Annotated in this window: 52 protein-coding genes and 1 pseudogene (1 of these 53 running past the window's edge); 33 read left to right on the top strand and 20 right to left on the bottom strand. The window is 66.2% G+C overall.

All coding sequences use genetic code 11. The features are described 5' to 3' along the window. Both Q7V45_RS21145 and Q7V45_RS21150 read right to left on the bottom strand, forming a co-directional pair. On the bottom strand, positions 1–725 hold a 725-nt coding region (locus Q7V45_RS21145; RefSeq protein ID WP_304855790.1), incomplete at its 3' end, for a low specificity L-threonine aldolase. A 28-nt stretch (positions 726–753) separates the two neighbouring features. After that, positions 754–1,092 carry a DUF6476 family protein gene (locus Q7V45_RS21150; protein WP_304855792.1) on the bottom strand — a complete coding sequence of 113 codons (339 nt, stop codon included), beginning with the start codon at positions 1,090–1,092 and terminating at the stop codon, positions 754–756. Between the two features lie 9 nt (positions 1,093–1,101). Here Q7V45_RS21150 and Q7V45_RS21155 point away from each other — a divergent pair, with 9 nt between their 5' ends. From Q7V45_RS21155 to Q7V45_RS21165, 3 genes are all read left to right on the top strand, one after another. Then, positions 1,102–2,073 (top strand): RluA family pseudouridine synthase, encoded by a 972-nt coding sequence (locus tag Q7V45_RS21155; RefSeq protein ID WP_304855795.1) that lies wholly within the window; start codon positions 1,102–1,104, stop codon positions 2,071–2,073. A 145-nt stretch (positions 2,074–2,218) separates the two neighbouring features. After that, positions 2,219–3,139, top strand: a complete 921-nt coding sequence (rpoH, locus tag Q7V45_RS21160) for an RNA polymerase sigma factor RpoH (RefSeq protein WP_304855797.1) — start codon at positions 2,219–2,221, stop codon at positions 3,137–3,139. Positions 3,140–3,192: 53 nt separating this feature from the next. Next, positions 3,193–4,041, top strand: coding sequence for an enoyl-CoA hydratase (locus tag Q7V45_RS21165; protein ID WP_304855800.1), 849 nt, complete (start codon positions 3,193–3,195; stop codon positions 4,039–4,041). A gap of 56 nt (positions 4,042–4,097) precedes the next feature. Here the strand turns inward: Q7V45_RS21165 and Q7V45_RS21170 are convergent, their stop codons facing one another. The 4 genes from Q7V45_RS21170 to Q7V45_RS21185 form a co-directional block, all read right to left on the bottom strand. Continuing rightward, on the bottom strand, positions 4,098–5,084 hold the full coding sequence (locus Q7V45_RS21170; protein ID WP_304855802.1) for an NADPH:quinone oxidoreductase family protein: 987 nt from the start codon (positions 5,082–5,084) through the stop codon (positions 4,098–4,100). 110 nt (positions 5,085–5,194) lie between these two features. Next, a complete protein-coding gene (locus tag Q7V45_RS21175) occupies positions 5,195–6,097 on the bottom strand; it encodes a transglutaminase domain-containing protein (RefSeq protein ID WP_304855804.1) in 903 nt (300 codons plus the stop codon). Between the two features lie 49 nt (positions 6,098–6,146). Next, positions 6,147–7,037, bottom strand: a complete 891-nt coding sequence (locus Q7V45_RS21180; RefSeq protein ID WP_304855806.1) for an alpha/beta fold hydrolase — start codon at positions 7,035–7,037, stop codon at positions 6,147–6,149. Between the two features lie 14 nt (positions 7,038–7,051). Then, positions 7,052–8,725, bottom strand: coding sequence for a thiamine pyrophosphate-binding protein (locus Q7V45_RS21185; protein ID WP_304855807.1), 1,674 nt, complete (start codon positions 8,723–8,725; stop codon positions 7,052–7,054). A 102-nt stretch (positions 8,726–8,827) separates the two neighbouring features. On the opposite strand from Q7V45_RS21185, the gene Q7V45_RS21190 reads away from it, so the two are divergent. Together Q7V45_RS21190 and Q7V45_RS21195 are read left to right on the top strand one after the other, a co-directional pair. After that, complete coding sequence (locus Q7V45_RS21190; RefSeq protein ID WP_304855809.1) at positions 8,828–9,688, top strand: choline kinase family protein; 861 nt, start codon at positions 8,828–8,830, stop codon at positions 9,686–9,688. A gap of 40 nt (positions 9,689–9,728) precedes the next feature. Next, on the top strand, positions 9,729–11,339 hold the full coding sequence (locus Q7V45_RS21195; RefSeq protein WP_304855810.1) for an ABC transporter substrate-binding protein: 1,611 nt from the start codon (positions 9,729–9,731) through the stop codon (positions 11,337–11,339). A 293-nt stretch (positions 11,340–11,632) separates the two neighbouring features. Here Q7V45_RS21195 and Q7V45_RS21200 read toward each other — a convergent pair whose 3' ends face one another. The 3 genes from Q7V45_RS21200 to Q7V45_RS21210 all read right to left on the bottom strand — a co-directional run bounded on the left by Q7V45_RS21200 (position 11,633) and on the right by Q7V45_RS21210 (position 14,469). After that, positions 11,633–11,893, bottom strand: a complete 261-nt coding sequence (locus Q7V45_RS21200) for a hypothetical protein (protein ID WP_304855811.1) — start codon at positions 11,891–11,893, stop codon at positions 11,633–11,635. 2 nt (positions 11,894–11,895) lie between these two features. Further along, positions 11,896–13,188, bottom strand: coding sequence for an adenylosuccinate synthase (locus tag Q7V45_RS21205; protein ID WP_304855812.1), 1,293 nt, complete (start codon positions 13,186–13,188; stop codon positions 11,896–11,898). A 117-nt stretch (positions 13,189–13,305) separates the two neighbouring features. Beyond that, entirely contained in the window at positions 13,306–14,469 is a 1,164-nt protein-coding gene (locus Q7V45_RS21210) for an ATP phosphoribosyltransferase regulatory subunit (RefSeq protein ID WP_304855814.1), read from the bottom strand. A gap of 107 nt (positions 14,470–14,576) precedes the next feature. On the opposite strand from Q7V45_RS21210, the gene Q7V45_RS21215 reads away from it, so the two are divergent. From Q7V45_RS21215 to serA, 6 genes are all read left to right on the top strand, one after another. Then, positions 14,577–15,524 (top strand): glycosyltransferase family 2 protein, encoded by a 948-nt coding sequence (locus Q7V45_RS21215; RefSeq protein WP_304855815.1) that lies wholly within the window; start codon positions 14,577–14,579, stop codon positions 15,522–15,524. Next, positions 15,521–16,264, top strand: coding sequence for a class I SAM-dependent methyltransferase (locus tag Q7V45_RS21220; RefSeq protein WP_304855817.1), 744 nt, complete (start codon positions 15,521–15,523; stop codon positions 16,262–16,264). Before Q7V45_RS21215 ends, Q7V45_RS21220 begins: the two co-directional genes overlap by 4 nt. Before the next feature lie 10 nt (positions 16,265–16,274). Next, the gene (locus Q7V45_RS21225; RefSeq protein ID WP_304855819.1) at positions 16,275–16,544 is read left to right on the top strand and encodes a cupin domain-containing protein; all 270 of its coding nucleotides are present in this window, start codon (positions 16,275–16,277) and stop codon (positions 16,542–16,544) included. Continuing rightward, positions 16,544–18,196, top strand: a complete 1,653-nt coding sequence (locus Q7V45_RS21230) for a hypothetical protein (protein ID WP_304855821.1) — start codon at positions 16,544–16,546, stop codon at positions 18,194–18,196. The genes Q7V45_RS21225 and Q7V45_RS21230 overlap by 1 nt, the downstream gene beginning before the upstream one ends. Before the next feature lie 104 nt (positions 18,197–18,300). Then, the gene (locus Q7V45_RS21235; protein WP_304855823.1) at positions 18,301–19,464 is read left to right on the top strand and encodes a phosphoserine transaminase; all 1,164 of its coding nucleotides are present in this window, start codon (positions 18,301–18,303) and stop codon (positions 19,462–19,464) included. 119 nt (positions 19,465–19,583) lie between these two features. Then, entirely contained in the window at positions 19,584–21,167 is a 1,584-nt protein-coding gene (serA, locus tag Q7V45_RS21240; protein ID WP_304855824.1) for a phosphoglycerate dehydrogenase, read from the top strand. Between the two features lie 61 nt (positions 21,168–21,228). Here the strand turns inward: serA and Q7V45_RS21245 are convergent, their stop codons facing one another. Next, positions 21,229–22,986: a sulfatase-like hydrolase/transferase gene (locus Q7V45_RS21245; RefSeq protein WP_304855826.1), complete on the bottom strand. Its 1,758-nt coding sequence runs from the start codon at positions 22,984–22,986 to the stop codon at positions 21,229–21,231. 103 nt (positions 22,987–23,089) lie between these two features. On the opposite strand from Q7V45_RS21245, the gene Q7V45_RS21250 reads away from it, so the two are divergent. From Q7V45_RS21250 to Q7V45_RS21275, 6 genes are all read left to right on the top strand, one after another. Next, a complete protein-coding gene (locus tag Q7V45_RS21250; RefSeq protein WP_304855827.1) occupies positions 23,090–23,734 on the top strand; it encodes a TetR/AcrR family transcriptional regulator in 645 nt (214 codons plus the stop codon). Between the two features lie 111 nt (positions 23,735–23,845). Continuing rightward, positions 23,846–24,241 carry a hypothetical protein gene (locus Q7V45_RS21255; RefSeq protein WP_304855828.1) on the top strand — a complete coding sequence of 132 codons (396 nt, stop codon included), beginning with the start codon at positions 23,846–23,848 and terminating at the stop codon, positions 24,239–24,241. Positions 24,242–24,350: 109 nt separating this feature from the next. Next, on the top strand, positions 24,351–24,593 hold the full coding sequence (locus tag Q7V45_RS21260; protein WP_304855830.1) for a hypothetical protein: 243 nt from the start codon (positions 24,351–24,353) through the stop codon (positions 24,591–24,593). A 45-nt stretch (positions 24,594–24,638) separates the two neighbouring features. Next, positions 24,639–24,905 carry a carboxymuconolactone decarboxylase family protein gene (locus Q7V45_RS21265; protein ID WP_304855831.1) on the top strand — a complete coding sequence of 89 codons (267 nt, stop codon included), beginning with the start codon at positions 24,639–24,641 and terminating at the stop codon, positions 24,903–24,905. Positions 24,906–24,937: 32 nt separating this feature from the next. Next, positions 24,938–25,417: a hypothetical protein gene (locus Q7V45_RS21270; protein WP_304855833.1), complete on the top strand. Its 480-nt coding sequence runs from the start codon at positions 24,938–24,940 to the stop codon at positions 25,415–25,417. A gap of 54 nt (positions 25,418–25,471) precedes the next feature. Beyond that, complete coding sequence (locus Q7V45_RS21275; protein WP_304855834.1) at positions 25,472–25,795, top strand: hypothetical protein; 324 nt, start codon at positions 25,472–25,474, stop codon at positions 25,793–25,795. A gap of 15 nt (positions 25,796–25,810) precedes the next feature. Here the strand turns inward: Q7V45_RS21275 and Q7V45_RS21280 are convergent, their stop codons facing one another. Continuing rightward, a complete protein-coding gene (locus tag Q7V45_RS21280) occupies positions 25,811–26,788 on the bottom strand; it encodes a tripartite tricarboxylate transporter substrate binding protein (protein ID WP_304855836.1) in 978 nt (325 codons plus the stop codon). A 95-nt stretch (positions 26,789–26,883) separates the two neighbouring features. Continuing rightward, positions 26,884–28,374 carry an FAD-dependent tricarballylate dehydrogenase TcuA gene (gene tcuA / locus Q7V45_RS21285; protein ID WP_304855838.1) on the bottom strand — a complete coding sequence of 497 codons (1,491 nt, stop codon included), beginning with the start codon at positions 28,372–28,374 and terminating at the stop codon, positions 26,884–26,886. 193 nt (positions 28,375–28,567) lie between these two features. Between tcuA and Q7V45_RS21290 the strand changes: the two genes are divergently transcribed. From Q7V45_RS21290 to recA, 3 genes are all read left to right on the top strand, one after another. Next, a complete protein-coding gene (locus Q7V45_RS21290; protein ID WP_304855839.1) occupies positions 28,568–29,215 on the top strand; it encodes a hypothetical protein in 648 nt (215 codons plus the stop codon). 15 nt (positions 29,216–29,230) lie between these two features. Further along, the gene (locus Q7V45_RS21295) at positions 29,231–30,460 is read left to right on the top strand and encodes a CaiB/BaiF CoA-transferase family protein (RefSeq protein WP_304855841.1); all 1,230 of its coding nucleotides are present in this window, start codon (positions 29,231–29,233) and stop codon (positions 30,458–30,460) included. A gap of 176 nt (positions 30,461–30,636) precedes the next feature. Then, complete coding sequence (gene recA, locus Q7V45_RS21300; protein ID WP_304855842.1) at positions 30,637–31,707, top strand: recombinase RecA; 1,071 nt, start codon at positions 30,637–30,639, stop codon at positions 31,705–31,707. Between the two features lie 177 nt (positions 31,708–31,884). Here the strand turns inward: recA and Q7V45_RS21305 are convergent, their stop codons facing one another. Beyond that, the gene (locus tag Q7V45_RS21305) at positions 31,885–32,580 is read right to left on the bottom strand and encodes a YkgJ family cysteine cluster protein (protein WP_304855844.1); all 696 of its coding nucleotides are present in this window, start codon (positions 32,578–32,580) and stop codon (positions 31,885–31,887) included. Between the two features lie 56 nt (positions 32,581–32,636). On the opposite strand from Q7V45_RS21305, the gene alaS reads away from it, so the two are divergent. The 3 genes from alaS to Q7V45_RS21320 are packed head-to-tail and all read left to right on the top strand — an operon-like array spanning position 32,637 to position 35,939. Further along, on the top strand, positions 32,637–35,306 hold the full coding sequence (alaS, locus tag Q7V45_RS21310; RefSeq protein ID WP_304855845.1) for an alanine--tRNA ligase: 2,670 nt from the start codon (positions 32,637–32,639) through the stop codon (positions 35,304–35,306). Continuing rightward, on the top strand, positions 35,303–35,647 hold the full coding sequence (locus tag Q7V45_RS21315; RefSeq protein WP_304855846.1) for a hypothetical protein: 345 nt from the start codon (positions 35,303–35,305) through the stop codon (positions 35,645–35,647). The genes alaS and Q7V45_RS21315 overlap by 4 nt, the downstream gene beginning before the upstream one ends. 1 nt (position 35,648) lies before the next feature. Further along, the gene (locus Q7V45_RS21320) at positions 35,649–35,939 is read left to right on the top strand and encodes a hypothetical protein (RefSeq protein ID WP_304855848.1); all 291 of its coding nucleotides are present in this window, start codon (positions 35,649–35,651) and stop codon (positions 35,937–35,939) included. Here the strand turns inward: Q7V45_RS21320 and Q7V45_RS21325 are convergent. Continuing rightward, positions 35,932–37,239 (bottom strand): hypothetical protein, encoded by a 1,308-nt coding sequence (locus tag Q7V45_RS21325; RefSeq protein ID WP_304855850.1) that lies wholly within the window; start codon positions 37,237–37,239, stop codon positions 35,932–35,934. The two genes, Q7V45_RS21320 and Q7V45_RS21325, sit on opposite strands and share 8 nt — an antisense overlap. 98 nt (positions 37,240–37,337) lie before the next feature. Here Q7V45_RS21325 and Q7V45_RS21330 point away from each other — a divergent pair, with 98 nt between their 5' ends. Continuing rightward, complete coding sequence (locus Q7V45_RS21330; RefSeq protein ID WP_304855853.1) at positions 37,338–37,754, top strand: hypothetical protein; 417 nt, start codon at positions 37,338–37,340, stop codon at positions 37,752–37,754. 60 nt (positions 37,755–37,814) lie between these two features. Here Q7V45_RS21330 and Q7V45_RS21335 read toward each other — a convergent pair whose 3' ends face one another. From Q7V45_RS21335 to Q7V45_RS21345, 3 genes and pseudogenes are all read right to left on the bottom strand, one after another. Then, on the bottom strand, positions 37,815–38,177 hold the full coding sequence (locus Q7V45_RS21335; RefSeq protein ID WP_304855855.1) for a PRC-barrel domain-containing protein: 363 nt from the start codon (positions 38,175–38,177) through the stop codon (positions 37,815–37,817). Positions 38,178–38,268: 91 nt separating this feature from the next. After that, positions 38,269–38,547, bottom strand: coding sequence for a hypothetical protein (locus Q7V45_RS21340; RefSeq protein WP_304855857.1), 279 nt, complete (start codon positions 38,545–38,547; stop codon positions 38,269–38,271). 463 nt (positions 38,548–39,010) lie between these two features. Then, positions 39,011–40,342, bottom strand: a pseudogene (locus Q7V45_RS21345) (LLM class flavin-dependent oxidoreductase). Positions 40,343–40,542: 200 nt separating this feature from the next. Between Q7V45_RS21345 and Q7V45_RS21350 the strand changes: the two are divergent. Next, positions 40,543–40,737: a hypothetical protein gene (locus Q7V45_RS21350; RefSeq protein WP_304855860.1), complete on the top strand. Its 195-nt coding sequence runs from the start codon at positions 40,543–40,545 to the stop codon at positions 40,735–40,737. Next, on the top strand, positions 40,734–41,171 hold the full coding sequence (locus Q7V45_RS21355; protein WP_304855863.1) for a type II toxin-antitoxin system VapC family toxin: 438 nt from the start codon (positions 40,734–40,736) through the stop codon (positions 41,169–41,171). Before Q7V45_RS21350 ends, Q7V45_RS21355 begins: the two co-directional genes overlap by 4 nt. 490 nt (positions 41,172–41,661) lie before the next feature. Here the strand turns inward: Q7V45_RS21355 and Q7V45_RS21360 are convergent, their stop codons facing one another. Beyond that, positions 41,662–45,162: an indolepyruvate ferredoxin oxidoreductase family protein gene (locus tag Q7V45_RS21360; protein ID WP_304855866.1), complete on the bottom strand. Its 3,501-nt coding sequence runs from the start codon at positions 45,160–45,162 to the stop codon at positions 41,662–41,664. 173 nt (positions 45,163–45,335) lie between these two features. Here Q7V45_RS21360 and Q7V45_RS21365 point away from each other — a divergent pair, with 173 nt between their 5' ends. The 4 genes from Q7V45_RS21365 to Q7V45_RS21380 all read left to right on the top strand — a co-directional run bounded on the left by Q7V45_RS21365 (position 45,336) and on the right by Q7V45_RS21380 (position 50,783). Further along, the gene (locus Q7V45_RS21365) at positions 45,336–46,310 is read left to right on the top strand and encodes an NAD-dependent epimerase/dehydratase family protein (RefSeq protein WP_304855869.1); all 975 of its coding nucleotides are present in this window, start codon (positions 45,336–45,338) and stop codon (positions 46,308–46,310) included. Between the two features lie 293 nt (positions 46,311–46,603). Continuing rightward, positions 46,604–48,373, top strand: coding sequence for a M3 family oligoendopeptidase (locus tag Q7V45_RS21370; protein ID WP_304855872.1), 1,770 nt, complete (start codon positions 46,604–46,606; stop codon positions 48,371–48,373). 147 nt (positions 48,374–48,520) lie between these two features. Then, a complete protein-coding gene (locus Q7V45_RS21375; RefSeq protein WP_304855874.1) occupies positions 48,521–49,873 on the top strand; it encodes an AarF/ABC1/UbiB kinase family protein in 1,353 nt (450 codons plus the stop codon). A gap of 76 nt (positions 49,874–49,949) precedes the next feature. Then, the gene (locus tag Q7V45_RS21380) at positions 49,950–50,783 is read left to right on the top strand and encodes an NAD-dependent epimerase/dehydratase family protein (protein WP_370692639.1); all 834 of its coding nucleotides are present in this window, start codon (positions 49,950–49,952) and stop codon (positions 50,781–50,783) included. Between the two features lie 507 nt (positions 50,784–51,290). On the opposite strand, the gene Q7V45_RS21385 is transcribed toward Q7V45_RS21380, so the two are convergent. Continuing rightward, positions 51,291–52,916, bottom strand: coding sequence for a thiamine pyrophosphate-dependent enzyme (locus tag Q7V45_RS21385; protein ID WP_304855875.1), 1,626 nt, complete (start codon positions 52,914–52,916; stop codon positions 51,291–51,293). Between the two features lie 44 nt (positions 52,917–52,960). Here Q7V45_RS21385 and Q7V45_RS21390 point away from each other — a divergent pair, with 44 nt between their 5' ends. Beyond that, complete coding sequence (locus Q7V45_RS21390; protein WP_304855876.1) at positions 52,961–53,617, top strand: vancomycin high temperature exclusion protein; 657 nt, start codon at positions 52,961–52,963, stop codon at positions 53,615–53,617. A gap of 172 nt (positions 53,618–53,789) precedes the next feature. Here Q7V45_RS21390 and Q7V45_RS21395 read toward each other — a convergent pair whose 3' ends face one another. Further along, positions 53,790–54,794 carry a 2-hydroxyacid dehydrogenase gene (locus Q7V45_RS21395; protein ID WP_304855877.1) on the bottom strand — a complete coding sequence of 335 codons (1,005 nt, stop codon included), beginning with the start codon at positions 54,792–54,794 and terminating at the stop codon, positions 53,790–53,792. 143 nt (positions 54,795–54,937) lie between these two features. Here Q7V45_RS21395 and Q7V45_RS21400 point away from each other — a divergent pair, with 143 nt between their 5' ends. Continuing rightward, positions 54,938–56,086, top strand: a complete 1,149-nt coding sequence (locus Q7V45_RS21400; RefSeq protein ID WP_304855878.1) for a Re/Si-specific NAD(P)(+) transhydrogenase subunit alpha — start codon at positions 54,938–54,940, stop codon at positions 56,084–56,086. 9 nt (positions 56,087–56,095) lie between these two features. Next, positions 56,096–56,360, top strand: the 5' portion of a protein-coding gene (locus tag Q7V45_RS21405) for an NAD(P) transhydrogenase subunit alpha (RefSeq protein WP_296322225.1). Its footprint extends 158 nt past the window's final position; only the first 265 of its 423 coding nucleotides appear in the window; its start codon is at positions 56,096–56,098; the stop codon falls past the right edge of the window.

Below are 56,360 nucleotides of genomic sequence, written 5' to 3' on the forward strand. Positions count from 1 at the left end.
CGCATCTTGGAGAAGAGGTGGCCGCTCCGCTTGCGGCGGAACTCGAACTCGCGCGCGAGGTCGGGATCGAAGAACACCACGACCTCGGCGGCCAGGGCACCGTTCTTGGTCGCGCCGAGGCTCAGCGCGTCGACGCCCGCCATCCAGGACAGTTCGGCGGCCGAGCAGCCGACGAAGGCGAGGGCGTTGGCGAAACGCGCCCCGTCCATATGCAGCTTGAGTCCATGGCGGTGGGCCGTCGTGGCGATCGAGACGACCTCGTCGGGACCGTAGACGGTGCCGCATTCGGTCGCCTGGGTGATGCTGACGGCGGCCGGCTGCGGATGATGCACGACGCCGTAGACCGGCTGGGCCAGCGCTTCGGCGAGCTTCTTCTGGTCGATCTTTCCGGCGGGGCCGGGAAGGGGGCAGAGTTTGGCGCCCGAGGTGAAGAATTCCGGCGCATTGGCCTCGTCGACGACGATGTGCGCCTCGGCATGGCAGTAGATGGAGCCCCAGGACGGCGTACAGCAGGACAGCGCCAGCGAGTTGGCGGCCGTGCCGGTCGCAACGGGGAAGGCGACGAGATCCGGCTTCTCGAAGATCTCGCGCAGGCGCCGCTCGACCCGATGGGTCCATTCGTCGGCGCCATAGGACGGCGCCGTGCCACCGCCGGAGAAGGCCCGCGTCACCGCCTCGAGGACGACGGGATGCGCGCCCACTTCGTTGTCGCTTCGGAAGTTCATGCCTGTCCTCGTGCGGATGTCGTTGAGCTCAGCGGCCGACGCCGGGCGGGAATTCGATCTTGCCCAGCAGGGCGCCGTTGCGCGGGTCGACGACATAGGCGGCAGGGCCGCCCGGGGTCTCGATGTGCACGACGAGGCGATCGCCCACGGCATTCATCGACACGACACGGGAGCCGGAGGGGAGGGCAATGCGTTCGGTGAAGCCATCGGCGGTCGCCGATGCTGGCGAACGGCCGGCGTTGGGCGTAGAGATGCGCCGGGCGATTTCGGCGACCGCGACGACGAAGCCCACCACGATCAGCAGGCCCATTCCGATTACCAGCACCTTCAGCCAGAGTGGTGCAGAGGCCTGAGCAGGGGACGCCAAGAAAACTCCATGAGCGACGCCGGTCGCCACACCGTGACCTTCGACGAGAGCGCCGCCGGCGAACGGCTGGACCGCGCGCTGGCTGATGCCTTGCCTGCCCTGACGCGAAGCCGCGTGAAGGCACTGATCGAGGGCCGCTGCGTAGCGCTTGCGGGAGGTCAGACGATAGAAGAGCCGTCCCGCAAGGTCAAAACGGGCGATGTGGTCATCGTCGATATCCCGGAGCCCGAACCGGCCGTTCCGCAGGCCCAGGACATGGCCCTGGAGATCCTGTTCGAGGACACGGATCTGCTGGTTCTGAACAAGCCGGCCGGGATGGTGGTTCATCCCGCCCCCGGGAATCCGGACCAGACACTGGTCAACGCCTTGCTGGCCCATTGCGGCGACAGCCTGTCCGGCATCGGCGGCGTGCGCCGGCCCGGCATCGTCCACCGGCTCGACAAGGACACGTCGGGGGTCATGGTCGTGGCCAAGAACGATGCCACCCACCATGCGCTTTCCAAGCTGTTCGCCGCCCACGATCTAGAGCGCATCTATACGGCCTTGGTCTGGGGCGCGCCCAAGGCTCCGCGCGGGACGGTCGAGGAGGCGTTGGGACGGCACCCGGTCGATCGCAAGCGCATGGCGGTGCGCAAGACGGGCGGCCGGGCCGCTTTCACCGAATATTGGCTGGAGAAGCGCTTCGGGTCGCCGCTGGCGCCGATCGCAAGTCTCGTGGGCGCCAAGCTTGGGACAGGCCGGACCCATCAGGTCCGTGTCCACATGGCTCATATCGGCTGCCCGGTGGTGGGAGATCAGGTCTACGGCCGCAAGTCCCGCAACGGCGGTGCACCCGAGGCGTTGAAAATGTTCCCTCGGCAGGCTCTTCACGCATCTGTGCTCGCCTTTCGACATCCAAAGACGGGGGAGAACGTAAGATTTGCCACAGAATTGCCTGAAGACTTCAGGAAGTTGGTGGGAACGCTGAACAGCGTTAAGTAAAACCCCTCAATACCTGAGGGGGTTACTAGGAATTAGATATTGACCCGAGGGCATTCCGACTTCTACAGTCGGATTTAGCAGTCGGGGGACGAGAGTGCTAAACACTCGTTCACCGGCGATCCCGCGTACGAAAGGGGGAGTAGCCATGAGTGTAGCCACCGCAAACCTTCCCGCCCTGCCGTCATCCCTGACGCCCGAGGGCAATCTCAGCCGTTACCTGTCGGACATCCGGAAGTTTCCCCTGCTGGAGCCGCAGGAAGAATTCATGCTGGCCAAGCGCTGGCGCGAGCACGGCGACAGCAAGGCCGCCCATCGCCTGGTCACCAGCCATCTGCGCCTGGTGGCCAAGATCGCCATGGGTTACCGCGGCTACGGCCTGCCGGTCGCCGAGCTGATTTCCGAGGGCAACGTCGGCATGATGCAGGCGGTCAAGCGGTTCGACCCGGACCGCGGGTTCCGTCTGGCCACCTATGCCATGTGGTGGATCCGCGCCTCGATCCAGGAATACATCCTGCATAGCTGGTCGCTCGTGAAGATGGGCACCACGGCGGCGCAGAAGAAGCTGTTCTTCAACCTGCGCAAGCTCAAGGGCCAGATGCAGGCCATCGAGGAGGGCGACCTTACGCCCGAGCAGGTGACCAAGATCGCCACCCGCCTCGGCGTGCCCGAGGAGGAGGTGGTGAACATGAACCGCCGCCTCGCCGCGCCCGATTCGTCGCTCAACGCCCCGGTGAAGGCTGAGGGCGACATGGAGTGGCAGGACTGGCTGGTCGACGATTCGCCGAACCAGGAAGCCCGGCTGGGCGAGAGCCAGGAGCTGGGCCAGCGCAAGGGCATGCTCGCCGCGGCCCTGAAGCAGCTCACCGACCGCGAGCGCCACATCATCGTGGAGCGGCGTCTGGTCGACGAGCCGAAGACGCTCGAGGACCTGTCGTCCAAGTACGGCATCAGTCGCGAGAGGGTTCGCCAGATAGAGGTGCGCGCCTTCGACAAGCTGCAGAAGGCCATGAAGAACATGGTCGTCGAGGCGGCGGCCCGGCCGACGACCCAGCCGGCGCGCGGCTGAGCGACGAGGAACGTTTCGTACGGTAGGCTCCCGGAAACATCCGGGAGCCCGCCATGACGACGTCGCCGATCCTCTACGAGACCCTGCCGGGCGGAATCGCCCGCATCGTCCTCAACCGGCCCGACACACGCAACGCCCAGGACACGGCGTTTCTCTACGCGCTGAACGAGGCCTTCGACCGCGCCGCCCACGACGACACGGTGAAGGTGATCGTGCTGTCAGCCAACGGCCCGCACTTCTCCTCGGGTCATGACCTGCGCGAAGTCGACGGGCATGGCAACATGTCCAAGCATGACACGGTTGGGACCTGGGGTGGCTTCGGCAAGCCCGGCGCCGAGGCGCAATACGCGCGCGAGCAGGAGATCTACCTCGGTTTCTGCGAGCGCTGGCGCAACATTCCCAAGCCGACGCTGGCACTGGTCCATGGCAAGGTGATGATCGGCGGGCTGATGCTGATGTGGCCCTGCGACCTCATCGTCTGTTCGGAGGACGCCGAGTTCCTCGACCATTCGGTGGCCATGGGCGTGGGTGGCGCCGAGTTCTTCGCCCATCCCTGGGAGATGGGCATCCGCAAGGCCAAGGAGTTCCTGTTCACCGCCGACTGGATAAAGGCGGCCGAGGCGCATCGCCTGGGCATGGTGAACCATGTCGTGCCGCGCGCCGAACTCGAACCTTTCGGCCTGGCGATGGCCGAGCGCATCGCCCAGAAGCCGCTGTTTGCGTTGAAGCTGGTGAAGCAGGCCATCAACGCGGCGCAGGACGCACAGGGCCGGGTCGGCGCCATGCAGACCTCGTTCGCGCTCCACCATCTGGCCCATGCCCACAACATGCTGGCGCACGGCAAGCTGGTCGACCCGACCGGCCTGATGCCGGCCATCAAGAAACACGAGAAGGCGACCTAGGACGCCAACCCGAGATCCAGAAGAAGTTCCTGGCCCGCCGCGTTGTTACGGCGGCGCTAGCCTATGCTCGGATCGACCACCAGAATGGTCTTGCCCGTTCCGTCACCGGAGAGCGCATACTCGAGCGCTTCGCGGTATTCGCCGAACGGGAAGGTTCTGCCGACCGGCACGTCGAGTTCGCCCTTCGCGACCCAGGCGAGCAGCTCCTTGAGGTCGCAGGCGGCGGCGTCGGCCTCGAACACGGCGCCGAACTGACGATAGTCTACGCCGACGAGGGCTGCTCCTTTGAGGAGTGGCAAATTCACCGGCAGGGCCGGAATGTCGCCCCCAGCAAAGCCTACAATGAGGTAGCGCCCGCCCCATCCAAGCGACCGGAACGCAGGCTGCAGCAAGGGGCCACTGACCGGATCGAAGACGACGTCGACGCCGTTCGGGGACACTGCCTTCAGCCTCTCCCGCCATCCGTCAACGACTCGGTCGAGGGTCGCTCCTGCGCCTGCCTCTTCAACGACGACGCGCTTCTGCGCGGTCGAGGCGACACCGATGACGTTCGCGCCGAGTAACCGACCGACCTGGACTGCAGCCAGTCCGACTCCGCCGGCAGCGCCGATCACCACCAGGGTCTCCCCAGCTTTCAGTGCAGCGCGATCGCGAAGGCCGTGCAGGGCCGTGCCGTAGTTGACACGAAAGCCGGCGGCCTGGTTCATGCTCATCCGGTCAGGTATGCGGCTGACGGCCCGTTCGGGGGCAATCGCGTACTCTGCAAACCCGCCGCGCGCCTGCGCCAGGACACGCTCTCCTATTGCGACTCCCGTGACCCCTGCCCCCAGCGCATCCACCAAGCCCCCGATCTCGGCACCGGGCACGTGAGGCAGGGACGGCTTGACCTGGTAGCGGCCCAGCGCAACCAGGGCATCGACGAAACCGACCCCGCAGGCAGCAACCCTGATACGAACTTCGCCCTCGCCCGGCTGGGGCGCAGGCAGGTCGACCGGGGAATAGTTGTCGATGGAGCTGAGATCAGCGGTCTGTACGGCCTTCATTGAGACGAACCTTCGATTTGAGAAATCCGGCTATGCCTTGCAGGCTGTGTTTGACGATGTTGAGCGGCCGCTGCATGAGCGCGCCCACCCCTGATCCTGATACAGCCGGGCTAATAGCGCACTTCGATCTCGGTTTGGCCGTGGAGGGGCGAAAAGCTCCTGATCAAAGCGGGCACGATCAACCCGTCACGGCCATACGCCGCCTGGATTGCCGCCAGCTCATCCGAACTTGCGAGTACCGCTGCCAAATCGTCGAGGAACGGCATTTCTTCATGCGGCAATGCGTCGATGGGCATCCGATCAGCAAGGCCCCAATAGTCCCACGGAAGCACCTCGACCTTGTTGAGAGCGGCGAGATCCCGCAGGAGGCTGCCGCGGATGAACCAGAGACCCTGGATTCCGATGCTCGGGACGCCAAAGCGATCGGGAACCGCCTGTCCACTACGCGCCAGTCGCCAGGCATTCGAGGCGACTAGAAATTCGTCGCAGCTCAGGTCGAGCTCGTTCGCTGTAACACCGACCTTCGACTTGACGACTGGATCGACGTTGGCATCGACGAGCAGCCAGCGCCTTTGGGTTTCATCCCAGTATTCGCAGACGCAGTGGTCGCTATATGAGTCCGGGTTTTTCGAGAAGTATGTCGCAAAGCCGAAGCGTATCCGCGCCGGTATCCCGAGATGGCGGAGCATCGAGCACAGGAGCAGTGCGTAGTCGCGGCAACTGCCGACGAACCGGGCGGCAGGTTCGCGCGCCTGCAGCAGCGGTCGTCCATCCTTTGCGAGAAGCCGTTCGAGGATATTCGAGAGATAGCGGGCGTCGACTTCACCAAGGCGGTCGCGGTCTGCGAGCGCTAAGCCGTAGAGGCCGACGAAGTCCTTGTCGACGATGAGTCCCTGGACGCTCCTGACGAGCGCTGAAACCTCCAACGGCAGACCGGCATAGAGGTGTGCATGCTGGCCTGGATCCGTCGCTTTGCCGTTGGCGCGGTAGTAGGCGAGGAGACCCGGTTGCATTCGGGAATCCTATCACACTCTGATCAGGCAAAGAGGCGCCAGCTCGGAATCATCCCACGCGGTAGCCGATCCGCTCGAAGAACTTCGCGATCTCCGCGGCGGCGAGATCGGGCTGCTCGTAGTGAACGAAGTGGCCGGCATCTTCCGCAATGCCGGCTTCCACGTCCTGGAAGTAGTTTCCGACGACGTCGATCCAGGCCGACTTCAGCACCGGGTCGTGGCGGCCCCAGAGGACGCGCGCGGGCTGGGTGATCATGGGCGGCTTGGGCGCTGTTCCGGCCATGACCGCGAGGCGGCCGGCGTTCTGCGAGATGTACCAGTTGAAGCCGCCCTGGAGGTTGCCGGGGCGCAAGAAGTTGTCGACCCAGCGCTCCAGCACGCCGTCGAACGCGTCCTTGCGATGGCACCAGTGGGTCAGGAAATGCCGGAAGTAGGCCCGGCATGTGTCTCGCGAGGCCCCGACGATGGCGGGCGCGAACGGCATCTGGTGGAAGGTCTGGTACCAGATCTCGTTGATCTGTTCTGGGTCGCGCCAGCGCGCGCCGACGCCGTGGGTGCCGCAGTTGAAGAAGAAGAGCCCGGCCACCCGGTCGGGATGCCGGATCGCCAGCCGCTGCATCACATAGGCGCCGACATCGTGGCCGACGAAGCCCGCCCTGGCGATGCCCAGCCGGTCGAGGAGGGCCACGATATCGTCGGCCAGCACGTCGGGGCCGGCCTGGTCCGAAGCTCCCAGGGTGGGGTTGCCGCTCTCGCCGAAGCCGCGGAAGTCCGGAGCGATCAGCCGGAAGCGATCGGGCAGCCGTTCGAACATCGGCTCCCAGGTCGCCCAGAATTCCGGCCAGCCGTGCAGAAGGAACAACGGCGCGCCTCTGCCGGCTTCGGCCACGTGGGTCGGAAAGCCGCGCGTCTCGACGTAAGCGTGCCTGACCTCGCGCATGATGCGCCTCCTCGTCAGCCCTTCTTCACCATGGCCTCGATCAGCGTCGGCCCGTCGGTCCGCGCCAGCGCCCGGTCGAGGGCGGCGTCGAAGCCTTCCGCCGTGTCGACCCGCTCGGCCGGCAGACCGAAGCCCTCGGCGATCTTGGCGATGTTCATCGGCGGATCGTTGAAGTCCATGCCGATCGGCGTGTCGTTGCCGTGGAACAGCTTCAGCCGGTTCTTGAGGATCTGGTAGCCCTCGTTGTTGGTGATCAGGAAGATTACCGGCAGCTTCTGGTTGGCCGCGCTCCAGATCGCCGAGATCGAGTACATGGCGCTGCCGTCGCCGATCACGGCCACGACGCGGCGCTTCGGCTCCGCGATCTGCACGCCAACCGCGGCGGCGATGCCCCAGCCGATGCCGCCGCTCACATTGCCGAAGAAGCTGTTGCGGTCGCGGAAGGGGAAATAGCTCGGCAAGGTCGCGGTGCTGGTGAGGCCTTCCTCGACGATGATGGCGTCCTTTGGCAGCTTGTCGCTGAGACGCATCATGAGCCATTCGGCGGGCAGGGGGCTGGTCGTGGGCGTCGCGACCTTGGCTGCCTTCTGCGCGCGCTGGGCGCTCCAGTTGCGCGTCGCAATCTCGGCGAGCGACGCCTTGGCCTGTTCGGCGAGCTTGGCGCCGCCCAGCTTCTTCAGCAGCGGCACCAGAGCCTTGAGCGTCTCCTTCACATCGGCGCGCAGCGCGATCTCGGCCGGGAAGTTCTTGCCCATCTCCCAGTCGCGCAGGCCGATCATCGCCACCTTGGTGGTCTCGGGCAGTGGCTCGGTCTCGCTCCACACCGACATCTTCAGCACGTCGGAGCCGACGCAGAGCATGAGGTCGTAGTCGGAGAGGATGCGGCGCACGTACTTCTGGTCGCGGTTCAGCGCGCCGAGATAGGCGGGATGCTCGGAGGGGAAGTGGGCGCCCCAGGCCACGGTCTGTTGCAGCACCGGCGCGCCCAGCGTCTCGGCGAGCTCGGCGGCCTCAGCGAAGGCGTCCGACGTGGCGATCTCGTGGCCGGCCAGGATCACAGGCTTCTTCGCCGAGAGCAGGCGCCTGGCGAGCTGTTCCAGTGCGGCGTCGCTCGGGCGCACCGCCGTGTCGACGCGGGTCACCTCGCCCATGTCGATGGCGGCTTCGTTGTTCAGGATGTCGCCTGGCAGCGAGATGAAGACCGGGCCGGTCGGCGCGGTCATCGCGACCTTGGCGGCGCGGCGCAGGATGCGCGGCAGGTCCTCGATGCGGTTGACCTCGGTCGCCCATTTCACGACCGGCTGGGCGATCGGCACCAGCGGCGCGTAGAGCAGGGGCTCGGTGAGCCCGTGGCCCTGTTCCTGCTGGCCGGCGGTCACGATCATCGGCGTGCCCGACATCATCGAGGTGTAGATCGACCCGATGGCGTTGCCGAGGCCGGGCGCGACGTGGACGTTGCAGGAGACCAGCTTGCCGGAGGCCCGCGCATAGCCGTCGGCCATGGCGATCACGACGGCTTCCTGGAGGGCCAGCACGTAGCCCATCTCCGGAGCCGAGGAGAGCGCATGCATGATCGGCAGCTCGGTCGTGCCGGGATTGCCGAACATCTTGGTGACGCCCTCGTCCTTCAGCACGCGCAGGAAGGCATCGCGGCCGGTGATGGTGTTGGGGACGTTTACGTCGGGCATTCATTTCCTCCTCGAGAAGGGCATGAGGGTAGCGTGCCGCCGAGGCTCGTGAAATGATCGAGTACATGACGGTTGGAAGACCACGCGCGATGCGAAAAGCCCGTGACTGATCTCGAACGGAGAATCGCCGGCCTGACGTGTTGGCGCGGCCCGGTGAAGATGGCGCCGCTGCTGGGCGGGCTGACCAACCTGTCATACGTCGTCGAAGACGCGGGCGAGAAGTTCGTCGTGCGCATCGGCGACGACATTCCGGTTCATCACGTCTTCCGCGATCGCGAGCGTGCCGCGTCGATCGCCGCCCACGCCGCGGGCCTGTCGCCTGAGGTCGTCCACACCGAGGCCGGCATCCTCGTGATGCGCCACGTCGACGGGCGGACCTTTGCCGAAGCCGATCTGCGCGCGAACATCCCGCGCCTCGTGCCACTGCTCCGGAAGTGCCATCGTTCCGTCGGCACGCATTTCGCCGGTCCCCCGAACTTCTTCTGGGTCTTCCACGTGATTCGCGACTACGCGCGCACGATCGCGGGTTCGGCGAGCCCGTTTGCCGTCGACGTGCCGCGCTTCCTCGAGGCGAACCGGGTGCTTGAAGCGGCACAGGTGCCGATGCCCATCGTCTTCGGCCATCACGACCTTCTGCCGGGCAACGTGATGGACGATGGCAGCCGCCTCTGGCTGATCGACTGGGAGTATGGCGGCTTCGGCACTTCCCTGTTCGACCTGGCCAACCTGTCGGCAAACGGCGCCTTCGGCGATGCCGAGGATGAGGCGCTCCTGGATGCCTATTTCGAGGGCAAGGTCCCGGCCGACCTGCGCCGCGCCTTTCAGGCCATGAAGGCGGCCAGTGCCTTGCGTGAAGCCATGTGGGCCATGGTGTCCGACATTCACCTGCAGATCCCCGGCGCCGACTACAAGGCGCATGCGCGGGACTATCTCCAGCGCTTCGAGGAATTGATGGCCCGCTGATTGCATGTCGCTTCCGGGGACTGACTTCAGGAGCACATGCATGAGCCTTCGCCGATTCCGTCTCGCCGTGGCACTGGCCGCCGCGTCCCTGCTGCCGCTGTCAGCCGCGCAGGCGCAGGAGAAAACGCTGCGCATCGCCATGACGGCGTCGGACATCCCGACGACCACGGGCATGCCGAACAACGGCTTCGAGGGCATGCGCTTCCTCGGTTTCCCGATCTTCGAGGGCCTGATCCTGTTCGACCTTTCGAAGTCGGATCAGCTCGCAACCTTGCGGCCGGGTCTTGCCGAGAGCTGGAAGCAGGCACCCGACGACAAGAAGACCTGGATCTTCAATCTGCGTAAGGGCGTGAAGTTCCACGACGGCACCGACTTCAACGCCGACGCGGTGATCTGGAATCTCGAGCGCATCTTCAACAAGGACAGTGCGCAGTTCGAGGCAAACTCGGCCGGAATCATGCGCTCCCGCGTGCCGATTCTCGCGGGCTACAAGAAGATCGACGACAACACCGTGGCGCTCACCACGACCGTCGTTGCCTCGTATTTCCCGTGGATGGTGCCCTACATCCTCACCGCCTCGCCCACACAGTGGGAAAAGGCCGGCAAGGACTGGAACAAGGTCGGCGCCGCCGGCGGCGCCGGCACCGGACCGTTCAAGATCACCAAGGTCGTGCCGCGCCAGTCGGTCTCGCTGGGCCGCAACGATGGCTATTGGGATGGCGGAAAGAAGGCCAAGGTCGACGCGATCCTGCTCTTGCCAATCCCGGAGGCCAACACGCGCCTGGCGGCGCTGCGCTCGGGGCGGGTCGACTGGATCGAGGTGCCGCCGCCGGACGGTATCCCGTCGCTGAAGCAGGCGGGGTACGTGATCTCGACCAACTCCTACCCGCACGTCTGGCCGTGGTTCTACAACATGGCCGCCAAGAACAGCCCGCTGGCCGACGTCCGTGTGCGCCAGGGGCTGAACTACTGCATCGACCGCAATGCCATCGTCACGATGCTGAACGGCACCGCCGAGCCCTCCGTCGGCTGGCTGAAGCCCACGGATGCCGCGTTCGGCAATCCCCAGAACCGCTACACGTTCGATCCGGCGAAGGGCAAGAAGCTGCTGGCAGAAGCCGGCTTCACGCCGCAGAAGCCGCTCTCCTTCAAGGTGATGATCTCGACCTCGGGCTCGGGTCAGATGCTGCCGTTGCCGATGAACGAGGCGTTGCAGGAGAATCTGAAGCAGGCCTGCGGCGTCGACATCCAGGTCGATGCCGTCGAATGGCAGGTGCTGCTGAACGCCAGCCGCGCCACGCCCGATGCGCCGTCGCTCAATGGGGCGATGGCGCTGAACGTGAGTTCGCCGTCCAGCGATGTCGGCATGATGTACCGCTACTTCGCCGCGGCTAATTTCTCGCCGATGGGATCCAACTTCGAGCAGTGGAACGACGAGAAGTTCGAAACGGCGCTCAAGACCCTGGCCGAGGCGACGGACGAGGCGACGATCCTGCAGAACTTCAAGGTGGCGCACGAGCGGCTGGTCGACAACCCGCCCTGGCTCTACATCGTGCACGACCTGAACCCGCGCGCCTTCAACAAGAACGTCCAGGGCTTCGTCCCGGCGCAGTCCTGGTTCGTCGACCTGACGAACGTCAGTTTGAAGTAGGTTAGAGTCGTCGTCCTGAGCGGAGCGCCGCAGGCGCGTAGTCGAAGGACCTCTTTTCCGTCACCCGATCCGTTGAAAGTAAAAGAGGCCCTTCGGCTACGCTGCGCTCCGCTCAGAGTTTGTGATTTAATTCGACGCCGAGCAAAACGGTGCGGCGACGAGCAACAAAAGATTCTCCCGACCGGGCAACAACGACTGATGCCGAATCATCACGGCAGCCCTACGATTCTAAAGTTACCTTGCACTTTAGAATCACCGAAAGAATCACAAGCTCTCAGGGCGACGGAGTATCGTCAACGCACGCAGAGCTTCGGGATCTTCGACAGAACCTCGATCGAGCAGACCTCGGTCGGGAACAGCGCCCAGACGGCGGCGAGGATGACGGCCAGGAAGATGAAAGGCCGCAGGACGCGAAACACCACCGGCAGGAGCAGTTGCAGTACCCAGTAGCCGACGAGCAGGCCGACGACCACCGCGAGCACGCGGTACTGCATGCTCCAGCTGTCCCATGGGCCGAGATTCGCGCGGGCGAGCAGTTCGTTGAGGTATTCCACGATCAGTCGCGGAACGGATCGGTCATCAGGATCGTGTCCTCGCGCTGCGGGCTGGTGCTGAGTAGCGCCACCGGGCAGCCGACCAGTTCCTCTATGCGCCGCACGTACTTGATGCAGGTCGCCGGCAGCTCGGCGAAGGAACGCGCCCCCTGGGTGCTTTCGCTCCAGCCCTCGAACTCTTCCCAGATCGGCTTCAGCCTGGCCTGCGCGCCCATGGTGAAGGGAAAGCGCTCGATGCGCTTGCCGTCGAGTTCGTAGCCGACGCAGACCTTGATGACCTCCTCGCCGTCGAGCACGTCGAGCTTGGTGAGGGCGATTCCGTCGATGCCGTTCAGCTTCACCGCCTGGCGCACCATGACCGCATCGAACCAGCCACAGCGGCGCCGGCGGCCCGTATTGGTGCCGAATTCCTTGCCGCGATCGCCCAGGCGCTGGCCGATCTCGTCGGTCAGCTCGGTGGGGAAGGGGCCGTCGCCGACGCGCGTCGTATAGGCCTTGGCGATGCCAAGCACGTAGCCGACCGAACCGTTGCCCATGCCGCTGCCGATCATGGCTTGCGCCGCCACCGTGTTGGACGAGGTGACGTAGGGATAGGTGCCGTGGTCGATGTCGAGCATGGTGGCCTGGGCGCCCTCGAACAGGATGCGCTTGCCGGCAGCGCGCAGCCCGTCGAGGCGCTCCCAGACGTCTTCCGCGAAGGGCAGGATCTTTGGCGCAAGCTCGAGCAGCTCGGCGGTCAGCTTGGCGGCGTCGATCTGCGGCTGGCCCAGCCCCTTGCGCAGGGCATTGTGATGCGCGAGCAGCGTGTTGACCTTGAGCGGCAGCATGTCCGGCTCGCCGAGATCGCCCACGCGGATGGCGCGGCGGCCGACCTTGTCCTCGTAGGCGGGGCCGATGCCGCGCCGCGTGGTCCCGATCCGGATGATGTCGGGCGCATCCTCCCGCCACCCGTCGAGGTCGCGATGGAGTGGCAGGATGAGAACGGCATGGTTGGCGATCTTCAGGCTGTCCGGCGTCACCGACAGGCCCTGAGCGGTGACCTTCTTGACCTCGTCGAGAAAGTGCCAGGGGTCGATCACCACACCGTTGCCGATGATCGAGAGCTTGCCCGGGCGCACCACACCGGACGGCAGCAGTGCCAGCTTGTAGGTCTGGTTGCCGATGACCAGCGTATGGCCGGCATTGTGACCACCCTGGAAGCGCACCACGACCTCGGCGCGCTCGCTCAGCCAGTCGACGATCTTGCCCTTGCCTTCGTCGCCCCACTGGGCGCCGATCACTGCCACATTGGCCATTGCATTATCCTTCGGCCGGTTCCCTTCACACACGAAAACGCCTCCCCGGGGCCGGTTCCGGAGAGGCGTGATGTCGGATAGCACTTCCCCCCGCCCGGAGCGAGGCGAAATCCATCCTCAGAGGGGAACGGCCTGTCCGTCGATCAGGGCGTGGCTACAGCGCAGCCGCTTTGCTTCGTCACGCGGCTCGGATGCTGCGACCACGGCGCGCACGACGGCATAGCCCTTTGCCTGCCAGAACGACGCCTCGTCCCACCGCGTTCCCATCCCGACATAGAGCCGAGGCCGTTCCGGCGGCGGCTCGGAGGCCGCCAGCACGGCGTCCATGTAGACGGTGAAACCGGTCGCCGGTTCGCTGACGCCGTCCTCGGGATAGCCTGCGGAATAGCGCCCGCCTCGCGCCAGCTCCTCGCGGCCCTTGAGGGCGAAGACGGAGAAGGAGACGCCCGTCTGGTACTCAAGGCCGCGATACTCGACCGGATCGATCGTCAGCGGCAGGTCGGGCTCGGCGGCGACGATGAGCGTCACGACGTCGGCGAGCCGGGCAGCCTCCGCAGCGGCCGCCTCCGGCAGCTCCAGGGCGGCGAGCTGGGCGATGCCCTTGTCGGCAGGCCCGGCGGCGCGCAGGAGGCCGGCGAATAGATCCGCCACCTTCTTGTCGTCGGCAGCCTTGGCGATGCCGCCTTCGTCCTTGCGATCGAGCGCCCGCCGCAGGCGGTTCAGCGCCTCGCCGGACTGCTTCAGGCCGTTCGCCACCGCGGCGACCAGAGTCGGCAGGTTGAGATCGACTGTCAGATCGGAAACGCCGATGGTGCGTAGAGTATCGACCGACAGCAGGACGGCTTCGGCATCCGCTTCCGCGCTGTCGACGCCGATCAGCTCGGTGCCGACCTGGGCGAACTGCCGCTCGGGCTTGAGCGCGCTGCCCCGGACGCGGATCACGTTGCCGCCGTAGGACAGGCGCAGCGGCCGGGGTTCGTGCTTCAGGCGGGTCACGGCGATGCGCGCGACCTGGACGGTCATGTCCGGCCGCACGCCCATCATGCGCTGCGAGACCGGGTCCATGAGGCGGAAGGTCTGGGAGGCGAGCGCGGCGCCCGGTCCGCCCAGCAGCGATTCCTCGAATTCGACCAGAGGCGGCTTCACCCGCTCGTAGCCGAACGCGGCGAAGCGCTCGATGGCGACGTCGATGGCGCGTGCTTCACGCGCCGCGTCGGGAGGCAGCAGGTCGGCGAGGCCTGCCGGCAGCAGGCCGCGATGGTCGTTGTCATTTGACGTCATGGTGCCGCTTGATAGCCGATTGCGTCGTCCTTGGGGAGACGGGCAGGCGGGAGGGGCCGCTCGTTTTCCCGTCGCGCATGGGTTATTGCTCCACCGCTATGAGTTCCATGCCCCGTCCGGCCGTTTCCGTGGTCGCGCCCTGCTACAACGAGCAGGACGCGCTGCCTGAATTCCTGCGCCGGGTCGGCGCCGTCCTGGACGGCATCGGCAGTTCCAGTGAAATCGTGCTGGTCGACGACGGGTCGCGCGATCGCACGTGGGATGTCCTGGCGGAAGCGGCCGGCCGCGATCGGCGCATCGTCGCCGTGCGCCTTATGCGCAACCATGGCCATCAACTCGCCCTCACGGCCGGGCTTTCGGTATGTCGCGGCGAGCGCATCCTGATCATTGACGCCGACCTGCAGGATCCGCCCGAATTGCTACCCGACATGATGGTGCTGATAGATCAGGGGGCCGACGTGGTCTACGGCCAGCGGCGCCAGCGCGAGGGCGAGAGCCTGTTCAAGCGCGTCACCGCCGCCGCCTTCTATCGCCTGATCGCCCGCCTGACCGACGTCCAGATCCCGCCCGATGCCGGCGACTTCCGCCTTGTGACACGTCGGGTGCTCGACCTGTTGCTTGCCATGCCCGAGCGCCATCGGTTCATTCGCGGCATGGTGGCTTGGATCGGCGGACGGCAGGTGCCATTGGTCTACGACCGCCACGCGCGGGTGGCGGGCGAGAGCAAGTATCCGATCGCCAAGATGGTCCGCTTCGCCGCCGACGCGATCACGTCTTTCTCCGTCGTGCCGCTGATGGCCTCGATGACCATCGGCTGGATCATGGCGGCATTGGGCTTCGGCTTCTTCATCTACTCGATCGTGGGCTGGTGGGGCGGCCACACGCTGCCGGGCTGGACCTCGCTGATGGCCGCGGTCGGCCTGCTGGGCGGCATGCAGTTCCTGATGCTGGGCATCATCGGCGCCTATCTCGGCCGCCTCTACGACCAGAGCAAGGGACGGCCGCTGTTCATGATCCGTGACATCGTCGGTGGCCCGAACGGGGAGCCGCCGTGAGCGCGCCCGATCCGCAATCCTGGTCGGGCGAGCCGGCGGAGTTCGACGACTACGCAGCCGAGTACGAGGGCGGCCTCGACAATCCCATCAAGCGCTTGTTGGGCAGCTCGCCCGACCAGTTCATCGCAGTGAAGGCGCGCTGGCTGCTGCGCCAGGAACCTGCGCTGCACACCGGCGGGCTTTCAGTGCTGGACTATGGCTGCGGCGTCGGCAGCCTGATGCGCGTCCTGATCGGGCTCGGCGCCAAGGGCGTGTTCACCGGTTGTGACATCTCGACCGGCATGCTGCGCCAGGTCGAGAAGCGCTGGCGGCGCGACCTGGGCGCGCCGCCGCAACTGGCCCCGCAGCAGGGCGCCCGCACGCCCTTCGCCGACGCAAGCTTCGACATCGTCATGGTCAGCGCCGTGCTGCATCACGTCCCGCTCGCGGATCGGCCGGCGGTCTATGCCGAGCTCGGTCGCGTGCTCAAGCCGGGCGGCCGCATCTACGTCTTCGAGCACAATCCCCGAAATCCGCTGGTGCGGTATGTCACGGCCCGCACGCCGATCGACCAGAACGCCATTCTGCTCGACGCGACCGAGGTGCGGCACGGCTTGCTCGACGCGGCGCGCTACACGCTCGATACCGACTACCTGATGTTCATGCCGCCTGGCCTCGCCTTCCTGCGGGGCGTCGATCCCCTGCTGGCCTGGCTTCCGATGGGGGGGCAGTATGCCATCAAGGCACGCAAGGCGGCTTGAGGAGGGATGGATGGATCGCCAGGTTTTCGAGACCGAGCTACAGCGTGACGGCTACGACGAGATCGTCACCGGCACGACCCAGGGGCCCAAGCACAACGCCGAGCACAGCCATCCCTACGACGTGAAGGCGATGGTGGTGGAGGGCGCGATCACGCTCGCCTGGGAAGGCAAGACGCATGTCTTCCGCCCCGGCGAGGTCTTCACCATGGCCCGCGGCTGCCCGCACACCGAGACGTTCGGCCCGGAAGGCGCCGTGACGCTGGTCGGCCGCAAGCACTAGTGACGAGGACGGCGCCAGCCTGGCAGCTCCTGCTGGCGTTCGTACTGTCGCTGGCGGTGCTCTGCGGCCTGATCGGCTGGCTGCAGAACGTCCACATCATCAGTTCGAACGGGATGTACAAGAGCATCCAGGCCGAGCCCTGGATCGCGAGCCCATCGACCGCGCGGCTCGACCCGTCGAACTATCTGTTCTTCCCGCTCTATGGCATCAGCGCTCGATTGCTCGACATGCTCGGCATCCTGCGTGGCGTTCCGTGGAAGCAGTTCGCCTATCTCAATGCCTTCTGGGCGAGCCTCGGCACGGTCGTCGTCTATGCCTTCGTCCATCGTCTGACAGGGAGGGCCGCTGTCGCCGCATTGTCGTCGGTGTTCCACCTGGGGTGCGGCTTCGTGCTGCTGCTGTCGGTCATCAGCGAAGACATCATGCCGGGCTACGTGCTGGTCCTCGGTTCGATGGCGCTGGCGGGGCTGTGGTTCGACCGGCCGACATGGAAGCGCATCGCGGTGGTCGGCGTGCTGTTCACGCTGGGCTGGCTGATCGAATGGCGGCTGATGTTCCCGACCCTGCCGGCGCTCGTGCTGGCGCTGCTGGTGGCGCCGGAACCGATCGGGCGGCGCCTCGGCCATGTGCTCGTGCTGGTGGCGTCGATCCTCGCGACGTCGGGCATCGTCCAGCTCTCCTGGGAAGGACACAACGGCGCCATCGGCCTGCACGACATCCTGTGGACCGGGAAGGGCGTCGCCACCGGCTGGGCGGGGCTGAGCTGGGACAAGGCCTGGATGATGCTGTCCGGGATCGGCAATTATTTCCTGCTGGTCGGCGGCTACGTCGATCCGCGCTCGGCGCGCGAGGCCCTGTTGCCGCTGTCGCTTGCCGTGCTCGCACAGGCCGCGATCTTCGTCGCGAGCGTGATCCTGTTGTGGCCACGCCGTCACGAGCCGCGACTGCGCGCGGTCGCCATCGTCTTCCTCGGCACATTGGGAGCGGGGCAGGTCCTGAACTTCTATTCTCAGCCGCAGGATCCGCAGATGCAGCTCAACGTCATGCCGTGGCTCACCGTGGCCTGGGCGCTGCTGCTCGCAGCGCTGCTGCCGTCGCGCCGTGGCATCGCCATCATGCTCGCGGTCCTGTCGTTCGCGCCGTTCGCCTGGAACGTCGCGGCGCTCGCCAAGTGGCGCGGCGACGACCCGCGCTGGCTCGCGGCGACGGCGGCGCTGGAGAAGCGCTTTCCGCCCGACTCGAGCGTGTTCCTCTATTTCGGCTACGAGCCGATCACGACGTGGAAGTACGCGCTGTGGAGCCGCGCCTGGGATTGGGACAACAAGGTCGCGATCCCGCCGGCACCCTCGGCAGAGCCGAAATTCAAGTGGATCGCCGTCAATGCCGGTGCGATCCGCCATCCCGGCTGGACGGGAGCCGAGCACGCGGCGGCACTCAAGCGCGACATCGAACTGGCACTGGATCGCGGCTATCGCGTCATTGTCTCCGACATGTGGGCCTGGTCGCCCGATGTGCTGGCGGCCTATCTCGGCACCGTTGCCGCCGCCGGGCGCACTGATGCGATCTACCGCATGCTGCATGACGACTTCCGCGCGACCGAGGCGTTCAGGGATCAGACCGGCGGCACCTATTACGAGTTGCAGCGCCGCTGAGTCGACGCGCGACAATCTCTCCACATTGACGGCGCGCCGGCCGGCCCGTATATCGGCCGCGGGCCACGCTCCCCCACCGGAGTGCATTTCTTCTGTAAGGGAGAATGACAATGACGAAGCCGTCTCTGCGTCCCGCGCGCCCCGATTTTTCTTCGGGCCCCTGCGCCAAGCGTCCGGGTTGGACACCGGAAGTTCTCAAAGATGCCGCCGTCGGGCGGTCCCACAGGTCGAAGCTCGGCAAGAAGAAGATCGTCGAGGCGGTCGACCGCACGCGCGCGATCCTCGGCATTCCGGCCGACCATCGCATCGCCATCGTTCCCGCCTCCGACACCGGCGCGGTCGAGATGGCGCTGTGGTCGCTGCTGGGCGCCCGCCCGGTCGACATGCTGACCTGGGAAAGCTTCGGCGAGGGCTGGGTCACCGACGTGGTGAAGCAGCTCAAGCTCAAGGACACCCGCACGCTCAAGGCGCCCTATGGGCAGATCGCCGATCTCAAGGCGGTCGACTGGACGCACGACGTCGTCTTCACCTGGAACGGCACGACCTCCGGCGTGAAGGTGCCCAACGGTGACTGGATCGCCGACGACCGCGAGGGCCTGGCGATCTGCGACGCCACCTCGGCCGTGTTCGCGATGGACCTGCCGTGGGCCAAGCTCGATGTCGTGACCTGGTCCTGGCAGAAGGTGATGGGCGGCGAGGGGGCGCATGGCATGCTCGTCCTGTCGCCGCGCGCCATCCAGCGGCTCGAAAGCTACACCCCGGCCTGGCCGATGCCGAAGATCTTCCGCCTGACCTCGGGCGGCAAGTTCTCCGAAGCCATCTTCAAGGGCGACACGATCAATACGCCGTCGCTGCTCTGCATCGAGGACGCGATCGACGGCCTGAAGTGGGGCGAGGGCGTTGGTGGGCTCAAGGGCCTGATGGCGCGCTCCGAGGGCAATCTCGGCGTGCTGGAAAAGTTCGTCGAGTCACGGCCCTGGGCGGCCTTCCTGGCGGCCGACAAGGCGATTCGCTCCAACACCTCGGTGTGCCTGGTGATCAAGGCGCCGTGGTTCACGGCATTGCCTGCCGACAAGCAGGCCGCGGCGGCCAAGAAGATGGGCGACCTGCTGGAGACCGAGAAGGCGGGCTACGACGTCGGTTCCTACCGCGATGCCCCATCGGGCCTGCGCATCTGGTGCGGCGCCACCGTCGAGAAGAGCGATCTCGAGGCGCTGCTGCCGTGGCTCGACTGGGCCTACGGCGAGATCGAGCGCGAATTTTCATAGCCGGGGGCGCGTCACTCAAGGGCGAAGGTTACTTCGCCCGAAGTGACGCGTCTTCCTGTTGAATCCTGATCGCGCCACTGGAGTGGCGCGCCCCCAGCACAAGAATTTGGAGTCATTCCATGGCAAAGCCCAAGGTTCTCATTTCTGATGAGCTGTCCCCCCGCGCCGTCGAGATCTTCTCGGAACGTGGCTGCGACGTCGATTTCAAGCCGGGCCTGAAGCCGGCCGAGCTGCGCGAGATCATCGGCAACTACGAAGGCCTGGCGATCCGCTCGGCCACCAAGGTGACGGCCGAGGTTCTGGCCGTGGCCAAGAAACTCAAGGTCGTGGGCCGGGCCGGCATCGGCGTCGACAATGTCGACATCAAGGCCGCGACCTCGCACGGCGTCGTCGTGATGAACACGCCGTTCGGCAACGCCATCACCACGGCCGAGCACGCCATCGCGCTGATGTTCGCCGTTGCGCGCCAGGTGCCGGAGGCCAATGCCAGCACCCAGGCCGGCAAGTGGGAAAAGAACAAGTTCATGGGCACCGAGCTCAGCTTCAAGACGCTGGGCCTGATCGGCTGCGGCAACATCGGCTCGATCGTCGCCGAGCGTGCCATCGGCCTGAAGATGCGCGTCGTGGCCTACGACCCGTTCCTGAGCGACCAGCGCGCCACCGAGCTCGGTGTCGAGAAGGCGACGCTGGAGCAGGTGCTGGCCCGCGCCGACTTCATCACCGTGCACACGCCGCTCACAGAGCAGACCAAGAACATCCTCTCCCGCGCCAACCTGATGAAGACCAAGAAGGGCGTGCGCATCGTCAATTGCGCGCGCGGCGGCTTGGTCGACGAGCTGGCGGTGCGCGACCTGCTGGTCTCGGGCCACATCGCGGGCGCTGGCTTCGACGTATTCGTCGAGGAGCCGGCCAAGTCGAACGTCCTGTTCGGCGCGCCAAACCTCGTCTGCACGCCGCATCTCGGCGCCTCGACGGTGGAAGCGCAGGAGAACGTGGCCCTGCAGGTCGCCGAGCAGATGGCCGACTATCTGCTGACGGGTGCCGTGACCAACTCGCTCAACATGCCGAACGTCTCGGCGGAGGATGCGCCCAAGCTGGCGCCGTTCCTCGACCTCGCCGAGAAGCTGGGCTCGTTCGCGGGCCAGCTCACCGACACCGACATCAAGGCCGTCTCGATCGAGTACGAGGGCCAGGTCGCGAGGCTCAACGTCAAGCCGCTGACACAGGTGGCGCTGATGGGCGTGCTGCGCCCGCAGCTCACGTCGGTCAACATGGTCAACGCGCCGGTCATCGCCCGCGAGCGCGGCATCGAGGTGGCCGAGGTCAAGCACGAGCGCGAGACCGACTACAATTCGATGATCCGCCTCTCTGTCACGACCGAGAAGTACACGCGCTCGGTCACGGGTACGCTGTTCGGCGGCAAGCATCCGCGCATCGTCGAGATCAAGGGCATCGAGATCGACGCCGAGTTCGCGCCGCACATGCTCTACATCACCAATGACGACAAGCCGGGCTTCATCGGCCGCCTCGGCACGCTGCTGGGCGAGGGCAAGGTCAACATCGCCACCTTCCATCTCGGCCGCGACACGCCGGGCGGATCGGCGATCGCACTTGTCCAGGTCGACCAGCCGATCTCCGAAGACCTGATGGGCAAGATCGTCGGCATCGAGGGCGTGGTGCAGGCCAAGGTGCTGGGCTTCTAGGCCGACCGGCGGTGTGGGCGCGACCGGGTCGCGCCCACCGGAACGACCGTACCTCCCGGCGTCAGAGATCGATCTGGTCGAGGCCCCAGGTGATGCCGGCGATGTCGGGCAGTTCGCGCCCGTCATCTTTGCCGATCTCCGTCTTGATCAGCACCGACAGCTTGCCGTTCATGGTCACGATGAGCTCGGCGTTGGCCTTGCGGTCGACCGCGAGGTTGTTGATCTCCGCCGGATCCGCGGCGAGATCGTAGAGTTCGACGTCGTTCCACCTGAACAGCTCGTCGATCGTCGCGGGATCGTTATGGTCGAGCGGTGAGAAGTAGCGCGTGAACCGGTAGCGGCCGTCGAAGGCGGACCGGACATGGCCGCGCTTCTTGAGATCGGGCCGGAACCCCTGCCGCTTGGCTTCCTCCTTCGGGTCCTTGCCGGCCATGGCCGCCCTGGCTGCGAAGTCGAAGACCGAAGAATCGTTGCTGGCGAGGCCGCTGTAGGTGAACAGGGTCGCAGGCCGCGCGGCGTCGAGCGCCTGGCTGGCCGGATTGGCAAGCAGCGGCGACAGGTCCTTGCCCGGCAGGACCTGCCCTACGAATTCCGCGGCGCGATCGGCTTTCACGCCCGCCATGGAGAACATGGTCGGCAGCAGGTCGATATGGCTGCTGAGCGACCGGCACTGCTGGCCGCCCTTGACGTCGGGATGCACGACGTACAGCGGCAGGTGATTCGTCTGCTGGTAGGCGAACGGGCCCTTGCCGCGCAGACCGTGCGCGCCGGCCATCTCGCCATGGTCCGACGTGAAGATGACGATCGTGTTCTGGTCGAGCTGCAGCGCCTCCAGCTCGGCAAGCAGCGCCTCGATCGAGCGGTCCACGTTGCGGATGCAGTTGAGGTAGTAGTCGTTGAAGCGCCTCCAGCGCGCTTCCTCGGGCTGAATGTGACCCAGGATATGGTCCCAGACGCGATCGAACTCGCCATGCGCCCTGGGACGACCCGGCGCGTCGAACGGCTGGCGCAGAGTGTCGGGAACGGAAACGTCCCAGGTCGCCTGGTAGAGCTTGTGCTCGGGGGCCCGGGCGGCCTGGAGGCGCAGCTTGCCGGTATCCTGCAGGCTTTCGCCCCGCGCGTCGGTGTTGAAGTACATGACGTCGTGGGGGTTCACGAAGCTCACATACATGCACCAGGGCTTGCCGTCGTCACTCAGCGGGCGGCCCTTGGTGCGCAGCCAGTTGATGGCGCTGCCGGCCGTGATGTGATCGAAGCTGTAGCCGCCCAGCGTGTGGCCGATCAGGTCGCCCGGCGAGAAATTGTCGGCAAAGCCGTATTTCTCCATGTGAGGCGTCATGAACTTGTCGACGGAACCCGTGTCGAAGTCCCGGCTCAGGTGCCACTTGCCCTTGTAGGCGGTGTAGTAGCCCGCCTTGCGCAGCATCTGTCCGGAGGTCGGCACCGCCAGGTCGCGCATCCAGGGCACATCGAGATTCTCGAACATGCCGTTGTTCGCGGTCTGCAGGCCGGTCACGATCACCGACCGGGACGAGGTGCACATCGTCGCCGGGCACTGGTGGTTGGTGAAGGTCGTCCCCGTGCGTTCCAGGCGCTCGTGGCCCGGCAGCGACAGGCCCTTCGGCCACTTGTCGTGGAAGCGTTCCTGATCGGTGAAGACGAACAGGATGTTCAGAGGCCCGCGGCTGCGTGAAACCGCGGGGGCCGTGCCCTGCGCCTGCGCGATCTCGACGGGCGCGGCAAGCAGGGAGGCCGACGCCACGGCGGCGGAGGATTTCAGGAAGGTGCGTCGTGTCGTCGTCTTCTGGGGGATGGTCATGGCTCGGAGCCCTGGTTCGGTGATCGCCGCAAGTGGCGGCCAAAATTGAATGCACCCTCCAAATTTGAGCGACAAGTTAAAAAAATGTAATCAGGACCGCGACATGAAGAAGCTCCCTCGACCGCGGCGAGAGGCGCCTGTTGTCAGGCCGCCGAAGCGCGAGCGCACGCGGCGCCAGATCATCGAGGCTGCAATCGAGGTGATGGCGGAGCAGGGGCCGTCAAAGGCGGCCGTCCAGGAAATCGCCGCGCGCGCGAAAGTGACGACGGGCACGTTCTACAATCATTTCACGAGCAAGGCGGAGATCGTCGAGGCGGTCGCCGGGTGGTTCTCGACCACGATGCTGGAGGGCGCGCAGGAAACCCGCCTGGCTTTTCACAGCGGCGCCGAGCTGATGGTCGATGGTTGCCGGCGCTATCTCCGGATCGCCCGGGAAAGCCCCCCGACGGCGATGTTGATCCTCGAACTCGCAACGACATCGCCCCGGATGCTGCAGGCGATCGGCAGGTTCGTGCTGGCCGATGTGAGGTTGGGCGTCCGCCAGAAGGAGTTTACGATCTTCGGCGAGCAGGCGGCCGTGGACCTCGTTCATGGCTACATCATGCTCGCCATGCGCCACATTGCGTCCCGTCAGCCGCCGTCGAGCTACGAGCGCTCGGTCATCGCGACCATTCTCCAGGGCCTCGGATTGCCGTCGCAGCGGGCGCTGGCCCTGGCCGACGGAAAGGCGGGCCGCGGAAAGTCTTGATCGCCGGATCGGCCTGCAGGACGCTTGGACGAACCCATCGGATCGTTGCCGAACGGTCATCGGGGGAAGGGGAGAGACATGGCGTCTGCGCGAAGCAGAGCGTATCGCACCGTGGCAGGTTTCCTGGTTGCACCGATGATGCCGGCGCTCGTTCTTGCGGGCGTGGTGCTCGCCGCCGGTGGCGATTCGCAGACGCTCGGCTATGCCGCGTTGGCGGGCTACATTTCCTATCCATTCGCCCTGTTCGTCGGCCTACCGGCGTTCCTGTTCATGCGCCGCAAGCGATGGGATGGGGTGCGGGCCTATGCCCTCGCGGGGCTGGCGTTGGGACTGACGTTCCTCGCCCTGTTTGTCGGCCTGGCGGGTTTCGACGGCGATGCGGCCGATCCTGCCTGGCTGAACCTGCTGTCCAACCTGGCTGTCATGCTGCCTTTCGTTCTGGCCTGTGCTGTGGTTTCGTCGGTTGTGTTCTGGTTGATCGCGCGACCCGACCTTCAGCGAGTGTGATGTCCGAACGAAGCCTTCATCTGCCTCATATCGCTATTAGAAGATATCCGTGGTGCGGTGTCGGGGTGGGACGTTAACGTCCCTGTCTCTCAAACGACGAGGTTCCCCGATGCCCCGGGTCAGCGAGATCGAGGAGGATGGCGGCGACGCCATTCTCAAGGCCGTCTTCGACCGGCAGCGCGAGATGTTCGGCGGCCTGTTGAACCCCACCAAGGTCATGGCGCATTGCCCGCCGATACTGAAGGCGGCCGGCATGCTTGGCCAGTCGATCGAGGAGTCCGGCCTCCTGCCGAAGGGCCTGCCCGCGCTGCTCTACGTGCGTGTTGCGACGATCAACGGTTGCCCGTTTTGAATCGACATCAATTCCAGCCGTGTGCTGGAAACGACGGAAGGCGGGATGGAGAAGCTGGCCGAGGTCACGACCTGGCGTGACAGCACGCTCTTCAGCGAGGCCGAGCGGCTGGCGCTCGAGTATGCCGAGCGCATCACCTACACCGACCGGCGGGTCGACGATGCGCTGGTCGCTGAACTGAAGAACCACTACAGCGACGCCCAGATCGTCGAGTTGACGGCTGCGATCGCGATGGAGAACTTCCGGTCGAAGTTCAATCCTGCCCTCGGCATCGAGGCACAGGGCTTTTGCATGGTGCCCAAACGGGGGTAGGCTGGCGGCAACAACAGAAGCCGGTGGAAACGATGACCGAGACCGTCCGCTACATGGATCGCACGAGGGACTACTATCGCGCGCTCGGCTATCCGTCCGACTATGTCTGGTCGCGCTTCGACACGGTGCCGTTCGTGCCTCTCGCCAAGCCTTTGTCCGAGGCGAGGATCGGTCTCGTCACGACGGCGAGTCCGCCCAACCTCGGCAATCGCGATGTGTCCGGCAAGCGGCAGGTCTGGTCGGGCGCGGTCTCCCCGGCACCGGCCAAACTCTTCACCGACAACCTCGCCTGGGACAAGGAATCGACCCATACCGACGACCGGGCCAGTTTCCTGCCGATCGAGGCCGTCCAGCATTGGGCGGCAGAGGGCCTGGTCGGCGGTGTGGCAGCGCGTTTCCATGGCGTGCCCACCGAGTACAGCCAGCGCAAGACAATGGAGATCGATGCGCCGCAGGTCCTGGCGCGATTGCGCGCCGACGGGGCCGACGCGGCGTTGCTCTCGCCGCTTTGACCCGTCTGCCACCAAACCGTGAGTTTGGTCGCCCGCCATCTCGAAGCCAACGGAATGCCAACCGTCATCGTCGGCTCCGCCCTCGACATCGTCGAATATTGCGGCGTGCCGCGCTTCCTGTTCACGGATTTCCCGCTGGGCAATCCGTGTGGCCCGCCCGGGCGGCGGGACCTGCAGCGCACGATCGCGGGGCAGGCGCTGGGTCTCCTGCGCGATGCCGACGCGCCGCGCACCACACGGCGGTCGGATGTGCCCTGGCCGTCCGACGACGACTGGCGCCCTCGCTATGGGCGCGTGAAGCCTGAGGATGTCGAGCGCCTCAGGGCACTGGGCGAGGAGAGGCGGCGTACACAGGCGCAGGCACGGACGCCGGAGTAAAGCGGTCTGCGACCGCTACTCCATCTGGACGTTGAGCTCGCGCAGCTTCTTGCCCCAGAAGGCGTGCTCCTCGGCGACGAACTTGGCGAACTGCGCGCGGGTGCGTTCGGGCGGCATCTCCAGCCCGTCGCGCGCCAGCGCCTCCTGCCACTTGGGGTTCTTCATCGCTTCCTTGGTCGCCTTGTCGATCTTGTCGAGGATGTCAGGCGGTGTCTTGGCCGGGGCGAACAGGCCCTGCCAGCTGGTGACGACGACGTCGATCCCCTGTTCCTTCAGGGTCGGCACGTCCGGCATGGAACTGACGCGCTTGTTGCCGGTCACCGCGAGCGCCTTGAGGTTGCCGCCCTTCACCTGGGAGACTGCCGGCGGCAGCGACGAGAAATTCATGGTGATCTGGCCGCTGATCACGTCGGCCACCGCCGGTCCGGTGCCCTTGTAGGGGACATGCGTGATCTTGATCCCGGCCGCTTCAGCAAACAGCGCACCGGCCAGGTGGTTGTTTCCGCCGACGCCGGATGAAGAGAAAGTGAGCTTCTCGGGATCCTTCTTGGCCAACGCGACGAGTTCGGCCGCATTCTTCACCGGCACCTTGTTCCCCACGACCAGCACGTACTGATAGTCCGTGATCTGGCAGATCGGCGCCAGCGAGGCGAGGGTATCGATCATGCCCTTCTGCACGTAGGGATTGATGATCACGTTGGTGCCGACGGCGACGAAAAGCGTCTGTCCGTCGGGTTTGGCGTTCGCGACGGCGCGCAGGCCGATCGAGCCGGCGGCGCCGCCCTTGTTCTCGATGATGATCTGCTGGCCGATGACCGGGGTCATGACGTGCGCCAGCTCGCGGGCGTTGATGTCCGTGCTGCCGCCGGCGGCGTAGCCGACGACGAAGGTCACCGGACCGGTCGGCCAGGCTGCCTGCGCGTGCAGGGTCGACGGCAGCAATAGGGACGAGCCGCCGAGGGCCAGGGCGTGACGCCGGGTGATTGGGAACATGCATTTTCTCCTAGTGCCGCGCGCGGTTGTCCGCGTCGCGCTACCTCAGTTTGCCAAGACCTTGAAGCCAATTTCGCCCCGCAGCAAGCGGGGGCCTAGTTCTTCCCCGCCACGTAGCGGCCGGCGCCATCGCCGGCGAGCTTGCCCAGCACCGCGCCGGAGACCAGGCCCGTCCCGCCGGGATAGTTGTGATAGAAGAGACCACCGACCAGCTCGCCCGCGGCGAACAGGCCGGGGATCGTGTGGCCGTCGGTGTTCTCGACCTCGCCCTCGTTGCTGATCTTCAGGCCACCGAAGGTGAAGGTGAGGCCGCAGGTCACGGCGTAGGCCTCGAACGGACCCTGGTCGATCGTGTTGGCCCAGTTCGTCTTCGGTACGGCAAGGCCGCGCGTGCCGCGGCCGTCCTTGATCGCCGGGTTGAACGGCACATCGGTCATCACCGCCGCGTTCCATTCCTTGATGGTCTTGAGGAACTGCTGTTCGTCGACGCCTTCCAGCTTCTTCGCCAGCTCCTCGATCGTGTCGGCGCGGACCTTGGTCATGCGCTTGATGCGGTACTCGTCGCGTAGCTTGTCGAGCACCTTAGAGTCGAAGATCTGCCACGCGAACTGCTGCGGCTGGGCCAGGATCACCGCGCCGTACTTGGCGTAGGTGTAGTTCCGGAAGTCCGCGCCCTCGTCGACGAAGCGCAGCCCGTTGGCGTTCACCATGATGCCGAGCGGGTAGGAGTGCTTCTGGAAATTGTCGCCGACATCGAGGTCGCCGAATTCCGGCGCGTTCATGTCCCAGCCGACGGCGTGGCCGCCCGACCAGTTGCCATGCGGCTTGGCGCCGATCGCCAGCGCCATGTTGATGCCGGCGCCCGTGTTGAACCGCGTGCCGCGCACCTTGGCGAGATCCCAGGTCGGCCCGAGATAGCGGGTGCGCATCTCGGCGTTGCTCTCGAAGCCGCCGCAGGCCAGCACGACCGCCTTGGCGCCGATGCGGACCTTGCGGCCCTTGTGGCGGGCGATGACGCCGCGCACGACGCCGTCCTCCTCGATCAGCGACACCGCCGCGGTCTCATAGTGGATGGGGATGCCGGCCTTCACGGCCGCCTTGTGCTCGAGGTCGACCAGGCCCGGCCCGCCGCCCCAGGCTTCGACCGCGAGGCCGCCCCAGAACTTGTACTTGCCGTTCACCTTGAAGGCCTGGCGGCCGTAGGAGGGCTGGAAGCGCACGCCCTTGGAGCGCATCCACTTCATCGTCTCGAAGCTGCGGCCGATCAGGATGTCGGTCAGTTCCGGGTCGCAGCGGTAGTTGGTCACCCGGCCCATGTCGTCGAGATACTGGTCGGCGGTGTAGCTGCCGAAATCGACGTCGCGCTTCTCGTCCTCGGTCAGGTCGTAGAGCTGCACCAGGTCGTCGACGCCGTGGAAGACCACGCGCATGGCGCCGGCGGTGTAGGTGCTGTTGCCGCCGCGCTCGGCCTCGGGAGCCGCCTCCAGCATGGCGACCGAGGCGCCCGTCTCGCGCGCCGCCAGGGCTGCGCACGCCGCGGCATTGCCCGCACCTACAACCAGTACATCGACCTGAAAATCGTCCACGCCTCGCTCCTCACCTGACCTGGACCTCACCCTGAGGAGCGGCCCGGAAGGGCCGCGTCTCGAAGGGTGGGCGACAAGCGAAGTGCTCGTTCCCATGCTTCGAGACGCTCGCTGCGCTCGCTCCTCAGCATGAGGTCATTGGCGTTCGTATAGCGCGTTTTACCTTCGCCCGAACTGCTCTAGAATAAGCGCAATGGGTGATCGTTTCGACCGTCTTGCGGCCCGGCACGCAAATGTTGAGGTTCTGCTACGCCGTCCCGGCATCGGGCACAACAACGGCCCGACCTTCGACATGTCCTGGGAGGCTTGGGTGTGGCGCCGTGCCGCCGCCAAGGCTTGGAAGACGCCCAAGCCCGAAGTCGCGATGATGCGGCTGAAGCGGGCCGAGCGGCTCGGGATCACCTATCGTGAACTCACCTCGGTGATCATGGATTCGGGCGCCCATCTCGGCGCCGCTGTGATTCCGCTGTCGCTGGCTGCCCGCGTCCGCCGCGGTCCGAAGGGCGAAATCATCGTCGAACCGCGCAATTCCGTGGCGGCCCTGGTGGCGAAGTTCCGGGGCCGGCTGTTCGTGCTGGGCGACATCGACGCCGTGCCGGGCCTGTCGGACGAGGAGCGCGCCGGTTTCCTCAGCCTTCTCAACCGCGCCTTCGACGGCAAGGTCGAGGCGGTCGGCTGGGGCCATGACGGGCCGGCCATCCGCGCGATGCTCAAGGCCAATGCGCTGCCGCACCAGGAAGCTTTCATGGTCGGCGCCGGCGTGGGGCATCGTGTCCTCGCCGAGGCGGCCGGCCTGCCGCTCACCAAGGATATCGACACGTGGCTCGCCCCGGCGGGGTGAGGTATCTGATGGGGCATGACCTCATCGTTTGAACCGCCCCTCAAGGGCATCCGCGTCGTCGAACTCACCCACACCATCCTGGGCCCGTCCTGCGGCATGATCCTGGCCGACCTCGGTGCCGAGGTGATCAAGGTCGAGCCGGTCGACGGCGATCGCACGCGCAAGCTGCGCGGCTTCGGCGCCGGCTTCTTCGGCTACTTCAACCGCAACAAGAAGAGCCTGGCGCTCGACGCGGATTCGCCTGAGGGCCGCAAGGTGCTCGTGAAGCTGCTCGAAAAGGCCGACGTGCTGATCGAGAACTTCGCGCCAGGCTCGATGGCCAAGCGCAAGCTGGGGCCGGCGGATCTCGAGAAGATCAATCCGCGCCTCGTCTATTGCGCGCTCAAGGGCTTCCTGCCGGGTCCCTACGAGAAGCGCCCGGCGCTCGACGAGGTCGTGCAGATGATGGGCGGGCTTGCCTACATGACCGGCCCCAGCGGCCGGCCGCTGCGCGCCGGCACCTCGGTGATCGACATCGTGGGCGGCATGTTCGGCGCCTTCGGAACGGTACTGGCGCTGAAGCAGCGCGATCGAACGGGGAAGGGCGGCCTGGTCGAGAGCGCGCTGTTCGAATCGGTCGTCTTCCTGATGGGCCAGCATCTCGCGATCACGGCGATCAACGGCGCCGCGCCGCCACCGATGCCGGAGCGGGTGAGCTCATGGGCGGTCTACGAAATCTTCAACACCGCCGACGATCTGCAGGTCTTCATCGGCATCACCAGTGACGGCCAGTGGAAGCGCTTCTGCGAGTTCTTCAAGCAGCCCGAGCTGGCGGCCGACCCGAAGCTCGCCACCAACAACCTGCGCATCGAAGCGCGACCGTGGCTGGTGCCGAAGGTCGCCGCGGTGTTCAAGGCCTACACCAAGGAGGCGCTCGAGCAGATGTGCCTGGAGGCCGACATCTCCTTCGCGCCCGTCGCCCGGCCGCAGGATCTGTTCGAGCATCCGCACCTTCTGGCCAACGGCTCGCTGGCACCGACCACCCTGCCGGGAGGCGTTCAGACCCGGCTGCCGCTGCTCCCTTTCCAGATGATGGGCTGGCGGCCGCCGCTGGTCTCCAATCCGCCGGAGATCGGCCAGCACAATGACGAGGTGCTGTCCGAGATCGGCTACGACCCTGCGGGCATCGCCAGGCTGAAGGCGGCAGGGCTGCTCGGACCGAGCGCATCCGGAGCCATGGGTGAAACAATCCCAAAGCAGGGATAATCCTCCGAGAACATATCTAGAACTTGTGTCAAGAACATTAGTTCTATCAGAGGGTTATTTGTTCCATTGCTCGGTGGAACAAAATGGGTACATTGGCGCCACCAGACATTCGAACCTGCGGCGGACTTATCCGCATTGCCGCTCCTGACAGGGGCATGGGAAGAAGGAGAAAGCCAATGTCGGCGATGCTCAAGGTGGTCGAAAAAGAAGGCATGGAAAGCAAGAACAAGGCGCTGGACGCCGCTCTCGCCCAGATCGAGCGCGCCTTCGGCAAGGGTTCCATCATGAAGCTGGGCCAGCGCGAGGCGCTGGAAATCGAATCGATCTCTACCGGCTCGCTGGGCCTCGACATCGCGCTCGGCATCGGCGGCCTGCCCAAGGGCCGCATCGTCGAGATCTACGGCCCGGAAAGCTCGGGCAAGACGACGCTGGCGCTGCACGTCATCGCGGAAGCCCAGAAGAAGAGCGGCTCCTGCGCCTTCATCGACGCCGAGCATGCGCTCGATCCAGGCTATGCCAAGAAGCTGGGCGTCGACATCGGCAACCTGCTGATCTCGCAGCCCGACGCCGGCGAGCAGGCGCTCGAAATCGCCGACACCCTGGTGCGCTCCGGTGCCATCGACGTGCTGGTGATCGACTCGGTGGCCGCCCTCGTGCCGCGCGCCGAACTCGAAGGCGAGATGGGCGATTCCCTGCCGGGCCTGCACGCCCGCCTGATGAGCCAGGCGTTGCGCAAGCTCACCGCCTCGATCTCCAAGTCGAACACGCTTGTGATCTTCATCAACCAGATCCGCATGAAGATCGGTGTCATGTTCGGCAGCCCCGAGACGACGACAGGCGGTAATGCGCTGAAGTTCTACGCCTCGGTCCGCCTCGACATCCGCCGCATCGGCGCCCTCAAGGACAAGGACGAAGTCGTCGGCAACGCCACGCGCGTCAAGGTCGTGAAGAACAAGGTGGCGCCGCCGTTCAAGGTCGTCGAATTCGACATCATGTACGGCGAGGGCGTCTCCAAGAGCGGCGAATTGATCGATCTCGGCGAGAAGGCCGGCGTCGTCGAGAAGTCGGGCTCCTGGTACTCCTACGACGGCACCCGCATCGGCCAGGGCCGCGAGAACGCCAAGAATTACCTCAAGGAGCACCCCGAGGTCGCCAATGCGATCGAGAACAAGGTGCGTGCCAACGCTGGCATCCTGGCCAACGTCCTGATGGATGGCGGCAAGGAAGAGGACGACGACGAGGAATAGGGAACCCCGATCCCCTGTCTCCGGGTCCCTAAGGGCGGTACCGCACCCCACGCGCGGTACCGCCCATTTTCTTTGGGCGCCTGTGGCGCTCAAAAAAAATGGGCGGTGGCGGGCGGCAGCGCCTTCACAGGCGCGGGCGCCCGCACCGTTCAGAATAGATACGGGTGCTGCCACCCCTCAGCTTTTCCGCGACATCCCCTTGAGAAACCGCTGGATCCACTCCGGCCCCGTGCGCCGGGCACCGGCCCCGGGCCGGCGCTTCGCCCAATCCATCAGCAGCGCCAGCGGAAACCAGTCCTCGCGCTCGTCCTGCAGGCCGCGGGCCGCCAGCGAGACCTTGGGGACGGGCACCGGCGTCACGCCTTCCTGCTCGGGCCCGGCACAGAGTTCGGCCGGCGAGGTCACGAGATACTCGCGGCAGACCAGCGGCCGGTCGGGGTGGATCGAGCAGCTCTCCTCCTCAAGGAACGGGCAGGGAATGCCCAGCGCGAAATAGGCGGTCGACAGCTCGCGGTCGGGCCGGCCCTTGCGTTCCTTCAGATCGGCGGTGGCGAGGGCTGATTCGGCGGCGGCGAAACGGCCTTCCAGCACGGCGCGCCGCTCCGCGGGCAGGGCCGCGACCGTCGACAGCAGCCGTTCAGCTTCCGTGCGCGAGATCGGCACGAGCTGGCGGCAGCAGGCCCCGCACCCCTTGCGGCAGGAGATCGCCTTGCCGGCCTCGGCCGCCGTCACGACGGCGTTCACCAGCCCCTGCAGGGCCGGCACGACGTCCGCCGCGGGCACGGGGCCGCTCGGGACGGTGATCGGATGGACGATCCGGAGGTCGCCCACGGAGAGGCGAAGAGTGGCGGTAGAATGGGCCTCGGCGGCCATTTCCCCTGGGCTCCCTGTTCTGGACTTGGCGGGCGGGCGCACGCTACAAGGCCGGCATGCAAAGCGTCAGCGAAATCCGTCGTACCTTCCTGGAATACTTCCGCAAAAACGGCCACGAAGTCGTGGAGTCGAGCCCTCTGGTGCCTCGCAACGACCCGACGCTGATGTTCACGAACGCCGGCATGGTGCAGTTCAAGAACGTCTTCACCGGGCTGGAGACGCGCTCCTACTCGCGCGCTTCGACTTCGCAGAAGTGCGTCCGCGCCGGCGGCAAGCACAACGATCTCGAGAATGTGGGCTACACCGCGCGCCATCACACCTTCTTCGAGATGCTGGGCAACTTCTCGTTCGGCGACTACTTCAAGGAGCACGCGATCGAGCTGGCCTGGAACCTCCTGACGAAGGACTACGGTCTGCCCAAGGACAAGCTGCTGGTCACGGTGTTCCACACCGACGACGAAGCGGCCGGCCACTGGAAGAAGATCGCGGGCCTGTCCGAAGACAGGATCATCCGCATCCCGACCTCGGATAATTTCTGGGCCATGGGAGACACCGGCCCCTGCGGCCCGTGCTCGGAAATCTTCTACGACCATGGCGAGGGCATCCCCGGCGGTCCGCCGGGCAGCCCCGACCAGGACGGCGACCGGTTCATCGAGATCTGGAACCTGGTCTTCATGCAGTTCGAGCAGGTGACGAAGGACGAGCGCATCGCGCTGCCCAAGCCATCGATCGACACCGGCATGGGCCTGGAGCGTCTCGCGGCCGTCCTGCAGCACAAGCATAACAACTACGACATCGACCTGTTCCGGGCTTTGATCGAAGCGGTCGCGCACGAGACCGGCGTCGATCCGGACGGCAAGCAGGGCGCGTCGCACAAGGTCATCGCCGACCATCTGCGTGCGACCTCCTTCCTGATCGCCGACGGTGTGCTGCCCTCCAACGAGGGGCGCGGCTACGTGCTGCGCCGCATCATGCGCCGCGCCATGCGCCATGCCCACATTCTCGGGGCGCAGGATCCGGTGGTCTTCAAGCTGGTGCCGACCCTGGTGCGCGAGATGGGCGACGCCTATCCCGAACTGTCGCGCGCCCAGCCGCTGATCACCGAGACGCTGAAGCTCGAGGAGACGCGCTTCAAGAAGACGCTGGGCACCGGCCTCAAGCTGCTCGAGGACGAGACGCGGGAACTGACGGCGGGCGGCACGCTGAAGGGCGAGGTCGCGTTCAAACTCTACGACACTTTCGGCTTCCCGCTCGACCTCACGCAGGACGTGCTGCGCGCGCGCGACATCAAGGTCGACACCGACGGCTTCGAGAAGTCGATGGACGAGCAGCGCGCCAAGGCGCGGGCCGCCTGGGCAGGCTCGGGCGAGACCGCGGACCAGGCGATCTGGTTCGACGTGCGCCAGAAGGCCGGCGCCACCGAGTTCCTGGGCTACGACACCGAGCGGGCCGAGGGCCAGATCAAGTCGATCCTGCTCGACGGCAAGGAAGTCCCCTCGCTGAAGGCCGGCCAGACCGGCTGGATCGTGACCAACCAGACGCCGTTCTACGCGGAGTCGGGCGGCCAGCAGGGCGATGCCGGCCGGCTGGTGAGCGGCGCCAACGAGGCGTCGGTCGCCGACGTCCAGAAGATGGTGGGCGATCTCCACGCCCATCACACGACGGTCGAGAAGGGCGAACTCAAGGTCGGCGACGATCTGGTCATGACCATCGACCCGATCCGCCGCGCCCAGCTGCGGGCCCATCATTCGGCCACCCACCTGCTGCACGAAGCGCTGCGCCGCCATCTCGGCAAGCACGTCACGCAGAAGGGCTCGCTGGTGGCGCCCGACCGGCTGCGCTTCGACATCAGCCACACCAAGGCGGTTTCGCCCGAGGAGCTGCGCCGGATCGAGGACGAGGTGAACGACCGCATTCGTCACAATTCGGCGGTCGAAACGCGCCTCATGACCCCGGACGAGGCGATCGCCGCCGGCGCCATGGCGCTGTTCGGCGAGAAGTACGGCGACGAGGTGCGCGTTCTCACAATGGGCGGCGATGCCGACGTCCCGGGCGGCGAGAAATACTCGGTCGAGCTGTGCGGTGGCACGCATGCAAGGCGGACCGGCGACATCGGGCTGTTCAAGATCGTGGGCGAGGGCGCGGTCGCGGCCGGCGTCCGCCGCATCGAGGCGCTGGCCGGCAATGCAGCCGAGGCCTTCGTCCGCCATCAGGCCGACCTGCTGGCCGAGGCTGCGGCGACGCTGAAAGTGCGGCCCGAGGATCTGCCGGCGCGCCTGGCGGCGCTGGTCGAGGGTCAGAAGAGGATCGAGCGCGAGTTGTCCGACGCGCGCAAGGCGCTGGCACTGGCCGGCGGCGGTTCGCGCGGCGGGGCTGCGGCCGACGAGGTGCGCGAGGTCGGCGGGATCAAGCTGATCGGCCGCGTGCTGAACGGCGTGCCGGGCAAGGATCTGAAGGGCATGGCCGACGAGTTCAAGAAGAAGCTGGGCTCGGGCGTCGTGGCGCTGATCGGCGTCGAGGACGGCAAGGCCTCGGCCGTGGTCGGGGTGACTGACGATCTCGCCAAGACGCACAGTGCGGTCGAGCTCGTGAAGGCGGGCGTGGCCGCACTCGGCGGCAAGGGCGGCGGCGGCCGGCCGGATATGGCGCAGGGCGGCGGCCCCGACGGGACCAAGGCCTCCGATGCGCTGAAGGCCATCGAGGCGGCCCTGGCGGGAACCGCATGAGGCGCGCGATCGCCCTCGTGATGGCGGCGGCGGCGATGTCGGCCTGCGCGCCGAAGGATTTTTCCAAGGAAGGCGCCGACGCGGAGCAGTTCACCAAGGACGAATCCCTGTGCCGCACCCAGGTCCGCGCAAGGGCGCAGCAGGAGCGCAACATCGACGACCAGCGGCGGGCGACCTTCTCGGCCGAGCGCGAGCGCTACGGCCAGCAGGGGCTCTACTCCGACATGGCAAACCAAGGTTACAAGTACAACTACGAGCGCATGATGGCGAACTGCATGGAGGCGCGTGGCTGGGCGCCCAAGCAGAACGGGCCCATCCCCATGCCGAAGCTCACCTGGTGACATGGACGCGCTGACCGTTTTCCTTCTCTATCTGGCCAGCGGCGCGGCGACTTTCCCCCTCACGATCCTGCTGGTGCGCGGCGTGGTGTCGGTGGCGGCGCCGGCGCGCGCCACGCCTGCCTTTCATCAGCGGCTGGACAGTGCGATGGGCTGGTCGATCACCGTCTGGATCCTGGGCGTCTTCGTCTTCTATGCGACGGCCATTCTGATGGAGCGGCAGAAACCCTGCGACGAGCAGCGGACCAACCAGCTCACCTACGAGTGCAAGAAGTTCCTGGGCGCCATCAAGTAGGACGGCGGCGTTTCGACAGCGCCGTCCACAGGCTGCGCCCTGCGAACTCCACCAGGGTGCCGAACAGGACCAGAATGAAGGCGTTCACCGGAACGGCATACATGTGGCTGGGCAGCGCCAGGATCGCCTGGGCGAGGAAGAGGCCGAGAAAGGCAAGCGACACGGCCTCGATCGGCAGACCCTGGGGAAAGCCCACCCGCCGCCACAGGCCCAGCCAGGTTGCCGCCAGCAGGTGCACGAGACCGATCGCCAGCACGATCCCGAAGGGCGGGCCGGGGTGCAGCGTCGGCACGGCGAGCAACTGCAGCGCCTTCTGCCAGTAGATGCGCGCCACCTCGACCGGATCCTCCGCGATGCGCGAGAGATAGAGCTTCCACATCAGGCGGAAATACTCGGGCGAGCAGAAGACGAGCCCGGCCTTGTTGGCGAGGTCCTCGCCATAGTCGTCGTCATAGCGGATGCCCCACTTGTTCTCGACGAACCCGAGGCCGAGGTAGAGCGTGTGCGACAGGCCGTGCGTCTGCAGCCGCTCGACCGGCGCCATGGGGAACGCGGCATCGCGCGCCATCGTGATCCATTTGGGGGCGAGCAGGGCGGCGAGAGCCAGCACGATGACGAGCGCCGGGCGTATGAGGGCGCGGAACTCACGCGGTCGCTGCAACACCGCCATCGTCGCCACGGCGCCCAGGGTCAGCGCGAAGCCCATCAGGCCGATCGACTCGCGGACCAGGGTCACGACGGCAAGTGCCACGATCCCCCCTCCGATCCAGGCCCAGCCGCTGCGCGTCGCGATCGCCAGCGGCAGCAGGCCGGCCAGGCTCACCATGCCGATGAAGGCCCAGTGCGGGGAGGTGCCCATCCAGCCCAGGAACTCGGCCGGCCCCAGCGCCAGCAGCACGATCGAGGTGATCCAGGCCCGCCGCGAGAACAGCAGCCCCGCCAAGGCCACGAGGCCGATCGTGTTGAGGAGCGTGCTGAGACGCGCCACGTCGACCAGGGTGGCGCGTTTGCCGGTGATTGCCGCCCAGCCGCTGAGCAGCAGGGCATGGCCCGGATCGTCCGCGATGGCGCGCTCGGAGATCGGGATCAGCCGGCCGTCCTCGCACACCGCCAGCCACACGCCGCGCGCCACCGTGCAATCGGTACTGTCGAGCCAGACGTTGGTGGCACGCCAGTCGGACGGCATGATGTCGGGCATGTACTCGTAGCGCCGGACATCCTCGAAGGTCCGCGCGAACGGTCCCCACACCAGCCCTGCCACGCAAACTGCGAAGGCCAGCCACTTCAACGCCGATGCCATCCGGTCTTCCCGACTCCCCCACGGACCAGGTTCGGTCCACCGTGGAACATCCCCGACCGGAACGTGAATGCCAAGCCATTGCGCGCTAGGATGACGGCATGTCGATCAAACGGCTGTTGGCGGTCCTCTCGATCCTGGCCCTGTCGCCCGGGTGCGAAACGCGGGCGGAGCGTGAGGCGGTGTTCGATGGCCAGCTTCGCGCAATGGCGGGCTCGCCGGAGGCCGGGCTGCTGAACAGCATGGGCCGCATCCCCGACAACACCTACCAGCTCGAGGACGGCGCCAAGATCCTTCAGTGGCGGTGGGACACGTCCTACATCGATCCGGGCATGCCGCCGATGTATCAGCGCTTCGGCGGCTGGGGATGGGGCTGGGGCGGCGGCTGGTGGGTCCCGATGGGCGGCTTCCCGCCGACCCTGGTGCGCCAGAGCTGCATCGTCGAATGGACGATGGTGTCGGGATCGGCGCAGGGCTATCGCTGGCAGGGCGCGGGCTGCCAGAAGGTCACGCCCTGAAATGAAAAAGACCGACCGGTCCTTCCGCGAAGGTCCGGCCGGCCTCTTCAGCGTCCGTGCTTACCAGTAGGTCGGAACGCCGTAATACTTGTCGACCTGACGGCCATAGTCCGGCGTCCAGGTGAAGTCTTCCGCACCGTCGTAGGTCGGCGCGCCTTCCAGGACCTTCCTGTCGAGAGCCACGACATACCCGCCCTGGCGCTCGTCGTACTTCAGCGTCGACCACGGCAGCGGATGGTGCTTCTCGCCGATCCCGAGGAAACCGCCGAACGACATGACCGCGTAGATGGCGCGGCCGCTCACCTTGTCGATCATGATGTCCTCGACGGTGCCGAGCTTGTCGCCTTGCAGATTGTAGACATCCGTGCCGGTGACGCGCTCGGCGGCGATCAGGTTCTTCGGCGTCAGGGTAAGGTCGGTCATCGCTCTCTCCTGTTGATGGTGGGTGCCTGAGCAACGCAGGCTCGCCCGGCCAGTTGCGGGAGGTCGCGAAGACTTCACATTGCGGAACGCCTCATCCGGGCGACTTGCGCAAGCGCTCGCTGACGGCAGCAACCATCGCCTCATAGGAGGAGAGATCCCGGGCGGTGCCGGCGCGCGGCAGGGCGCTGTAGCGCTGGCGGCCGAAGTCCGTCAGGCGCGCGACGCCGGCGTCGATCTCGACCAGCGCCAGGGATTTCAGGCGCGTGAGGTCCCGCGGCGCCAGGTCCTTCATGGGGGAAATGCCCAAAGCGACTCGGCGCAGGGTTACTTCCTCGTTGGGACTGAGTGGAGCATCCAGGCTACGTGACATCGTCTTCCCCTCACATAACTAGAGGCCCATTCCGGTGTGCAGGGCAAGCTCAACTGGCCGCATCCGCGGTGCGGTTTCTGCTTCGGAGGTTAACTAGCTGACGGAAGCGGCGCTGGCATGACGCTGCCTGTGACATCGCTGCGACCGGCGGGGCCTGTGTCACAGCCCCGGCGCCGTACGTGTCAGGCGCGTGAATGCGCGTGGGAGGGCAGGGCAAACGCAATGAAATATTCCGTCGTCCCTCCACTCCGCGCTAACGCGCTCCGGTCGGGACGACGGGCAATTGCGCCAAGTAGGATAGCCCTAGCTGGGTGGAGGAGGCCGCCCCTCGAATACCTCGGGGTAAACTCAGCGACCGTCTCGAAGGGTGGGCTTCAGGCGTGGTGCTCGTGCCCATGCTTCGAGACGCGCTCCTGCGGAGCGCTTCTCAGCATGAGGTTGAGGGGTGAAGCTCGGCGCGTTGCTACTCGGCGGCGCGGACGGCCTGGGTGGCCGCCTGCTTCACGGGGGCGATGCCCTTCATCGTGCCGCCGTAACGGTCGGTGAAGGCGGTCGTGTCGATCTCCGCCAGGTCGATCTCGCGGTTGAGGACCTGTTCCTTCCACTTCAGGAGCTGCGGATGCGCCTCCTGGAACTCGGGCATCACTTCCTTCGCGAACAGCTCCAGCGATTCGCAGATGTCCTCGTGGCGGTTCTTGCCGGCCTGGTTCAGCAGCACGACCTGGTCGATGTTCGACTCCTGGAACTTCTTGAGCTTGCGCCGGATCGTGTCGGGCGAGCCGATCAGCCCGCCGCGCAGCGAGGCCGCGTGCTGCTCCGGGTTGGCCTTCTTCCACTTCTCGTACTCTTCCCACATGTTGACCGTGCCGGCGGGCGGGCGGCGGCGGTCGGCCGACTGGCCGTAGAAGCGCAGCGCGAACTGGAAGAAGGTGTCGCCGTCGGCGCGGGCGCGGGCCTCTTCATCCGTCTTGGCGCACATGAAGAAGCTGACCAGCGCGATGTTCGGGTTCGTCTTGTAGTCGGCGAGCTTCTTCTGCCGCTTCACGAAGGCGTTGTAGTAGGCGTGCACCCAGGCATGCGCGGCGTCGGCCGAGACGAACTGGAAGCCCAGCGCGCCCATGCCCCATTCGCCGGCCTTGGTCAGCGTCTGCAGCTGAGAGCAGGCGACCTAGAGCGGCGGATGCGGCTTCTGCAGCGGCTTCGGCACGACCATGCGCAGCGGGATGTTCCAGGTCTTGCCCGCATGCTCGCTGGGCCCGTCCTTGAACATCGGCATGATGGCGCGGACCGCTTCCTCGAAGATCTCGCGCTTGTTCTCCATGGTGACGCCGAACGGCTCGAGCTCGGTGATCGAGGCACTCTCGCCCATGCCGAACTCGCAGCGCCCGTTCGACAGCAGGTCGAGCGTCGCGACCCGCTCGGCCACGCGCGTCGGATGGTTGGTCGTGACCTGGAAGATGCCGTGGCCCAGCCGGATGTTCTTGGTCCGCTGGCTCGCCGCCGCGAGGAAGGATTCAGGGCTCGGGGAGTGGGAATACTCTTCGAGGAAGTGATGCTCGACCTGCCACGCATGGTCGTAGCCCAGCCGGTCCGCCAGCTCGACCTGGTCGAGCGCGTTCTGGTAGAGCCGATGCTCGTCGCCGGGCGCCCACGGGCGGGGCAGCTGCAGCTCGTAGAAGATGCCGAATTTCATGGTGTTCCCTCCCTTTAAGGTAAGCATGACGCGGATTTGGCCCGGCGCAATGGACTCTGACCGGCTGATGGAATTGGCTTTTGTGGCACCGGCAGGTGCCATCGACCGGTGGCGGTACCATGATACCCGCGCCGGGGGAGGTCCCTTCGGAAACACTTGATTCGTTTATTGCGTTTGTTTCGTTTATGCGCCGTTCTCCGGCTTTTTCAGTAGTTTGGTGATCCACCTCTTGCGGGCGTGATAGCGTATGCTATCATTCCACGATGGCTCAACTCCTGGTCCGAGACCTCCCCGAAGCCCTCGTGCTGGCGCTCAAGGAACGTGCCGCCGCCAACGGCCGAAGCGCCGAGGCCGAGCACCGCCTGATCCTCGAAGAGGCCCTGCGCAGCGGTCGTAACGAATTCCGCAAGCGCGCCGCCCGTCTCCGCGCCGGGACTGCCGGCAGAATACAGGGCGAATCGGCCGACCTCATCCGCGAGGATCGCGACTCCCGATGACCATCGTCGTCGACGCGTCGATCGCGCTGAAGTGGGTGCTGGAGGAGCCGGGGAGCGACGCTGCCGAGGAACTGCTGGAAGAGGATCTCGCAGCTCCCTCGCTATGGTTATTGGAGGCGGGCAACGCGCTGTGGCGCCGCACTGTCCGTAAGGAGCTGACGCAAGCGGAAGCCGAGGAGCGGTTGACAGAACTCGCCAAAGCACCAGTCGCAAGCGTGCCGCTGGAGCAGGACCTTCCGGAGGCGATGCGCCTCGCCCTCCAGCTCAATCACCCGGTCTACGACTGTCTCTACCTTGCGCTCGCGAAGCGCCTGGGGACCTATGTCGTTACTGCCGACACCCGGTTCGGCCAGGCAGTGGCCGACCATGGGACGTATGTCGGGCACATTCGGGTCTTGTCGCCGATAGTCCGCGGTACAGGGCCGCGAATGTAGCGTCATGGCGAGCAAGCCGACGCATTCATACTTGGTTCGCGATGTTTGCGGTCGCTGGTTCGCCATCGTGAGGAAGAACTCCGGCGAAGGTGAGTGAGGGTTATGGGCTGTTATCCGAGTTGGAAGAGCTACATCTCAAGGTTTTCTTTGCCGATCGCAAGTCAGAGCTCGTGCCGCGATTCCCACCCGGCAGAATACGAGCTTCTAGCTAAACTGCCGATAAAGCTTCTGGAGATTCAGAAATCTATTCGCGCACAGATGCGAGGCTCGTCCACCGAGTCAGCGCGTCTTGATTGGCTCTGGAGCTATCGCAATCTGAGACACGGCACCTTTCTCCGTCGGAATCAATTTCTAGAACTCTTTGTTGCGGCTAAGGGCGTTGCTCCTGGAAAGCTCGCCGAGGCAACAATGGCGCTACTTTTAATTTTTGGAGTCGCGCCAGAGGCATTTTTGAATGCGTTTTGATTTGCGGATGAGCTGGAAACTTTCGCTACTCCGCCGCCGCCTTCATCGCCTCCGGGTTGCGCCACTGGTGGAGCAGGTCGGCTTCCTTCTTCTTGGCCTTCTCCAGATGCGCGTCCTTCACGTGGCCGTAGCCTCGGATATCGTCGGGGATGGAGGCGAGCTTGATCGCCAGCGCGTGGTTCTGCGCTGAGAGAGTCGCCAGCAGCTCGTCGATCAGCGTCTCGTAGTCGGCGATCAGGCGGCGCTCGGTCTTGCGCTCCTCGGTGTAGCCGAACACGTCGAGCCTGGTGCCGCGCAGGCCCTTGAGCCTGGCCAGCATCCGGAAGGCCGGGAGCATCCAGGCGCCGAACTCCAGCTTGATGAGCTGGCCGGTCTGCGGGTCGCGGCTGGAGAAGAGCGGCGGGGCGAGGTGGAACTTGAGCTTGTAGTCCCCGTCGAACTGGCGGCTGAGGCCGGCCTGGAAGGCGGCCTCGGTGTAGAGGCGCGCGACCTCGTACTCGTCCTTGTAGGACAGGAGCTTCGAGTAATAGAGCGCGACGGCCTCCGCGAGTCCCGTCTGGCCGATCTTTTGTTCGGCAGCGCGCACCTTGTCGACCAGCGCCTTGTAGCGCTGGGCCAGCGCGGCGTTCTGGTAGCCGGTCAGGTGCCTGGTGCGCGAGGCCACGATCTCGTCGAGCGTCTTCGGCTGGCTGCGCGTGAAGGCGACGACGTTGTCCTTGGTCGGCTTGGGCGCGACCAGCTTTTCGACCGCGGCGCGGTCGGCGGCGGCGCGGCGGCCCCAGCGGAAGGCCGCGAGGTTCATCGGCACGGCGGCACCGTTCAGTTCGATGGCGCGCTCGATCGACTCGTCGCTGAGCGGGATCAGGCCTTTCTGGTAGGCATAGCCCAGCACGAACATGTTGGTGGCGATCGAATCGCCCATCAGGGCGGTGGCGATGCCGGTGGCGTCGAGGAAATCGACCCCGTCGGCGCCGGCCGCGGCCTCGACCGAGAGTTTCAGCGTGTTGGTCGGGAAGGCGAGGTCGGGATGGCGCGTGAACTCGCCGGTGATGGTCTCGTGCGTGTTGACCACGGCGTGCGAGACGCCGGGCTCGAGGCTGGCCAGCGCGTTGGGGCTGGCGCTGACGACCAGGTCGCAGCCCAGCAGCACGTTGGCGCCGCCGGCGGCCAGGCGTACGGCGTGCAGGGCCTCGGGGGTCGCGCCGATGCGGACATGGCTGATCACCGCGCCGCCCTTCTGCGCCATGCCGAGCTGGTCGAGCACGGTGGCACCCTTGCCCTCGATATGGGCGGCCATGCCCATGATGGCGCCGATGGTGACGACGCCGGTGCCGCCGATGCCGGTGATGAGGACACCGTAGGGTTTGTCCGCGACGGACGGGAGCGCCGGGGCGGCCGGCATCTCCGGTTCAGGCGCGGCGGCGCCGTCGGTCTTCTTCGTGGTCACCGCCTTGCCCTTCTTCAGCGTGCCGCCCTCGACGCTCACGAAGGAGGGGCAGAAGCCGTTCTGGCAGGAGAAGTCCTTGTTGCAGGAGGACTGGTCGATGGCGCGCTTGCGGCCGAACTCGGTCTCGACCGGCACGACCGAGAGGCAGTTCGACTTCACGGAGCAGTCGCCGCAGCCCTCGCACACCGCCTCGTTGATGAAGAGGCGCTTGTTGGGATCGGGGAAGGTGCCGCGCTTGCGGCGGCGGCGCTTCTCGGCGGCGCAGGTCTGGTCGTAGATCAGGACCGAGACGCCCTTGACCTCGCGCAGTTCGCGCTGGACCTCGTCGAGCTGGTCGCGGTGATGGAAGGTGACGCCCGGCGCCCACGGCGTGCCGATCGGATACTTGTCTGGCTCGTCGCTCACCAGCGCGATGCGGCCCACGCCCTCGGCATGGACCTGCTGGCTGATCGTCCAGGGATGGACATTGCCGTCGTGCGGCTGGCCGCCGGTCATGGCGACGGCGTCGTTGTAGAGGATCTTGTAGGTGATGGTGGTGTTGGTCGCGACCGCGTGACGGATCGCGAGATAGCCCGAATGGAAATAGGTGCCGTCGCCCAGGTTCTGGAAGACGTGCGGCATGTCGGTGAAGTGGCTGGCGCCGACCCAGGGCGCGCCCTCGGCGCCCATGTGGGTGAAGGTCTTGGTGTTGCGCTCCATGCCGATGGCCAGCGTATGGCAGCCGATGCCGGCCATCGCCATCGAGCCGTCGGGCACCTTGGTCGAGCTGTTGTGCGGGCAGCCCGAGCAGAAATAGGGGACGCGGGCGAGGCCGGCCTCATTACGCACCTGGCGGCCGGCGCGGCGCTTCAGCGCCTCGAAGCGCTCCTTGGTGCGGCTGCTGAAGGAATCGAGCCCGAAGCGGGCGACGATGGCCGAGGCGATCTCGTAGGGCGTCAGCTCGCCGTCGGTCTTGAGCAGCTTCTGACCGTGCTCGTCGGTCTTGCCGACCACGACGGGGCGGCGGTCGGCCGGGGCGTTGAACAGCGCGTCCTTGAGCTGCTGCTCGATCAGGTTGCGCTTCTCCTCGATAACCAGGATCTCGCGCTTGCCGGCGGCAAAGGCGGTGGCGCCCTCGGTTTCCAGCGGCCAGACCATGCCGACCTTGTAGATGGCGAGGCCCAGGCGCTCGGCCTCCTCGTCCGCGATGCCCAGCTCGTCGAGCGCCTGGCGCACGTCGAGGTAGGACTTGCCGACGGTGACGATGCCGAAGCGGGCGTCGGGCCGGCCGAGCATCAGCCGGTCGAGCTTGTTGGCGCGCCAGTAGGCCAGCGCCGCGGGCTGCTTGATGGTGACGACGCGGCGCTCCTGGCCCAGCCAGTCGTCGGGCCAGCGGATGTGCACGCCGTCGGGCGGCAGCACGAAATCGGTGGGGGTGTGGATCTCGACCCGGTGCGGGTCAATGTAGACCGAGGCCGAGCTGTCGACGGTCTCGCTGAGCACCTTGAAGGCGACCCACAGGCCCGAATAGCGCGACATCGCGAAGGCGTGCAGGCCCCAGTCGAGATATTCCTGGACGCCGGCCGGGTGGATGACCGGCATGCCGGCCGACATGAAGGCCGGCTCGCTCTGGTGGGCGACGGTCGAGGATTTCGCCATGTGGTCGTCGCCCGCGAGGGCCACGATACCGCCATGCCTGGAGGTGCCGGCGTAATTGGCGTGCTTGAAGACGTCGCCCGACCGGTCGACGCCGGGGCCCTTGCCGTACCACATGCCGAACACGCCATCGTAACGCGCGCCGGGGTAGAGGTGGATCTGCTGGGTGCCCCACAGGGCGGTGGCGGCCAGGTCCTCGTTGGTCCCGGGCTGGAACTCGATATGGCTCTTCTTGATGAACTTCTTGGCCTGCCACAGGGCCTGGTCGAAGCCCCCCAGCGGCGAGCCGCGATAGCCGGAGATGTAGCCGCCGGTGTTCAGGCCGGCCGCCACGTCGCGCTGGCGTTGCATCATCGGGAGGCGCACCAGCGCCTGCGTCCCGGTCAGGTAAACGCGTCCACGTTCGAGGATGTACTTGTCGTCCAGGGTCACCGCGAGGGGCATGGCAACCTCCCTGACATTTCAATATGGGCACGGTAGCGACGTTTGCACGCGTCGGGCAATGCGGAACGCGACCGTGCCCGAAAAACGACGGTTTAGGTCGGGCCGGCCGGGCGGCACCCCTTCGCCGTTTCACGGTGTCACCTTCGAATGAAATGTTGTAAGCGTCCGCCGCCATGACCTCCGTCCTCGTCACAGGTGTCGCCGGTTTCGTCGGCTCCCACGTCGCCCGCGCCCTGCTGGCGCGAGGCGAGTCGGTCGTCGGGATCGACAATTTCAGCGACTATTACGACCCTGTCCTGAAGTTCGCCCGGCTGAAGCCGCTGCGCGAGACGGCCGGATTCACCTTCGTCGAGGGCGATATATCGGACCGCGAGACGATGACGGGGCTGGCCGACCGTCATGGCGATCTCGACCGGATCGTCCACCTGGCGGCCCAGCCGGGCATCCGCCATTCCAGGATCGACCCCTATATCTACGTGCAGACCAACGTGATGGGGCATCTCGTCCTGCTGGAGCTGGCGCGCCGGCTCGGGCCGCGGCTCAGGCATCTGGTCTATGCCTCGTCGTCGTCCGTGTATGGCGGCAACGACAAGATCCCCTTCGCCGTCGGGGACCGGGTCGACCATCCGGTCTCGCTGTATGCCGCGACCAAGCGCTCCGGCGAGCTGATGACCGAGACCTACGTGCACCAGTACGGGCTCAAGGCGACCGGCCTGCGCTACTTCACGGTTTACGGGCCCTGGGGGCGGCCCGACATGTCGCCGTACATCTTTGCCCGGGCGATCCACGAGGGCCGGACGATCCCGCTCTATCACCACGGCAAGCTGAAGCGCGATTTCACCTACGTCGACGACATCGTGGCCGGCACCCTGGCGGCGCTCGACCAGCCGCCCGCGACCGCCGGACACCGGCTGTACAATCTCGGCGGGTCGCGCAGCGAGGAGATCCTCGACGTCATCGCGCTGTTCGAGAAGGCGCTGGGCCGGAAGGCCGTCATCGAACTCAAGCCCGGCGAGCCCGGCGACATGCCGGAAACCGCCGCCGACATCGACGCCACGACCCGCGATTTCGGCTGGACCCCCAAGGTCAGCGTCGAGCAGGGCATCCCGCTCTTCGTCGACTGGTTCAAGGCCTACAATCGTCTTTAAAGGCGTAATTGCTCGGGTTTTGAACGACGCGAAAGGTCCCTCACTGCGTTCGGGATGACAATTGTGCTTGGATTGGCGCGGTGTGTCGCTGCAGAAAATGCTGTCATCCCGAACGCAGTGAGGGACCTTTGAGTCACATGCCATAGCCGTGAACGCACCTATCGTGCGCACGGCTTCGAGCCGGCGCCCGTCGAACCGGGAAGCGTGGTAGATCGGGGGGCCGCGATCCGGCAGGCCCTCTAGCCACGTAGCAGGTCGCGCCCCATATCAGGGGCGACGCAGGGAGTTTGTGGATGAACGTTGTGCTGGGCGATCTGCCGACCTGGAACTTGGCCGACCTCTATTCCAGTCCGAGCGGGACGGATCTCACCGCGGACCTGAAGCGCGCGGCCACCGAAGCAGATGCGTTCGCCAAGGACTATGAGGGCAGGATCGTCGGACTCGATGGCAAGGCGCTGGGCGGGGCGATCGTCCGCCTCGAGGCGATGAGCGACCTGCTGGGCCGGATCGGCTCCTACGCCCAGCTCTATTCCGCCCAGGACCTCTCCGATCCCGAGCGTAACCGCTTCGCGCAGGACATCTCCGAGAAGCTGAACGACATCGGCTCGAAGCTCCTGTTCTTCCGGCTCGAGATCAACAAGATCGAGGATGCCGACCTCGCCGAGAAGCTGAAGGCGCCGGAACTCGTCAAGTACGGGCCGTGGCTGCGCGACGCGCGCCTGTTCCGGCCGCATCAGCTCTCCGACGAGCTGGAGAAGTTCCAGCACGACCAGTCGGTGGTCGGCAGCAGCGCCTGGTCACGTCTGTTCGACGAGACGATCGCGCGGCTGCGCTATCCGTTCGGCAACGAGATGCTGACGGAGCCGCAGATCCTCGACAGGCTGTCGAACAAGGACGCCGCGGTGCGCAAGGAGGCCGCCAAGTCGTTCGGCAAGGTGCAGGGCGACAACATCGCCGTCTTCTCGCTGGTGACCAACACGCTGATCAAGGACAAGGAGATCGACGATCGCTGGCGCAAGTACGCCCGCCCGCAATCGTTCCGGAACCTGGCCAACGTGGTCGAGGACGAGGTCGTCGATGCGCTCGCGGCCTCGGTAAAGGCGGCCTACCCGAAGCTCTCGCACCGCTATTACAAGCTGAAGGCCAGGTGGTTCGGCGTCGAGACGATGCCCTATTGGGACCGCAACGCGCCGCTGCCCGAGCATGACGACCGCACGATCCCGTGGCCCGAGGCCGAGAAGATCGTGCTCGATGCCTACAATGCCTTCTCGCCGGAGCTGGCCGATGTCGGCCGCAAATTCTTCGGCAGCGGCTGGATCGACGCGCCGGCGCGGCCGGGCAAGTCGCCGGGCGCCTTCGCCCATCCGACGGTGCCGTCGGCCCATCCTTATCTTCTGCTGAACTACCAGGGGAAGGTGCGGGACGTGATGACGCTCGCGCACGAGCTGGGCCACGGCGTGCACCAGGTGCTGGCGGCCAAGCAGGGCCCGCTGATGGCCGACACGCCGCTCACCCTGGCCGAGACCGCCTCGGTATTCGGCGAGATGCTGACCTTCCAGTCGCTGCTCAAGACCGCGCCCGACAAGGCGACGCGCAAGGCGATGCTGGCCGGCAAGGTCGAGGACATGCTGAACACGGTGGTGCGGCAGATCGCGTTCTACGATTTCGAGTCCCGCATCCACATGGCGCGCCGCGAGGGCGAACTCACGCCCGACGCGATCGGCGAGATCTGGATGGCGGTGCAGAAGGAGAGCCTCGGTCCGGCCTTCACCTTCGACGACGAGTACAAGCACTATTGGTCCTACATCGGCCACTTCATCCACTCGCCGTTCTACGTCTACGCCTATGCGTTCGGCGACTGCTTGGTGAACTCGCTCTACGCCGCCTACCAGGCCCAGCCCGACGGTTTCCAGGAGAAGTATCTCGACATGCTGCGGTCGGGCGGCGTCAAGCGCCACAAGGAACTGCTGGCGCCGTTCGGCCTCGATGCCTCCGATCCCGCCTTCTGGGACAAGGGGCTTGAGGTGATCTCGGGCTTCATCGACGAACTCGAGAAACTCTGACGTGGCCTCAGCACCAAAAGACCTCATGCTGAGGAGGCCGCATCGCGGCCGTCTCGAAGCATGGGAACGCGCACCCCTATCTTTGCCCACCCTTCGAGACGCGACCCTGCGGGCCGCTCCTCAGGGTGAGGTGGTTTTGTAGGAATCATGGCCTCTGATGAAGGTGACTCTCTCGGCGGGCGGCTCGGGCGCTATGCGCGGGTCGGCACGTCGGTCGGCGGGCTGGCGGTCAAGCTGGCGGGGCAGCGCTATCTCGGCTTCAACCTCGACCGCGACAAGCACGCCGGTGAGCTGAAGGCGGCGCTGGGCGGACTGAAAGGTCCGCTGATGAAGGCGGCGCAGCTGCTCGCCACCATCCCCGACGCGCTTCCGCCGGAATATGCCCGCGAGCTGGCGCAGCTGCAGGCCAACGCGCCGGCGATGGGCTGGGCCTTCGTGCGCCGGCGCATGGCCTCGGAACTCGGGCCGGACTGGCAGGCGAAGTTCGCCCGCTTCGACAAGGAGGCGTCGTTCGCCGCCTCGCTGGGGCAGGTCCATCGCGCGACGCTGCTCGACGGGCGCGAGGTGGCGGCCAAGCTCCAGTATCCCGACATGTCCTCGGCCCTGGAGGCCGACCTCAACCAGCTCAAGCTCGTGTTCGCGATCGGCCAGCGCGTCGATCCGGCGATCCGGACCGACGAGATCCACGCCGAGATCACCAACCGGCTGCGCGAGGAACTCGACTATCGCCGCGAAGCCCGGCATGCGGCCCTCTACCGCCACATGCTGCGCGACGAGGCCCAAGTCCATGTGCCGGGCGTGGTCGACTCGCATTCGACCGAGCGTCTCCTCACCATGGACTGGCTGCAGGGCGAGCCTTTGCTCAACTGGAAGACGCGCTCTCAGGAGGAGCGCGATGCCTTGGCCATCGCCATGTTCCGTGCCTGGTACGTGCCGTTCTATTTCTACGGCGCCATCCACGGCGATCCGCATCTCGGCAACTATTCGGTGCGGCCCGACGGTTCGGTGAACCTGATGGACTTCGGCTGCATCCGCATCTTCCCGCCGCGCTTCGTGCGCGGCTCGATCGAGCTCTATCGCGCGCTGATGACCGACGACGAGGCGCGCGCCGTCGCGGCCTACGAGGATTGGGGGTTTACTGGCCTCAGCAAGGAGATGATTGCGATCCTCAACCGCTGGGCCGCGTTCCTCTATGGCCCGCTGATGGATGATCGCCCGCGCCGTCTCACCGAGGGCATGGCCGAGGGCTATGGCCGCGAGATGGCGCAGAACGTGTTCGGCGAGTTGCGCAAGATGGGCGGCGTGCGGCCGCCGCGCGAGTTCGTGTTCATGGACCGCGCCGCCATCGGCCTGGGCTCGGTGTTCATCCATCTCCGCGCCTCGATCAACTGGCACCAGCTCTTCGAGGGACTGATCGACGGCTTCGACGTGGACGCGCTCGCCGAGCGGCAGGACCTCGCGCTGAAAGAGGCCGGGCTCGAGGACGCGCTCCAGCCGTGAACGTCCTGGTGACCGGCTCCTCGGGCTGGCTCGGCCAGACCCTGTGCCAAGGCTTGGGCGCGACGGGCACAAGGTGGTGGGCCTCGATCAGGAGCCGGGCGCCACCACGACGGTCGTGGGCTCGGTCGTCGACCGCGCACTGGTCCGTCGTGTCATCCGCGACGAGGGCATCACGGCCATCGTGCATGCCGCGGCGCGCCACAAGCCGCATATCGAGACCCATGACAATTCGGAGTTCGTCGCCGTCAACGTGCAGGGGACGTTGAACCTGCTGGAGGAGGCCGTGGCGCCGGGCTCGACCGTCGGCCGCCTCGTCTTCACCTCGACGACCTCGCTCATGATCTCGCAGGAGATCCGCGCCGGGAAGGCGGGCGGGGCGAAGGAGGCGGTGTGGATCGACGAGACGATGGCGCCGCTCAAGCCACGCAACATCTACGGCGTCACCAAGCTCGCCGCGGAAGAGCTGTGCCGCCTGTTCAATCATCTGCACGGGCTGCCGGTCCTGATCCTGCGCACCTCGCGGTTCTTCCCCGAGGAGGATGACATGGCGCATGCCATCAAGCAGTCGGGCGAGAACACCAAGGCCAATGAGTTCCTGTTCCGCCGGCTCAGCGTCGAGGATGCGGCCGAGGCCCATGTCGTGGCACTGGCCAAGGCGAAGGAGGTCGGCTTCGACACCTTCATCGTCTCGGCGCCGACGCCGTTCACGCGCGACGATTGCCACGACTTGATCGCCGACGCGCCCTCGGTGGTCGCCCGCCTGTTCCCCGAGTACCGCGCACTCTATGAGCGGCGCGGTTGGACGATGTTCGACACGATCGACCGGGTCTACGATGCCGGAAAAGCGGAGCGTGTCCTGGGCGTCAGGTGCCGTACCGACTTCGGCGCGATCCTCGCAGGGTTACGATAGCGGTAACAAAATTCGCTTTCCGGCGTTTCATCGGAATGCGTACTTCCACGCCCAAACGGCTTCTGACGGCGGCCGTGCTCGTCGCGGTCGTGGTTGAGCCGCAGCATTCATGATCAATTGCTTCCCCATTCAAATGCAGGGCGGTCCGGGGAAAATCACGCGCGATTTGGGATAGGGAAAATTGTCATCCCGAGCGCAGCGAGGGACCTTTATCGGTGGCTTTAAAGGTCCCTCGCTGCGCTCGGGATGACAAAGTGCGTACAAATCGAGCCGGCTGGAAAAAACGCGGGGGCCTCTGTCGGACACTCCCTGGATTGTAACGTAGCGTTGCCGCTGCTAGCGATTTGAGGGACCTCTTTAATCTTTCCCCGGACACTCCTGCGTCATACGGGGCGATAGGGTCAGGCTCGTCGTCACCGCGAATCCTGACCCCTCCGTCGTCGTGAGACGACGACACCTCCCCATTTGAATGGGGAGGACAGTGATCCTACTTCAGCCGGAAAGACTCTAGCCTCTGACCTTCGGCATCATGATGAGGTCCCAGGGGCTGGGGACGTCGCCATGCGGGACCCAGACGAGGGCGGGCGCATTGAGCGCGAAGGCCTTGTGCAGGGCATCTTCAAGCTGCCTGGCATCGAGCGCCTTGAACGAGGCGATGCCGAAGGAATCGGCCAGCTTGCCGAAATCGGGATTCTGCAGGTCCGAGGCGATCAGGCGGTTGCCGTAGCGCTCCTGCTGGATGCGCTTCACGTTGCCGAAGGCGCCGTTGTCGAACACCACGACCACCACGGCGATGTTGTGCCGAACGGCGGTCGCCAGCTCTCCCACCTGGTACATGAAGCCGCCGTCGCCGGCGATCGCCAGAACCTTGCGGTCGGGCATCGCTGCCTTCGCGCCCAGAGCCGTGCCGAACCCCCAGCCGAGATTGTCCTGGTAGCCGGGCGACAGGAACGTGCGCGGCTTCTCGATCGGCAGCGCGACGCGCGAGGCGAAGCCCATCTGCGAGACTTCGTCGACGAAGATGCCGTCCTCGGGCAGCGCGTTGCGGATCGCCTTCAGGAAGGAGAGTTGCGGCTCGAGCGTCGACAGGCGCCCGGCGAACCAGGCGCGATGGCCGTTCAGCTCCTCGGCGCGCGAGGTGCGCTTGCGGTTGTGGCGGGCGAGGGCCGCGATCAGCGCCCGAAGTTGCGGAGCGGCGTCGCCGACCAGGGCTGCATCGGGCTTGCGGAAGCGCTCCGGTTCGTCGGGATCGATGTCGACCCGCACCACCTTGAGCCTGTCGTCGATGCCCCAGCTGCCGTTCTGGATGAAGAAGCGCGTGCCGACTGCCAGCACGGCGTCGGCGTCCTTCCACAGGCGATGGCCGATCGGCATGTCGACGGCGAGCCGATGCGAGGAGGGGACGATGCCGCGGCCGCGCCGGTAGGAGCTGACCGGCGCCTCGAGCATCTCGGCGAGCCGGATGATCTCGGCGGACGCGTCCATGGCGCCGCCGCCCAGCACGATGATCGGTCGCTCGGCCTGGCCGAGGATCCGCGCGGCCGTCTCGACCGCCTCGTCGTCGATCGACTCCGGTGGTAGCGGCAAGGGCGCGTCTGGGATCACCACCTCGCTGCGCCTGGCCCAGGTATCGAGCGCGCATTCCAGCGCGACGGGACGTGGGCGGCCCGAGGTGGCCTGCCAGATCGCCTGACTGACCAGGGTCGGCGCTTCCTGCGGGCTGCGGATGCGCTCGGCCCATTTGGTGATGTGTCGCATGAGGCCGAGCTGATCGTGGATCTCGTGCAGGTGACCGTGGCCCCGGTCGATGTCGGCCTGCGGGATCTGGCCGATCAGGCCGATCACCGGCGCATTCATGCCGTAGGCCGTGAGCAGCGCCGCACCGGCATTGAGCAGGCCGGGACCGGGCACGACCCCGAAAGCCTGCGGCTTGCCGGTGGCGAGCGCCGCGCCCAGCGCCATGTAGGCCGCCGTCTGCTCGTGGCGCGGATGGATCACCCGCAGCCGGTCCGAAGCATGATAGAAGGCGTCGAACAGCGGATCCTGGTGCAGGCCAGGCAGGGCATAGATCGTGTCGAGGCCGTGCAGCAGGAGGGTTTCGACCGTGGCTTCGGCGGTGCTGAGGCGGGGCATGCTGGCTCTCTACGGGTTGACGGGAGTGCGATCAGGGCGATGACATGCGGTTGATGTTGTACGCGGTGCTCGCGCTGGGCGCGATGGCCCTCCTGATGTCGCTCCTGTCATGGCTGGCCGAGCGCCGGCTCGAAACCCTGGCCGCGGCCTACATCACCGACGATCCGGCGAGGCTTCCCGACGTGCCGGTGGCGCTCGTGCTCGGGGCCGCCCCGATCGGTCCGGAGGGCGGGCCCAATCGCTACTTCGTCTACCGGCTCGATGCGGCGGCCGCGCTCTACAAGGCCGGCAAGGTGAAGTACCTGCTGGTGAGCGGCGACAACAGCCGTGCCGACTATGACGAGCCGACGGCGATGCGCGAAGGCCTGATCAAGCGCGGTGTGCCGGCGGAGGCGATCTACCGGGATTTCGCGGGTCTTCGCACCCTGGACTCGGTGCTGCGCGCCGAATCGGTCTTCGGCCAGACGCGCATGATCATCGTCTCCCAGCGCTTCCACCTCTCCCGCGCGATCTTCCTCGCGCGCGAGCAGGGGATCGAGGCCTGGGGCTTCGAGGCCCAAGATGTGAAACGCGCCTACAGCCTCATGACCGAGCTGCGGCGCTACCCCTCTGCCCTGCGGGCTTACTTCGACGTCTGGTTCGACACGCCGCCGAAGTACACGGGGGCGAGCGTCGTTATCGGAAAAGATCCGCCGAATTAGAGTCTTTCGGCTTCAAGTCGATCCACACGACCTCATCCTGAGGAGCGGCCGCAGGCCGCGTCTCGAAGGATCGGCAACAGGCGCGGTGCTCGTGCCCATGCTTCGAGACGCGCTCCTGCGGAGCGCTCCTCAGCATGAGGTTGGTGGTGATTCTATCGATCTCGGAAAGACTCTAACGAGGCTTCGGTGCGTCCGGAGAGTTGGCCCAGTCGCGGAACTCGGGCACCGGGGAGACGACCGGCCTGCCGGCGAAATGGTTGTCGAGGTTGCGGCAGACGAGGTCGGTCATGCGGCGCTGGGCGTGCTGCGTGCCGCCGCCGAAATGCGGTGTCATCACCAACTTGTCGAGTTCGAGCAGCTCGGTGCCGGTGTAGGGTTCCTCGTCGAACACGTCGAGGGCCGCGCCTTCGATGATGTCGTTGCGCAGCGCGTCGGCGAGGGCCGCCTCGTCGACCGCCCAGCCGCGCGAGATGTTGACCACGTGGCCGCGCGGGCCCAGCGCCTTCAGCACCTCGGCGTTGATGATGTGCCGGTTGGAGGCATCCGACCGCAGGCAGACGATCAGGTAGTCGCACCAGGTGGCGAGCGCCATCACGTCCGGGAAATACGGGAAGTCGACATCGGTGCGCTTGCTGCGGTTGCAGTAGCCGATCTCGACGTCGAACCCCTTGAGGCGCCGGGCGACCTCCAGGCCGATGGCGCCCAGCCCCAGGATGCCGACCCTGCCGCCGGTCAGGCCGGCGATGGCGCCGAAGCGGTTGGGGATGCGCTGCTTCCACTCGCCGCGACGGATCATCTTGTCGGCGCGGACCAGGCGGCGGGTCGAGGCCAGGAGAATGCCGACCGCGAGTTCCGCCACGTCGGGCGCATTGGCGTCTGCGCCGTGCGTGACCATGATGCCGCGCCGGCGCGCCGCTTCGAGATCGACGCGCTCGTAGCCCGTACCGTAGCAGCAGAACAGCGAGAGCCTGGGCAGGGCCGCCATCATCGCGTCCGAGATCCCGACGCTGCCGGTGCTGACGATCGCCTGCACCGTGGCCGCGGTGCCGGGCGGGATGTCGGCGACGGTGGGCGTGGGATTGTCCATGTGCCCGATGATCTTGCAGCGCTCACCGAACGAAGCGAGCGTCGCCTTTGTGAAATGGAAGCCGGTCAGGATGTGCGGTTGGTCAGCCATGGTCGAGGCGTAGCATGGGAGATGGGAGCGGGTAAGCCGAAGGCGTCCGCGCGGCGAAAAACCGGCTTGGCAAAGAACGGATCGCTGTGCAAGGTGCAGCGCTCGAAGCGTCCCGCCGCGTTCAAACGGATCTGAAGCGCTCCATGAAAATCGCCATCATCAAAGAACGCAGGCCCCACGAAACCCGTGTGGCCGCCACTCCAGAGACGGTCAAGAAGCTGAAGGCGCTGGGCGCGGAGATCACGATCGAGGCAGGCGCCGGAACGGTCGCCGCCTATACCGACCAGGCCTACAGCGAGGCCGGCGCGACGATCGTGCCGGACGCGGCCTCGGCCATCGCCGCGGGCGACATCGTCTTCAAGATCCAGCGGCCGATGACGGCGGAGGAAGGGCTCGACGAACTCGGCCTGCTGCGCCAGGGCCAGACCCTGATGGCGCCGCTCGGGGCGCTGACCAACAAGGAGCTGGTGCAGGCACTCGCCTCGCGCGGCATCACCTCGTTTGCACTCGAGCTGATCCCGCGCATCACGCGTGCGCAGTCGATGGACATTCTGTCGTCGCAGGCCAATCTGGCCGGCTACAAGGCCGTGCTGGTGGCCGCGAACAATTACGGCCGCATCTTCCCGCAGATGATGACGCCCGGCGGCACGCTCGCGCCATCGCGCAGCTTCATCATGGGCGTGGGCGTGGCTGGCCTGCAGGCGATCGCCACGGCGCGGCGCCTCGGTTCGGTCGTCACCGCCACCGACGTGCGCCCCGCCACCAAGGAGCAGGTCCAGTCGCTCGGCGCCAAGTTCGTGGCCGTGGAGGACGAGGAGTTCAAGGCGGCCGAGACCGCGGGCGGCTACGCCAAGCAGATGAGCCCCGAGTACCAGGCCAAGCAGGCGGCGCTGGTGGCCGACCACATCAAGCTGCAGGACATCGTGATCACCACGGCGCTGATCCCCGGCCGCAAGGCGCCGGTGCTGGTGACCGAGGAGATGGTCAAGACGATGAAGCCCGGCTCCGTGATCGTCGATATGGCGGTCGAGCAGGGCGGCAACTGCCCGTTGTCGGAGTTCGGCAAGGTGGTCGAGAAGTACGGTGTGAAGATCGTCGGTCCGGCCAACCTTCCGGGCGAGCTGGCGACCGACGCCTCGGCGCTGTTCTCGCGCAACCTGCTGAATTTTATCACGCCGATGGTCGACAAGGAGACCAAGGCGCTCACGATCAACCTCGAGGACGAGGTCGTGAAGGGCACGCTGGTCACCCGCGACGGGCAGATCGTGCATCCCTCGCTGACCCAGGCTTAGGAGCGGCCCATGGACGACAAGATCGCAGGCGAGGCCTCCAAGCTCGCGACCCAGGCGCAGGACGTCGCCGCCCAGCTCAAGGCCCTGGCGCAGCAGATCACCGACGCGGCGGCGGCGAGCCCGGTCGCCATCCCCGACGGCCACATGCCGTTCGTGGCGCTGCTCACCATCTTCGCGCTGTCCTGTTTCGTGGGCTACTACGTGGTCTGGCGGGTGACGCCGGCGCTGCATTCGCCGCTGATGGCGGTCACCAACGCGGTCTCGTCCGTGATCA

This window comes from Reyranella sp. (assembly GCF_030651995.1).
Lineage (GTDB): Bacteria > Pseudomonadota > Alphaproteobacteria > Reyranellales > Reyranellaceae > Reyranella.

Coding starts and splice junctions, on each gene's coding strand:
- Q7V45_RS21275 (WP_304855834.1), top strand. CDS start 25,472: ATGCCAACCGTCATCGTCGGCTCCGCCCTCGACATCGTCGAATATTGC.
- Q7V45_RS21295 (WP_304855841.1), top strand. CDS start 29,231: ATGACCTCATCGTTTGAACCGCCCCTCAAGGGCATCCGCGTCGTCGAA.
- Q7V45_RS21340 (WP_304855857.1), bottom strand. CDS start 38,547: ATGTCACGTAGCCTGGATGCTCCACTCAGTCCCAACGAGGAAGTAACC.
- alaS (WP_304855845.1), top strand. CDS start 32,637: ATGCAAAGCGTCAGCGAAATCCGTCGTACCTTCCTGGAATACTTCCGC.
- Q7V45_RS21235 (WP_304855823.1), top strand. CDS start 18,301: ATGACAATGACGAAGCCGTCTCTGCGTCCCGCGCGCCCCGATTTTTCT.
- Q7V45_RS21370 (WP_304855872.1), top strand. CDS start 46,604: ATGAACGTTGTGCTGGGCGATCTGCCGACCTGGAACTTGGCCGACCTC.
- Q7V45_RS21290 (WP_304855839.1), top strand. CDS start 28,568: ATGGGTGATCGTTTCGACCGTCTTGCGGCCCGGCACGCAAATGTTGAG.
- Q7V45_RS21360 (WP_304855866.1), bottom strand. CDS start 45,162: ATGCCCCTCGCGGTGACCCTGGACGACAAGTACATCCTCGAACGTGGA.
- Q7V45_RS21355 (WP_304855863.1), top strand. CDS start 40,734: ATGACCATCGTCGTCGACGCGTCGATCGCGCTGAAGTGGGTGCTGGAG.
- Q7V45_RS21245 (WP_304855826.1), bottom strand. CDS start 22,986: ATGACCATCCCCCAGAAGACGACGACACGACGCACCTTCCTGAAATCC.
- Q7V45_RS21320 (WP_304855848.1), top strand. CDS start 35,649: ATGGACGCGCTGACCGTTTTCCTTCTCTATCTGGCCAGCGGCGCGGCG.
- Q7V45_RS21375 (WP_304855874.1), top strand. CDS start 48,521: ATGGCCTCTGATGAAGGTGACTCTCTCGGCGGGCGGCTCGGGCGCTAT.
- Q7V45_RS21325 (WP_304855850.1), bottom strand. CDS start 37,239: ATGGCATCGGCGTTGAAGTGGCTGGCCTTCGCAGTTTGCGTGGCAGGG.
- Q7V45_RS21260 (WP_304855830.1), top strand. CDS start 24,351: ATGCCCCGGGTCAGCGAGATCGAGGAGGATGGCGGCGACGCCATTCTC.
- recA (WP_304855842.1), top strand. CDS start 30,637: ATGTCGGCGATGCTCAAGGTGGTCGAAAAAGAAGGCATGGAAAGCAAG.
- Q7V45_RS21270 (WP_304855833.1), top strand. CDS start 24,938: ATGACCGAGACCGTCCGCTACATGGATCGCACGAGGGACTACTATCGC.
- Q7V45_RS21165 (WP_304855800.1), top strand. CDS start 3,193: ATGACGACGTCGCCGATCCTCTACGAGACCCTGCCGGGCGGAATCGCC.
- Q7V45_RS21215 (WP_304855815.1), top strand. CDS start 14,577: ATGCCCCGTCCGGCCGTTTCCGTGGTCGCGCCCTGCTACAACGAGCAG.
- rpoH (WP_304855797.1), top strand. CDS start 2,219: ATGAGTGTAGCCACCGCAAACCTTCCCGCCCTGCCGTCATCCCTGACG.
- Q7V45_RS21395 (WP_304855877.1), bottom strand. CDS start 54,794: ATGGCTGACCAACCGCACATCCTGACCGGCTTCCATTTCACAAAGGCG.
- Q7V45_RS21305 (WP_304855844.1), bottom strand. CDS start 32,580: ATGGCCGCCGAGGCCCATTCTACCGCCACTCTTCGCCTCTCCGTGGGC.
- Q7V45_RS21155 (WP_304855795.1), top strand. CDS start 1,102: ATGAGCGACGCCGGTCGCCACACCGTGACCTTCGACGAGAGCGCCGCC.
- Q7V45_RS21385 (WP_304855875.1), bottom strand. CDS start 52,916: ATGCCCCGCCTCAGCACCGCCGAAGCCACGGTCGAAACCCTCCTGCTG.
- Q7V45_RS21330 (WP_304855853.1), top strand. CDS start 37,338: ATGTCGATCAAACGGCTGTTGGCGGTCCTCTCGATCCTGGCCCTGTCG.
- Q7V45_RS21170 (WP_304855802.1), bottom strand. CDS start 5,084: ATGAAGGCCGTACAGACCGCTGATCTCAGCTCCATCGACAACTATTCC.
- Q7V45_RS21225 (WP_304855819.1), top strand. CDS start 16,275: ATGGATCGCCAGGTTTTCGAGACCGAGCTACAGCGTGACGGCTACGAC.
- Q7V45_RS21390 (WP_304855876.1), top strand. CDS start 52,961: ATGCGGTTGATGTTGTACGCGGTGCTCGCGCTGGGCGCGATGGCCCTC.
- Q7V45_RS21365 (WP_304855869.1), top strand. CDS start 45,336: ATGACCTCCGTCCTCGTCACAGGTGTCGCCGGTTTCGTCGGCTCCCAC.
- Q7V45_RS21205 (WP_304855812.1), bottom strand. CDS start 13,188: ATGGCCAATGTGGCAGTGATCGGCGCCCAGTGGGGCGACGAAGGCAAG.
- Q7V45_RS21175 (WP_304855804.1), bottom strand. CDS start 6,097: ATGCAACCGGGTCTCCTCGCCTACTACCGCGCCAACGGCAAAGCGACG.
- serA (WP_304855824.1), top strand. CDS start 19,584: ATGGCAAAGCCCAAGGTTCTCATTTCTGATGAGCTGTCCCCCCGCGCC.
- Q7V45_RS21195 (WP_304855810.1), top strand. CDS start 9,729: ATGAGCCTTCGCCGATTCCGTCTCGCCGTGGCACTGGCCGCCGCGTCC.
- Q7V45_RS21400 (WP_304855878.1), top strand. CDS start 54,938: ATGAAAATCGCCATCATCAAAGAACGCAGGCCCCACGAAACCCGTGTG.
- Q7V45_RS21265 (WP_304855831.1), top strand. CDS start 24,639: ATGGAGAAGCTGGCCGAGGTCACGACCTGGCGTGACAGCACGCTCTTC.
- Q7V45_RS21180 (WP_304855806.1), bottom strand. CDS start 7,037: ATGCGCGAGGTCAGGCACGCTTACGTCGAGACGCGCGGCTTTCCGACC.
- Q7V45_RS21210 (WP_304855814.1), bottom strand. CDS start 14,469: ATGACGTCAAATGACAACGACCATCGCGGCCTGCTGCCGGCAGGCCTC.
- Q7V45_RS21280 (WP_304855836.1), bottom strand. CDS start 26,788: ATGTTCCCAATCACCCGGCGTCACGCCCTGGCCCTCGGCGGCTCGTCC.
- Q7V45_RS21315 (WP_304855846.1), top strand. CDS start 35,303: ATGAGGCGCGCGATCGCCCTCGTGATGGCGGCGGCGGCGATGTCGGCC.
- Q7V45_RS21185 (WP_304855807.1), bottom strand. CDS start 8,725: ATGCCCGACGTAAACGTCCCCAACACCATCACCGGCCGCGATGCCTTC.
- Q7V45_RS21250 (WP_304855827.1), top strand. CDS start 23,090: ATGAAGAAGCTCCCTCGACCGCGGCGAGAGGCGCCTGTTGTCAGGCCG.
- Q7V45_RS21335 (WP_304855855.1), bottom strand. CDS start 38,177: ATGACCGACCTTACCCTGACGCCGAAGAACCTGATCGCCGCCGAGCGC.